At 72.6% G+C, this 45,942-nt stretch carries 37 protein-coding genes; 21 read left to right on the top strand and 16 right to left on the bottom strand.

The window, feature by feature from the left end; all coding sequences use genetic code 11:
* From sucB to ACFV1J_RS34525, 4 genes are all read left to right on the top strand, one after another.
* Positions 1-998: 2-oxoglutarate dehydrogenase, E2 component, dihydrolipoamide succinyltransferase (sucB, locus tag ACFV1J_RS34540; RefSeq protein ID WP_385864915.1), on the top strand; the 998-nt coding region annotated here is incomplete at its 5' end.
* 168 nt (positions 999-1,166) lie between these two features.
* Positions 1,167-1,790 carry a GntR family transcriptional regulator gene (locus ACFV1J_RS34535; protein WP_385864913.1) on the top strand — a complete coding sequence of 208 codons (624 nt, stop codon included), beginning with the start codon at positions 1,167-1,169 and terminating at the stop codon, positions 1,788-1,790.
* Positions 1,791-2,086: 296 nt separating this feature from the next.
* Positions 2,087-4,783, top strand: coding sequence for a pyruvate dehydrogenase (acetyl-transferring), homodimeric type (aceE, locus tag ACFV1J_RS34530; protein ID WP_385864911.1), 2,697 nt, complete (start codon positions 2,087-2,089; stop codon positions 4,781-4,783).
* Positions 4,784-5,564: 781 nt separating this feature from the next.
* Positions 5,565-6,617, top strand: a complete 1,053-nt coding sequence (locus ACFV1J_RS34525; protein ID WP_385864909.1) for a helix-turn-helix transcriptional regulator — start codon at positions 5,565-5,567, stop codon at positions 6,615-6,617.
* A gap of 58 nt (positions 6,618-6,675) precedes the next feature.
* Here ACFV1J_RS34525 and ACFV1J_RS34520 read toward each other — a convergent pair whose 3' ends face one another.
* Both ACFV1J_RS34520 and ACFV1J_RS34515 read right to left on the bottom strand, forming a co-directional pair.
* On the bottom strand, positions 6,676-7,590 hold the full coding sequence (locus tag ACFV1J_RS34520; protein ID WP_385864920.1) for an SDR family oxidoreductase: 915 nt from the start codon (positions 7,588-7,590) through the stop codon (positions 6,676-6,678).
* 338 nt (positions 7,591-7,928) lie between these two features.
* Positions 7,929-9,869: a hypothetical protein gene (locus ACFV1J_RS34515; protein ID WP_385864907.1), complete on the bottom strand. Its 1,941-nt coding sequence runs from the start codon at positions 9,867-9,869 to the stop codon at positions 7,929-7,931.
* Positions 9,870-10,192: 323 nt separating this feature from the next.
* Here ACFV1J_RS34515 and ACFV1J_RS34510 point away from each other — a divergent pair, with 323 nt between their 5' ends.
* The 3 genes from ACFV1J_RS34510 (at position 10,193) to ACFV1J_RS34500 (ending at position 13,185) form a co-directional block, all read left to right on the top strand.
* Positions 10,193-10,711 (top strand): DUF4240 domain-containing protein, encoded by a 519-nt coding sequence (locus ACFV1J_RS34510; RefSeq protein ID WP_385864905.1) that lies wholly within the window; start codon positions 10,193-10,195, stop codon positions 10,709-10,711.
* A 120-nt stretch (positions 10,712-10,831) separates the two neighbouring features.
* Entirely contained in the window at positions 10,832-11,722 is an 891-nt protein-coding gene (locus tag ACFV1J_RS34505; RefSeq protein ID WP_385864904.1) for a TIGR01777 family oxidoreductase, read from the top strand.
* Between the two features lie 221 nt (positions 11,723-11,943).
* Positions 11,944-13,185, top strand: a complete 1,242-nt coding sequence (locus ACFV1J_RS34500) for an NAD(P)/FAD-dependent oxidoreductase (protein ID WP_385864902.1) — start codon at positions 11,944-11,946, stop codon at positions 13,183-13,185.
* 55 nt (positions 13,186-13,240) lie between these two features.
* Here ACFV1J_RS34500 and ACFV1J_RS34495 read toward each other — a convergent pair whose 3' ends face one another.
* Positions 13,241-14,719, bottom strand: coding sequence for a regulator (locus ACFV1J_RS34495; protein ID WP_385864900.1), 1,479 nt, complete (start codon positions 14,717-14,719; stop codon positions 13,241-13,243).
* Between the two features lie 285 nt (positions 14,720-15,004).
* Between ACFV1J_RS34495 and lipB the strand changes: the two genes are divergently transcribed.
* The 4 genes from lipB to ACFV1J_RS34475 all read left to right on the top strand — a co-directional run bounded on the left by lipB (position 15,005) and on the right by ACFV1J_RS34475 (position 18,066).
* On the top strand, positions 15,005-15,832 hold the full coding sequence (gene lipB, locus ACFV1J_RS34490; protein WP_385864898.1) for a lipoyl(octanoyl) transferase LipB: 828 nt from the start codon (positions 15,005-15,007) through the stop codon (positions 15,830-15,832).
* Between the two features lie 119 nt (positions 15,833-15,951).
* Complete coding sequence (gene lipA / locus ACFV1J_RS34485; protein WP_385864896.1) at positions 15,952-16,902, top strand: lipoyl synthase; 951 nt, start codon at positions 15,952-15,954, stop codon at positions 16,900-16,902.
* A 224-nt stretch (positions 16,903-17,126) separates the two neighbouring features.
* A complete protein-coding gene (locus ACFV1J_RS34480; RefSeq protein WP_385864895.1) occupies positions 17,127-17,345 on the top strand; it encodes a hypothetical protein in 219 nt (72 codons plus the stop codon).
* Between the two features lie 10 nt (positions 17,346-17,355).
* Positions 17,356-18,066 (top strand): DUF4191 domain-containing protein, encoded by a 711-nt coding sequence (locus tag ACFV1J_RS34475; RefSeq protein WP_385864893.1) that lies wholly within the window; start codon positions 17,356-17,358, stop codon positions 18,064-18,066.
* Positions 18,067-18,245: 179 nt separating this feature from the next.
* On the opposite strand, the gene ACFV1J_RS34470 is transcribed toward ACFV1J_RS34475, so the two are convergent.
* Complete coding sequence (locus tag ACFV1J_RS34470; RefSeq protein WP_385864890.1) at positions 18,246-18,713, bottom strand: RDD family protein; 468 nt, start codon at positions 18,711-18,713, stop codon at positions 18,246-18,248.
* Between the two features lie 294 nt (positions 18,714-19,007).
* Here ACFV1J_RS34470 and glnA point away from each other — a divergent pair, with 294 nt between their 5' ends.
* Positions 19,008-20,417, top strand: a complete 1,410-nt coding sequence (glnA, locus tag ACFV1J_RS34465) for a type I glutamate--ammonia ligase (protein ID WP_385864888.1) — start codon at positions 19,008-19,010, stop codon at positions 20,415-20,417.
* Between the two features lie 196 nt (positions 20,418-20,613).
* Here the strand turns inward: glnA and ACFV1J_RS34460 are convergent, their stop codons facing one another.
* The 3 genes from ACFV1J_RS34460 to ACFV1J_RS34450 form a co-directional block, all read right to left on the bottom strand.
* On the bottom strand, positions 20,614-20,859 hold the full coding sequence (locus tag ACFV1J_RS34460; protein ID WP_385864887.1) for a hypothetical protein: 246 nt from the start codon (positions 20,857-20,859) through the stop codon (positions 20,614-20,616).
* 458 nt (positions 20,860-21,317) lie between these two features.
* Complete coding sequence (locus ACFV1J_RS34455) at positions 21,318-21,515, bottom strand: hypothetical protein (protein ID WP_385864885.1); 198 nt, start codon at positions 21,513-21,515, stop codon at positions 21,318-21,320.
* Positions 21,508-24,138: an MDR family MFS transporter gene (locus ACFV1J_RS34450; protein ID WP_385864882.1), complete on the bottom strand. Its 2,631-nt coding sequence runs from the start codon at positions 24,136-24,138 to the stop codon at positions 21,508-21,510. Before ACFV1J_RS34450 ends, ACFV1J_RS34455 begins: the two co-directional genes overlap by 8 nt.
* Positions 24,139-24,270: 132 nt before the next feature.
* Here ACFV1J_RS34450 and ACFV1J_RS34445 point away from each other — a divergent pair, with 132 nt between their 5' ends.
* Positions 24,271-25,137: an Fpg/Nei family DNA glycosylase gene (locus tag ACFV1J_RS34445; protein ID WP_385864881.1), complete on the top strand. Its 867-nt coding sequence runs from the start codon at positions 24,271-24,273 to the stop codon at positions 25,135-25,137.
* A gap of 65 nt (positions 25,138-25,202) precedes the next feature.
* On the opposite strand, the gene ACFV1J_RS34440 is transcribed toward ACFV1J_RS34445, so the two are convergent.
* The 3 genes from ACFV1J_RS34440 to ACFV1J_RS34430 form a co-directional block, all read right to left on the bottom strand.
* Positions 25,203-25,793 carry a hypothetical protein gene (locus ACFV1J_RS34440; RefSeq protein ID WP_385864879.1) on the bottom strand — a complete coding sequence of 197 codons (591 nt, stop codon included), beginning with the start codon at positions 25,791-25,793 and terminating at the stop codon, positions 25,203-25,205.
* 806 nt (positions 25,794-26,599) lie between these two features.
* On the bottom strand, positions 26,600-28,372 hold the full coding sequence (locus ACFV1J_RS34435; RefSeq protein ID WP_385864918.1) for a choline/carnitine O-acyltransferase: 1,773 nt from the start codon (positions 28,370-28,372) through the stop codon (positions 26,600-26,602).
* A 149-nt stretch (positions 28,373-28,521) separates the two neighbouring features.
* The gene (locus ACFV1J_RS34430) at positions 28,522-29,436 is read right to left on the bottom strand and encodes an arpA protein (RefSeq protein ID WP_385864877.1); all 915 of its coding nucleotides are present in this window, start codon (positions 29,434-29,436) and stop codon (positions 28,522-28,524) included.
* A gap of 312 nt (positions 29,437-29,748) precedes the next feature.
* Between ACFV1J_RS34430 and ACFV1J_RS34425 the strand changes: the two genes are divergently transcribed.
* Entirely contained in the window at positions 29,749-31,773 is a 2,025-nt protein-coding gene (locus tag ACFV1J_RS34425; RefSeq protein WP_385864874.1) for an FAD-dependent oxidoreductase, read from the top strand.
* A gap of 49 nt (positions 31,774-31,822) precedes the next feature.
* On the top strand, positions 31,823-32,377 hold the full coding sequence (locus tag ACFV1J_RS34420; protein WP_385864870.1) for a PadR family transcriptional regulator: 555 nt from the start codon (positions 31,823-31,825) through the stop codon (positions 32,375-32,377).
* A gap of 65 nt (positions 32,378-32,442) precedes the next feature.
* Here the strand turns inward: ACFV1J_RS34420 and ACFV1J_RS34415 are convergent, their stop codons facing one another.
* The 3 genes from ACFV1J_RS34415 to ACFV1J_RS34405 all read right to left on the bottom strand — a co-directional run bounded on the left by ACFV1J_RS34415 (position 32,443) and on the right by ACFV1J_RS34405 (position 35,510).
* Entirely contained in the window at positions 32,443-32,715 is a 273-nt protein-coding gene (locus tag ACFV1J_RS34415; RefSeq protein WP_261951908.1) for a hypothetical protein, read from the bottom strand.
* Between the two features lie 150 nt (positions 32,716-32,865).
* Positions 32,866-34,425, bottom strand: a complete 1,560-nt coding sequence (locus ACFV1J_RS34410; RefSeq protein WP_385864867.1) for an AMP-binding protein — start codon at positions 34,423-34,425, stop codon at positions 32,866-32,868.
* Between the two features lie 176 nt (positions 34,426-34,601).
* Entirely contained in the window at positions 34,602-35,510 is a 909-nt protein-coding gene (locus tag ACFV1J_RS34405; protein ID WP_385864864.1) for a Gfo/Idh/MocA family protein, read from the bottom strand.
* A gap of 222 nt (positions 35,511-35,732) precedes the next feature.
* Between ACFV1J_RS34405 and ACFV1J_RS34400 the strand changes: the two genes are divergently transcribed.
* The 6 genes from ACFV1J_RS34400 to ACFV1J_RS34375 all read left to right on the top strand — a co-directional run bounded on the left by ACFV1J_RS34400 (position 35,733) and on the right by ACFV1J_RS34375 (position 42,594).
* Positions 35,733-37,199 (top strand): hypothetical protein, encoded by a 1,467-nt coding sequence (locus ACFV1J_RS34400; protein WP_385864862.1) that lies wholly within the window; start codon positions 35,733-35,735, stop codon positions 37,197-37,199.
* The gene (locus ACFV1J_RS34395) at positions 37,196-38,365 is read left to right on the top strand and encodes a hypothetical protein (protein ID WP_385864860.1); all 1,170 of its coding nucleotides are present in this window, start codon (positions 37,196-37,198) and stop codon (positions 38,363-38,365) included. The genes ACFV1J_RS34400 and ACFV1J_RS34395 overlap by 4 nt, the downstream gene beginning before the upstream one ends.
* 205 nt (positions 38,366-38,570) lie before the next feature.
* A complete protein-coding gene (gene glnII, locus ACFV1J_RS34390) occupies positions 38,571-39,623 on the top strand; it encodes a glutamine synthetase (RefSeq protein WP_385864858.1) in 1,053 nt (350 codons plus the stop codon).
* Between the two features lie 255 nt (positions 39,624-39,878).
* Positions 39,879-40,808, top strand: coding sequence for a DUF6891 domain-containing protein (locus ACFV1J_RS34385; RefSeq protein ID WP_385864856.1), 930 nt, complete (start codon positions 39,879-39,881; stop codon positions 40,806-40,808).
* Between the two features lies 1 nt (position 40,809).
* Complete coding sequence (locus ACFV1J_RS34380; protein WP_385864854.1) at positions 40,810-41,652, top strand: rhomboid-like protein; 843 nt, start codon at positions 40,810-40,812, stop codon at positions 41,650-41,652.
* A 360-nt stretch (positions 41,653-42,012) separates the two neighbouring features.
* A complete protein-coding gene (locus ACFV1J_RS34375; RefSeq protein WP_385864852.1) occupies positions 42,013-42,594 on the top strand; it encodes a winged helix-turn-helix domain-containing protein in 582 nt (193 codons plus the stop codon).
* A 387-nt stretch (positions 42,595-42,981) separates the two neighbouring features.
* Here ACFV1J_RS34375 and ACFV1J_RS34370 read toward each other — a convergent pair whose 3' ends face one another.
* From ACFV1J_RS34370 to ACFV1J_RS34360, 3 genes are read right to left on the bottom strand one after another with little or no spacing between them, the layout of a single operon-like run.
* Positions 42,982-43,629 carry a DedA family protein gene (locus ACFV1J_RS34370; RefSeq protein ID WP_385864850.1) on the bottom strand — a complete coding sequence of 216 codons (648 nt, stop codon included), beginning with the start codon at positions 43,627-43,629 and terminating at the stop codon, positions 42,982-42,984.
* Positions 43,622-44,599, bottom strand: coding sequence for a lysophospholipid acyltransferase family protein (locus ACFV1J_RS34365; protein WP_385864848.1), 978 nt, complete (start codon positions 44,597-44,599; stop codon positions 43,622-43,624). Before ACFV1J_RS34365 ends, ACFV1J_RS34370 begins: the two co-directional genes overlap by 8 nt.
* Positions 44,596-45,390: a GNAT family N-acetyltransferase gene (locus ACFV1J_RS34360; protein WP_385864844.1), complete on the bottom strand. Its 795-nt coding sequence runs from the start codon at positions 45,388-45,390 to the stop codon at positions 44,596-44,598. The genes ACFV1J_RS34365 and ACFV1J_RS34360 overlap by 4 nt, the downstream gene beginning before the upstream one ends.
* Between the last annotated feature and the right edge of the window lie 552 nt (positions 45,391-45,942).

The following is a 45,942-nucleotide window of genomic DNA, read 5'->3' as shown; positions in this document are numbered from 1 at the left end:
CTCCGGCTCCGGCCCCCGCGCCGGCTCCGGCCGCCCCGGCTCCGGTCACCCCGGCCCCCGCCGCCGGTGAGGCCGAGGGTGCGTACGTCACCCCGCTGGTGCGCAAGCTCGCCGCGGAGAACGGCGTCGACCTCGCCACGGTCAAGGGCACCGGTGTCGGTGGCCGGATCCGCAAGCAGGACGTCATCGCCGCCGCGGAGGCCGCCAAGGCCGCCGCGCCGGTCGCCGCCCCGGCCGCGGCGCCGTCGAAGGCCCCGGCGCTGGAGGTCTCCCCGCTGCGCGGTCAGACCGTCAAGATGCCGCGGATGCGCAAGGTCATCGGCGACAACATGATGAAGGCCCTGCACGGCCAGGCGCAGCTGACCACCGTGGTCGAGGTGGACATCACCGCGATCATGCGGATGCGCAACAAGGCCAAGGACGCCTTCGCGCAGCGTGAGGGCGTCAAGCTCTCCCCGATGCCGTTCTTCGTCAAGGCCGCCGTCCAGGCGCTGAAGGCCCACCCGGTCGTCAACGCCCGGATCAACGAGGACGAGGGCACCATCACCTACTTCGACACCGAGAACATCGGTATCGCGGTGGACGCGGAGAAGGGCCTGATGACCCCGGTCATCAAGGGTGCCGGCGACCTCAACATCGCCGGTATCGCCCGCAAGACCGCGGAGCTGGCGGGCAAGGTCCGGGCCAACAAGATCACCCCGGACGAGCTCTCCGGTGCGACCTTCACGATCTCCAACACCGGGTCGCGCGGCGCGCTGTTCGACACCGTGATCGTGCCCCCGAACCAGGTCGGCATCCTGGGCATCGGCGCGACCGTCAAGCGTCCGGTGGTCATCAACCACCCGGACCTGGGCGAGACCATCGCGGTGCGCGACATGACCTACCTCGCGCTCTCCTACGACCACCGTCTGGTGGACGGCGCCGACGCCGCCCGCTACCTGACCACGGTCAAGCAGATCCTGGAGGCCGCCGAGTTCGAGACCGAGATCGGTCTCTGAGCCCCGGCAGTCGTCCGGTAGGCGTGTAGCACCAGGGGCCGGCACCGGTTCGTACAGCATCCGTACGGACCGGAGCCGGCCCTTCTGCATGCCGCCGTCCGGCCGCCGTCCCGGATAATGGCCCCCTCGCCACCAGCCGCTCGACCACCCGCTCTGAAGGAGCACCTCATGACCCCGCCCGTCGTCCATTCGCTGCGCGAGCAGATCCGCGAGCACATCCTCGAGGGGATCGTCAGCGGCCGCTGGCAGCCGGGCGAGCGGATCGTCGAGCGGCGGATCGCGGTGGAGCTGGAGGTCAGCCAGACGCCCGTACGGGAGGCGCTGCGGGAGCTGGAGTCGCTGCGGCTGATCGAGTCGGCACCCAACAAGGGCGTACGGGTCCGGAACCTGACCGCGGCCGACCTCAAGGAGAGCTACCCGGTGCGGGCCGGGCTGGAGCAGGTCGCGGCGGAGCTGGCCGCCGGGCGGCTGGCGCAGGACACCGCGGCGCTGGAGCGGGAGGTGGCGGCGCTGCGCGAGGCGGACCTGGCGGGGGACGGGGAGGCGCAGGTGCGGCACACCGTGGCGTTCCACCGGGAGATCGTGCGGGCCGCCGGGAACGCCGTGCTGCTGCACACCTGGGAGTCGCTGGGCATCGAGGTCTGGACGGCGCTGTCGATCCGGTGGTTCAGCCCGGAGCAGCGCTCGCACGCCCAGGAGCACCAGGAGATCGTGGACGCGTTCCGGCGGCGCGACCCGAAGATCGGCACGCTGCTGAAGACACACGTGCTGAGCTGCGCACCGAAGGTCTGAGCGGGTGCGCCGGGCGGGTCCGAGGGGCCCCGGCGCGGCATAGCGGAGGGCACCTCCGGGGCTGGCACCGAGTGCCCAAAATTGCGGCACCCCGTGCCGACCTGCGGTTTTTCGGCCGCTGAGCGTTGATCGATCATCGATCAGGGGCGTATCGTCTTCCGACGGGGCGCGACACCCTGCCTGCCGAAACTGCCGAACTCGCATCCGGGTGCCGTCGAGATCCCGCCGCAGCCCACGGGCGCGGCCCGGCCTCGACGGCACCCCCGAGCTACCTCCCGTCCGGAAAGGGGCCACCCATGCCCGATCCCGTGCGCCTGCCGTACAGCCAGCTCGACCAGCTCCCGGACCGCGACCCCGAGGAGACGGCCGAGTGGCGCGAGTCGCTCGACGCCGTCACCAAGGCGGCGGGCCCGCATCGCGCCGCCTACCTGATGCGCCGCACCCTGGAGCAGTCGGGGCTCGCGCTCCCCCAGCTCCTGGAGAGCGACTACCTCAACACCATCCCCACCGCCGCCGAACCCGCCGTTCCGGGTGACGAGGCGATGGAGGCCCGGATCGCCGCCTGGAACCGCTGGAACGCGGCCGCGATGGTCTCCCGCGGCGCCAAGTACGGCGTCGGCGGCCACATCGCGACCTTCGCCTCCGCGGCCTGGCTCTACGAGACCGGCTTCAACCACTTCTTCCGCGGCAAGGAGGACTCCGCCACCGGCGGATCCGGCGACCAGCTCTACATCCAGGGCCACGCCGCGCCCGGCATCTACGCCCGCGCCTTCCTCGACGGCCGCCTCACCGAGGACCACCTCGACCACTTCCGCCGCGAGGCCGGCGGCAAGGGCCTGCCGTCCTACCCGCACCCGCGGCGGCTGCCCTGGCTCTGGGAGTTCCCGACGGTGTCGATGGGCCTCGGCCCGCTGTCGGCCATCTACCAGGCGCGCTTCAACCGCTATCTGACCCACCGCGGCATCAAGGACGTCTCCGACTCGCACGTCTGGGCGTTCCTGGGCGACGGCGAGATGGACGAGCCGGAGTCGACCGCCGCACTCGCGCTCGCCTCCCGTGAGGGCCTGGACAACCTCACCTTCGTCATCAACTGCAACCTGCAGCGCCTGGACGGCCCGGTCCGCGCCAACTTCAAGATCGTGCAGGAGCTGGAGGCCCAGTTCCGCGGCGCCGGCTGGAACGTCGTCAAGACGCTGTGGGGCACCGCCTGGGACGAGCTCTTCCGGCTCGACACCACCGGCGCGCTGGCCCGCCGGCTCCGTGCGGTCCCGGACGCCCAGTTCCAGACCTACGCGACCCGCGACGCCGCGTACATCCGCGACCACTTCTTCGGCGCCGAGCCCGCCCTCGTCGAGATGGCGAGGCTGCTCTCCGACGACAAGATCCTGGAGTGCTTCCACCTCTCGCGCGGCGGCCACGAGTCGCGCAAGGTGTACGCGGCCTACAAGGCCGCGGTGGAGCACAAGGGCGCCCCGACCGTGATCCTCGCGCAGACGGTCAAGGGCTTCACCCTCGGCAAGGGTTTCGAGTCCAAGAACGCCAACCACCAGATGAAGAAACTGTCGGTGGAGGAGTTCAAGGCCATGCGCGACCTGCTCGAACTCCCCATCTCCGACAGCGACTTCACCGACGGCCAGGTGCCCTACGGCCACCCGGGCGCCGACTCCCCCGAGGTCCGCTACCTCCAGGAGCGCCGCGCGGAACTGGGCGGCCCGGCCCCGGCCCGCCGCTCCCACCCCCTCGCACCGCTGCCGGCCCCGGCCGACAAGGCCTTCGCCGCCTTCGACAAGGGCTCCGGCAACCAGTCCGTCGCCACGACCATGGCCTTCGTCCGCCTGGTCAAGGACCTCATCCGCGACAAGCAGACCGGTAAGCGCTGGGTGCCGATCGTCCCCGACGAGGCCCGCACCTTCGGCATGGAGAGCCTGTTCCCCTCCCTCGGGATCTACTCCCCCAAGGGCCAGACGTACGAGCCGGTCGACCGCGACCAGCTGATGTACTACAAGGAAGCCAAGGACGGCCAGATCCTCAACGAGGGCATCACCGAGGCCGGTTCGATGGCGGACTTCATCGCCGCCGCCACCGCGTACGCCACGCACGGCGAGACGATGATCCCCTTCTACATCTTCTACTCGATGTTCGGCTGGCAGCGCACCGCCGACCAGATGTGGCAGCTCGGCGACCAGCTCGGCAAGGGCTTCCTGGTCGGTGCCACGGCCGGCCGCACCACGCTGACCGGTGAGGGCCTGCAGCACGCCGACGGCCACTCGCCGATGATCGCGTCGACGAACCCGGCGGCGCTGACGTACGACCCGGCGTTCGCCTACGAGGTCGCGGCGATCGTCAAGGACGGTCTGCGCCGGATGTACGGCGAGACCGCCCCCGGCGAGGACCCGAACGTCTTCTACTACCTCACGGTCTACAACGAGCCGATGCCCCAGCCGGCCAAGCCCGCGGGCGTCGACGAGGGCATCGTCCGCGGCCTGTACCGCTTCAACACCGCCGCCACGGCGGGCATTTCGGTGCCCGCCAACGCCCCGGGGATCCAGCTGCTGGCGTCCGGCACCGCGATCCACTGGGCGCTCAAGGCCCAGCAGCTGCTCGCCGAGGAGTGGGGCGTGGCCGCCGACGTGTGGTCCGCGACGTCCTGGACGGAGCTGCGGCGCGACGCGATGGCGGCCGACGAGGCCACCCTGCGCGGCGAGCAGCGCACCCCGTACGTCCGCGAGGCGCTCAGCGGCGTCGAGACCCCGGTCCTGGCCGTCAGCGACTACATGCGCCAGGTCCCGGACCAGATCGCCCAGTGGGTCGAGCAGGACTACTCCTCGCTCGGCGCGGACGGCTTCGGCCTCTCCGACACGCGCGATGCGGCCCGCCGCCACTTCGGCGTGGACGCCGAGTCGCTCGTCGTCGCGGCCCTGGCCCAACTCGCCCGCCGCGGCGACGTCCAGGCCTCCGCCGTCAAGGAGGCCCGCGACCGCTACGGCTTCTGACCCGCCCGCGGACGGCGGCACCCGGCCGGCCGACACCGGCCCTCCGCCGCCCGCGGCGCGGCCCGCCCCTGGGGCGGTCGCACCACCGCCCCTCATCGGGGCACCCACACTCCCGTGCGGAGGCCACCCACCCGCGCCCGGAACCTCCGCACGGGAACCCACGGCCCGGCCGGTCACGCCCTGACCACGGCCGGGCCTTCTTTTGCTGGGGGCGGGCCCGTTCCTCCGCCCCGTACTGGCCCGCGTCCCCGAGGTGGGCGAGGCCGCGTTCCAACTCGCCGGATGCGGGCCGGTTCGGAGCGGGGCGGGATTTCCGCCTTGGGGCGGGGCCGGGGTTTTCGCCGGGGTGGGCCCGGGTTTCCGCCGCTTGCGCGCTGACGCTGCGCCGCCCTGGCCTGGCGTTTCGTCGCCCTGGCCTGGCGTTTTGCCGCCATGGCCTGGGGTTTCGTCGCCCTGGCGTTTCGCCGCCGCCCCCTGGTTTTTTCCCCGCCGCCCACCCCCCTTCGGGGGGTGGGCGGGTGTAGTGGTGCGGAATGCGCTACTCCGCGTGCGGAAGCAACCGCTCCCGCCGCGGGTGAAGGCCGCACACGGCGGACCGGACCGTACGCGACCGACCCGGACCCTACGGCCGCCGGGCCAGAACGCACGCCCCCGCCCACGCGGCCGGGCCAGAACGCACGCCCCCGCCTACGCGGCCGGCCCGGACCCTACGCGGCCCGGCCGGAACGTACGCCCCCGCCGCGGCCCCGGCGTTGTCAGTGGCCCCCGGCATCATGAAGGCATGCGTGCTGCACGGCTGATCAAGATGGTGTTGCTGCTCCAGTCGCGCCCGTCGATGACCGGCGCCGAGCTGGCGCGGGAGCTTGAGGTGTCCGAGCGTACGGTCGCGCGGGACGTGCTCTCCCTCTCCGAGGCCGGGGTGCCCGTGTACGCGGACCGGGGCCGGGCCGGTGGGTACCGCCTGATAGGCGGCTACCGCACCCGGCTCACCGGTCTGGGCCGTAGCGAGGCGGAGGCCCTCTTCCTCTCCGGAGTGCCCTCCGCGCTGCGCGAGATGGGCCTCGCGGACGCCGCCTCCGCCGCCCGGCTGAAGGTCTCCGCCGCCCTCCTGCCGGAGCTGCGGGACGCCGCCGCAGGCGCCGCCCAGCGCTTTCACCTCGACGCCCCCGCGTGGTACCAGGAGCCGGAAACCCCCGATCTGCTGCCCGCGATCGCCGAGGCGGTGTGGTCCGATCGCCGGCTCTCGGCGCGTTACGCCCGTAAGGGGAAGGACGCACAACGGACCGAAGTGCGGCGGGAGTTGGAGCCGTACGGGCTCGTGCTGAAGGCTGGCGTGTGGTATCTGGCGGCGCGGGCGGAGGGGGACTTCCGGGTGTACCGGGTGGACCGGTTCACCGCCGTCGACGTGATGGGCGACGAGCCCGGCGCCTTCGAGCGGGACGCGTCGTTCGACCTGCCGGCGTTCTGGGCCGAGCGGGCCGCGCAGTTCGCCCGCTCGATCCTCCGTGCCGAGGTGGTGCTCCGGCTCTCCGCACACGGCATACGGGTCCTGCCGTACATCACCGAGCGCGCGGCGGCCCGCGAGGCGATCGACGCCGCGCTGGCCGCCGGCGGCCCGGACGCACAGGGCCGGCTGACCGTCACCCTGCCCGTGGAGTCGGACGAGGTCGCCTACGCCCAACTGCTCGCCCTCGGCCCGGAGGGCGAGGTCCTCGCGCCCGCCGCGCTGCGTGACCGCCTCGCGGTGGCCGCCCGGCGGACGGCCACCCTGTACGACGGGACGCCGGGACGGGAGGCCCCGCATGAGATACCCAGGGGCAACTTGGCAACTTAGGTGAGGTGCCAGGTACCCAGGGGCGACGCCCCAGCAGCCAGGGACAACGCCCCACGCCCTAGCGGTAGTCGGCCGCCGTCGCGTCCTTGCCGCCGAAGACCACGTCCTCGAAGTAGCCGAAGCAGTCGGGGCGGGAGCCGTCCGCGTCGGTGAAGTCGTACTCCTTCGCCAACTGGCCGCTGGAGAGCGACTGTCCGGTCCAGCGCGCCTTGTCGGGGTCGGCGGCCAGCGCCCGTACGGCCCGGCCGATCAGGGCCGGTGACTCCGCGATCGCGAAGTGCGGCTGCTGGGCCACCGCATCGCGCCAGGTCTCCTCGGTCACCCCGAAGTGGTCCAGCATCTCCTCGGACCGCAGGAAGCCGGGGGTGAGGGACACCACCGTGCCGCCCAGGTCCTTCACCTCGGCGGCGAGGCCGAAGGCGATGCGGTGCGGGACGTTCTTCGTGAGGTCGAAGCAGAGGTTCTCGCGGTACCTGCGGTTGAAGGACGCCGTGCCGTCGGTGACCTCGACCAGCAGTCCGCCGGGCCGCCGGTTCATCAGCGGCAGCGCGTAATGGCTGGTGATGATGTGGGTGTCGATGCCGAGGCGGAACATCCGCAGGCCGTTGGCCAGATCCAGGTCCCAGAGCTTGGTGTCGAATTCGAGCAGATGGTCGCCGCCCCAGACGCTGTTGACCAGGACGTCCAGCCGCCCCTGCTCCCGGTCGATGCGCTCGATCAGCGCCTCGACCTGCGCCGGCTCCAGATGGTCGGTCGGTACGGCGATACCGGTGCCTCCGGCGGCGGTCACCAGCTCCGCGGTCTGCTCGATCGTCTCCGTGGCGCGGCCCACCTCGCTGATCCGGTCGCGGGTCGTCCGCCCGGTGACGTACACCAGCGCGCCCGCCCGGCCCAGCTCGACGGCCATCGCGCGGCCCGCGCCCCGGGTCGCCCCGGCGACCAGCGCCACCCGCCCGGTCAGCGCCGCCGTCACGGGCCGGTCCGGCCCCGCGCTCGCGGAGACCGCGTGCCCGCCCGCCGGGCCGCCGTTCGTCGCGTGCCCACTCGTCACGTTCCACTCCTCACTGTCAGGTGCCGAGCGCCGGGCCGGCGGCCCACCGGTGTGTGCCCCGGCCCGGCGCAACGCGACTCTGACAGCGAATCCCGACACCTTCTGTCCGGTTTCCCGCCCAAGGCGAACGCCTCCCGCCTCGCTCCACACCGCTCGCCCCTGCCGCCTCGCCTCTCACCGCCCACCCCGTCCACCGTTCACGCTCGCCGCTCGCCGCTCACCACCCACCGCCCGCCGCTCACCGTTCACCAGGGCCACCCCTACGGCCGGAACCCCCGCACGCTCCCCCCGTCCCGCAGTCGTCCGACGACCTCGGCCGCGGTCTCCGGGCCGGGGCCCGCGCCGGGGTCAGAGCCGGGGGCCGGTGCGGCGAGGGTGGGCCCCTTGGCGGTGGCCCGGAGGGCGCCGGTGACGTCGAGGGTGGTGACGTCCGGGCTGCCCGCGGCCAGCAGGTACGGCTTCCCGGACGGCGAGCGCCAGGGGACCGCCCCGACGACGTGCGGGCCGTAGCGACTGCAGGCGGCGGTGTCGTCGGACCGGCCGGCGATCCGGCCGGGGTCGGCCGGCCGTACGGCGGGCGGCAGGAAGCGGACGGTCGCGCTGCCGGGCCCGCGCCAGGTGTCGGCGCGGGTGCACACCCACGTCGCGCTGCCCCCGCCCTCGGGGAGGCGCTGCACGGCGAACACCCAGTTGTTGACGGACCGTACGCCGGTGCCGCGCAGCGCGCCCAGCCCGCAGGCCGTACGGGCCCAGGTCGCCAACGCCGCGGGGTCGGTGGCCTCGCGCTGCCCCGCGACCGGGCCCGCCGCGCCGGTGGGCGGCGGCGGTACGTAGGTGAGGTGGACCGGGACGAGGTCGTTGAGGTCGGCCAGCAGGAAGGGCGGGGCCGGCGCCCCGATCCGCGTCGAGGGGCGGAACTGCGCCACCGGCCAGTGCCCGCAGCCGCCGCCCGCCTGCGGTGGGAGCGGGATCCGGTCGGTGACGCCGTCGGGGGCGACGTGCAGCCCGCGCGGCGGGGCGCCCGGCGCCAGCAGGTCGCGGGCGGCGACGTCGGAGATCCAGGGGGCGAGCAGATAGCGCATCCAGCCGTTGCCGCGGCCGATCACCAGCGCGGCGCCGGTCGTCAGGTCCGCGTCGTCCACCCGCGCGAAGTGCAGGGTGGGGCTGGCGTCTTCGGGCTCGGCGTAGCGGACCAGCCGTTCGCCGTCGTACAGGACGACGACCATGACGTTGTCGATCAGACCGGCGTACAGCAGCTGCGGCGGATGGTCGGGCGGGCGGGTGGAGGTGCCCGCGGAGGCGGTGATCCGGGCGTCGGCGGGCGGTGCCGCCCAGACCCGCAGCGCCCGGCCCAGCAGTTCCTCGTCGCCGGCCTGCCGTCCGCGCGCGGGCCAGGCGGTGAAGTCCACCCGCGCGGTGTCGGACCACTGTTCGTTGGGGGTGCGCAGCAGCTTCGTGGGGTCCAGCGCCTGCTGGGCGGGGGTCGGCGGCGGGCCCGCCGGGCCCTCGGCGCCGCCCGGCACCGCGGCGATCACCGCGCCGATCGCCGCGACGGCCGCCAGCGCCACCGCGGCCCGCAGCCGCTGCCGGCGGCGCAGCAGGTCCGTCGGCCGGGTCTGGACCGTACAGGGGTCGAACTCCCCGGAGTTCAGCAGCGCCGCGGCGCCCGCCCCGGTCTCCCGGTCCAGCTGCTCGGCCGCCCGCTGCGCGGCCGCCGGGTCGGTGGCCCCGGCCCGTTCCAGCAGCGCCCGTACCGCGTCCTCGTCCAGGCCCTCCAGCTGCCAGAGTCCGATGGCGGCCCGGACCGATGCCGGGACGGCGGACAGCGCCTGGTCCAGGGCGAGTTCATCGGCGCCGCCGGCCCGGGGGAACAGCCGCAGGCCCCAGACCTGGGGCACCGCGGGAAGTCCCCGGCCGGCCCGGCCCTCGTGTGCCAGGGCCAGGCGCAGGGTCCGCAGCCGTACCAGGTCGTAGCCGTTCTCGGGCAGCGGGCCGCGCTGGGCCGGCAGCCCGCCGTCGGGGCGGCGCCGGCGGCCGGTGCGCGGCAGTGCCCGCTGGACCAGGCCGTGGGCGGTGAGCACCCGGCGGTGGCGGCCCATCGACGGGGGCAGGACGAGGTAGGCGAGGCGGACCAGCCGGGGGTAGTGCTCGACGAGGGCCGCCTCGGCCCGTTCGACGTCGGCCCGGGTGCGTTCGTCCATGGGCATGGCCTGAAACAGCCCTTCAGAAATTGGCAGATTTACCGACTATGCCGTGTATGCCGTCGTTTCGTTGTTGCACGCCTTCCAACGAGTGATTCTTGGGGCGGTCACCCGACGGCCGGCGCGGCCCCGCGCGGCCCGCACGCTCCCGGTCACCGCCCGTGCCCGGCGCGCCCGTCCTCCCGCTCCCTGCCTGCTCATCCCCCGTTCCCCGCCCCGGCCGGCGACCCGCCCCGACCCCTCGTGGGCCGGGACGACGGCACCCCGACATGCGGGGGACTCCGCATGCGCCGCACCCCCGCAGGGCAGATGCTGGAGCGGTGATGGACGAGACGGAGTTCTGGGAGCTGATCGACCACTCGCGCGAGGCGGCCGAGGGTGATCCCGAGGAGCAGGCCGACGCGCTGGTCGAGCGGCTGCTCAGGCGCGACCCGGACGCCGTCGTGGACTTCGCCCGCCACTTCGAGTCCCGCTACAACCGGGCGTACACCTGGGACCTGTGGGCGGCGGCCGCGGTCCTGCTGGACGGCTGCAGCGACGACGCGTTCGACTACTTCCGCTGCTGGCTGATCGCCCAGGGCCGGGAGGTCTTCGAGGGCGGGGTGCACGACCCGGACCAGCTCGCCGAGCTCCTCGACGACTTCGACGAGTCGGTCGACGGGGACGCCGAGGAGGTGGGCTACGCGGCCGACGAGGCGTACGAGCAGATGACCGGCGGGTCGATGCCGGACCTGGAGCTGCCCCCGCAGCCCCGCGAACCGCTCGGCACGTACGTCGACTTCGACGACGACGAGACCCTGGCCGAACGCTTCCCCCTCCTCTGGGAACGTTTCCGGCCATAGTCCGGCCGGAGGGCGCCTTCCCCGGGGCCTGCCACAGGGGCCTTCCCGGCGGCGGCCAGTACGGACGCGACTCGTGTCCCCCGCCGGGAAGTTGTCGTCGCCGGGAGGCAGTATGGGCCCATGCGGATCGCGATCACCGGCTCGACCGGACTCATCGGCACGGCACTCGTAGGGTCCCTGCGCACGGACGGCCACGACGTCGTCCGACTCGTACGGCGCGCCCCGGCGGCCGCCGACGAGGTGCGCTGGGACCCCGCGCGGCAGCAGGTCGACACCGCGGGGCTGGCCGGCTGCGAGGCGGTGGTCCACCTCGCCGGCGCGGGCGTCGGCGACCACCGGTGGACGGCCGCGTACAAGCAGGAGATCCGGGACAGCCGGGTGCTCGGCACCCGGGCCCTGGCGGAGGCGCTCGCCTCGATGGACGTCCCGCCGCGGGTCTTCGTCTCGGGCAGCGCGATCGGCTACTACGGGGACACCGGGGACCGGCGGACGGACGAGAGCGCGCCGGCCGGCCACGGTTTCCTGCCGGAGGTGTGCGTGGACTGGGAGGCCGCCGCGCGGCCGGCGGAGGACGCCGGCATCCGCACCGTCTTCGCCCGCACCGGCCTGGTGGTGGCGCGCTCGGGCGGGGCCTGGGGGCGGCTCTTCCCGCTCTTCCGCCTCGGCCTGGGCGGGCGGCTCGGTGACGGCAGCCAGTACTGGAGCTTCATCTCGCTGCACGACCACATCGCGGCGCTCCGCCACCTGATGACCACCGAGGAGCTGACCGGCCCGGTCAATCTCACCGCGCCGGAACCGGTGACCAACCGGGAGGTCACCGCCGTGATGGGCCGGGTGCTGCACCGGCCCACGCTGTTCTCCGTCCCGGCGCCGGTGCTGCGGATCGCCCTCGGGGACTTCGCCGAGGACGTGCTGGGCAGCCAGCGGGTCGTCCCGAAGCGGCTGCTGGAGTCCGGGTTCGGCTTCGCGCACCCGCGGATCGTCGAGGCGGTCCGGGCCGCGATCGCCTGAGGGACGGCGCCGCCGGCGGCCGTCCAGCCCCGATAGACGCCCGCGCCCGCCCATAGCCGCCGGCAAACCTCCGCCGAGGGCGCTTCGACGCGCCCCGGGCGCCCCCTGTCGTACGCGCCGGCGGCTACCTACCTTTCCGCACACACCACTCGGCATTCCCCGCGGCCTCAGAGGGCATGACACTCCGTGCACCGCCGCTGGGACCGACCTCGGGAGGCCATGTGCTGCGTACCGCATCGACCGTGGACGTCGTCGTCGTGGGGGCCGGCCCGGCCGGTCTCGCCGCCGCCCGCCACCTGACCGGCGCGGGGGTGTCGGTCACGGTCCTGGAGGCCGCGGCGCGGATCGGCGGCCGCTCCGTCACCGACCGGCTCGACGGCTTCCGGCTGGACCGCTGCGGCCGGCCGCTGGCCGTCTCCGCCGCCGAACTGCGCCGCACCCCGGGCCTCGGAGATCTGACGCTCCGTCCGTTCACCCCCGTGCTGAGCGTCCACAACGGCCAGCGCGCGCAGCACATCAGCGGCTCCCGGAGCACAAGGGGCGCACTCTCCGCGGCGCGCGCCCTCGCACGCGCCGACCGTCCGATCCAGGACGCCCTGGCGACCCGGCCCACCTTCCCGCCCCGCGCCCCGGACGTCTTCCTGCGGCCGCTGCTGGGCATGCTGCTGTGCGATCCACGGTTGCGCGGCTCCAGCCGGAGTGCCGCGATCGCGCTGCGCGGTTACGCGGAGGCCGGCCGGCTGTGGCTGCCGGCCGGAGGCGCCTCGGCCGTCCCCGACCTGCTCGCGGCCGGCCTGCCGCCCGGCACGGTCCGTACGTCCGTGCAGGTCACCTCGGTCTCCACCACGGGCGTCAACACCGCCGAGCACGGCCGGATCCCCTGCCGGGCGGTCCTGCTGGCCACCGGCGCGCGGGACGCCGCCGAGCTGCTGCCGGGTCTGCGGGTGCCCGCCTTCCACCCGGTGACGGTGCTGCACCACACCGCCCCGGCCGGTTCTGGCGGCCGCGGCGGGGCGTCCAAGGACGCCACCACGGCGATCCTGACGGTGGACGGACCGGTCGCCTGCAGCTACCGCGCCGGCGCGGTCGACCCGTCCCGTACGCCGCCCGGCCGGCCGCTGATCACCACGACCGTGCTGGGTGCCGCGGCGGCGCTGCCGCTGTCCGTCCTCGACAAGACCGTCCGGCCCCAGCTGGAGCGGCTCTACGGGGCGCGCACCGACGACTGGGAGCTGCTGACCGGTCATCACGACCCGTACGCGGTCCCGGCGATGCCGGCCCCGCACGATCCGCAGCGGCCCGTACGGGTGCTGTCCGGGCTCTACGTCTGCGGCGACCACCGCGATGCCGGCACGCTCCAGGGCGCGCTGAACTCCGGCCGGCGGGCGGCCCGCGCCCTGTTGACGGACTTCGGGCTGCCGGCCCTCACCACCGAACCGGACGCCCTGCGTCCGGCGGCCTGACCACCGGGGCCGGCCGGGCCCGGCGCACCGCCCGGCCCGGCTCCCCCGCGGCTCCTCAGCCCAGCGCGGCCACCCGCTCGCGGTAGCCACGCACCGGCGCCGCGTCCCGGTACGGCTCCAGTCGGCGCTCGAACTCCCTGACGTACTCATGGGCGCGCACCGACCGCATCTCGGACGCCTGGAGCGCCGCCTCCGCGCCGAGCGTGCAGGCCTGTTCCAGCTCGCCCAGGCCCAGCCGTGCGGTCGCCAGCACCACCCGGCAGAACAGCCGGCTGCGGGCGAACCCGGCGGCGCGCAGCTGCAGGGAGCGCTCGGCGTGCTGGGAGGCCGCGCGGTACTGCTGGAGATCGCGGTGGCAGTGCGCCAGTTCGTCGGCGAGCTGGGCCTCGTCGAAGAAGCGGGCCCAGTACGGGGTGTCGTCCCCGGGGCGGACGGTCTCCAGCGCCCGTTCCGCGCGGGCCAGCGCCGCCGTGCAGGCCCGGACCTCGCCCAGTACGCCGTGCCCGCGCGCCTCCGCGGAGTGCAGCAGCGCCTGGACGGCGGGCGGCGCGCCGCTGCCGATGCCCTGCTGGGCGACGCGCGCCAGCTGGACGGCCTCCCTGCCGTGCCCCAGATAGACGGCCTGCCGGCTCATCGTCACCAGGACGTAGGAGCCGTACGCCCGGTCGCCGGCCGCCTGGGCCAGCCGCAGTGCCTGGACGAAGTACCGCTGCGCCAGGCCGTGCGCGGCGATGTCGTACGAGGTCCAGCCCGCCAGCCGGGTCAGATCGGCGACCGCCGCGAACAGCCGGCGGCCGGTGGCCTCGCCGTAGGTGCCGCGCAGCATCGGCTCGGCCTCGTGCTCCAGATAGCGGACCAGGGCCTGCCGGGCGTGACCGCCGCCGTAGGCGTGGTCCAGCGCCCGGAACAGCTCACCGACCGAGCGCAGGGCGGCGATGTCACCGGAGGTGACCTTGGCGCCCTGGGCGCGGTCGACCCGGTCGGTGGTCCGGCGCTGCCGGGGCACCGAGGGCCGGCCGCCCTGCGCGGGGACCCGGCTCTCGGCCGCGCCCGTGCCCGCGCCCTCGCCGGTGGCCGGCTCGCCGCGGGCCACCCGCTCGTCGGGCCGCCCGATCAGCCAGTCCCGGCTGGGCACCACGAGCCCGGCCGGGGTGAAGGCGATCTTGCGCAGCTCGGCGTGGCTGCCGGAGTCCTTGCGCCACAGCCCGCTGACGATGTCCACCGCCTCGCTGGGGCTCGCGGCGAACTCCAGCCCGGCGTACACCGGCGCACAGGCGTCCAGGCCGAGGTCCTGGGCGGACAGCCGGCGCCCGAGGCGGCGGGTGAAGACCTCCGCGATCAGCGCGGGGGTGGTGCCCCTGGGCTGCTGGCCGCGCAGCCAGCGGGTGACCGAGGTCTTGTCGTAACGGAGGTCGAGGCCGTGCTCGATGCCGAGTTGATCAACCCGTCTGGCCAGACCGGCGTTGGAGAAGCCCGCCTCGGCGATGAGCGCGGCGAGCTGTCGGTTGGGGGTGTGTGCGGGTCGTTCCGTCATCAGCTTTACCGGTCTCCTGCCTTCCGGGCCCGGGCGGCCGCTTTCGGCCGCCTCTGTCCGGCATGCTCATCGCCCTCGTGGAACGGCGTGAATGTAACGGCCTTCGGTGCCGTTCTCGCGGCCTGCGTGCCGCGTTCATCCGATCGTGTGAGCAGGGACGGGGCTGTGGTTGCTGGTGGGTACACCGGCCGCCTGCGGGGACCGGATCCGGCCGCCGTACAGTTGCTGGGGGCGCGAACGCATCGGAAGGCATCAACGTTGCCGCACAGTGCAACAGAGGTTCGAATGGGAGCTGCCGTGACTGCGATCTCTCGGGGGGAGACCCCCGCACCCGAGGGGCTGCGCTTTGTGCATCTGGGCTTCGGGGCCGACGCGGTCGACTACGAGTCGGCCTGGCAGGAGCAGCGCCGGATCCACGCCGCCCGGTTCGCGGACGAGGTGCCCGACACCTGTCTGCTGCTGGAGCACCAGTCCGTCTACACCGCGGGCCGGCGCACATCCGACGACGAGCGCCCCCTGGACGGCACCCCGGTCGTCGACGTGGACCGCGGCGGGAAGATCACCTGGCACGGTCCGGGCCAGCTGATCGGCTACCCGATCCAGAAGCTGCCGCGCCCGGTGGACGTCGTCGCCCATGTGCGCCGCCTGGAGGAGGCGCTGATCCGGGCCTGCGCCGAGTTCGGCATCGAGGGCAGCCGGGTCGAGGGCCGTAGTGGCGTGTGGGTGCTGGGCGACCCCGTGGAGGAGCGGCGGGCGCTGGGCGGGCTCAACCTCGACTTCGACCCGCGGCTGGCGGACGAGCTGTTCGACCCGCGGCTGAACGGCCCGGAGTACGCGCCGTCCAACGCCGGCCAGCGCCGGGAGGACCGCAAGCTCGCCGCGATCGGCATCCGGGTCGCCAAGGGCGTCACGATGCACGGCTTCTCGCTGAACGTGAACCCGGACAACACCTCGTTCGACAAGATCGTGCCGTGCGGCATCCGGGACGCGGGCGTGGCCTCGCTCGCCGGTGAGCTGGGCCGGGAGATCACCATCGCCGAGGTGCTGCCCGTGGTCGAGAAGCATCTGCGCGACGTCCTGGAGAACGCCGAGCTGCTGCCGCGAGCGGTCTGACCGCCCGACGGGGCGGGAATGCAGCCCCGCAACCCGGGGTTGCCATGCACGGAAAGACGTGCGAATCATCGGGCGTACCCTGGTGTACGCCGAAGAAACGAAGTTGTAGGGAGCCGGACGTGTCCGCAGTCGCACCCGACGGGCGCAAGATGCTTCGCCTGGAGGTCCGGAACAGCCAGACCCCCATCGAGCGCAAGCCCGAGTGGATCAAGACCCGGGCGAAAATGGGTCCCGAGTACAACCACCTCCAGGGCCTGGTCAAGAGCGAGGGCCTGCACACGGTCTGCCAGGAGGCGGGCTGCCCCAACATCTACGAGTGCTGGGAGGACCGCGAGGCGACGTTCCTCATCGGCGGCGACCAGTGCACCCGCCGTTGCGACTTCTGCCAGATCGACACCGGCAAGCCGCAGGCGCTGGACCGCGACGAGCCGCGCCGGGTCGCCGAGTCCGTGCAGACCATGGGCCTGAAGTACGCCACGATCACCGGCGTCGCGCGCGACGACCTGGAGGACGGCGGCGCCTGGCTGTACGCCGAGACCGTCCGGCAGATCCACGCCGCGATGCCCGGCACCGGCGTCGAGCTGCTGATCCCGGACTTCAACGCGGTCCCCGAGCAGCTCGCCGAGGTCTTCTCCTCCCGCCCGGAGGTGCTGGCCCACAACGTCGAGACGGTCCCGCGGATCTTCAAGCGGATCCGCCCGGGCTTCCGTTACGAGCGGTCGCTGGAGGTGATCACCAAGGCCCGCGAGGCCGGCCTGGTCACCAAGTCCAACCTGATCCTCGGCATGGGCGAGGAGCGCGAGGAGATCAGCCAGGCGCTCCAGGACCTCCACGACGCGGGCTGCGAGCTGATCACGATCACCCAGTACCTGCGCCCGTCGGTCCGGCACCACCCCATCGAGCGCTGGGTCAAGCCGGCCGAGTTCGTGGAGCTCAAGGAGGAGGCCGAGGAGATCGGGTACGCGGGCGTCATGTCCGGCCCGCTGGTCCGCTCCTCCTACCGCGCCGGCCGCCTTTACCAGCAGGCCATCGAGCGGCGCGAGGTCGAGGCGTCCAGTCAGGCGGTCTGAACCCGGTCGGCCCTCCCCGGCGCGCCGTCTTGTGAAATGTGGCACATGCTGGAACCACGCGGCCCGCACTCCCCTCTGACGGGGGGCGTGGCGGGCCGCGTCAATGTTTCATTGGTGTTTGACCGGCAGGTCATCCGTTGGTAACACCGTTGAGTGACGATGGATGCACGCACCGCTCCCACACCACCCCTGCTTCTCCGAACAGCCAGAGGGAGTCACTGACCATGCAGGCCGCGCCGCTCCGCGCCACCCCCGCCCGCCCCGTCCCTTCCGTCACCGGTGCCCTGCGCGCCGTCGAGGCCGTCCTGATGCGCGGCGGCCAGCGCACCGCACGCCGCAACGCCTGGACGTCGGTCCTGGAGGACCGCCGCCGCGCCAAGGACCGCCACGAGGCGGCGTACGTACTGGAGGCCGCGGCGACCCGTCGCCCGCACGCCACGTAAACTTCGCTGTATGGCGAGGAAGGCACAATCCAACGGCGCTGCCGGCGCTGAGAACCCCGGGCGGCTGAAGCAGATCGCCCTGACCTACAAGATGACCCGTCGGGTCGACTCCAAGGTCGGTCTTGTCGTCGCTGGTGTAGGCATCGTCGTATTCGGCGTCCTCCTCGCCATCGGCTTCGCGATCGGCCACCCCGTCTACGCCGGAATCCTGGGCTTCGTCCTGGCGTTCCTGGCGATGGCGATCGTCTTCGGACGGCGCGCCGAGCGCGCGGCCTTCGGGCAGATGGAAGGCCAGCCCGGTGCGGCGGCCGCGGTGCTGGACAACGTCGGGCGCGGCTGGACGGTCACCCCCGCGGTGGCCATGAACCGCAACCAGGACGTCGTGCACCGCGCGGTCGGCAAGGCCGGCATCGTGCTGGTCGGCGAGGGCAACCCGAACCGTCTGCGCGGCCTGCTGGCCGCCGAGAAGAAGCGGATGGCGCGTACCGTCGCCGATGCCCCGGTGCACGACATCGTGGTGGGCGACGGCGAGGGCCAGGTCCCGCTGAAGAGGCTCCGCACGACCCTGCTGAAGCTGCCCCGGGTCCTGCCCGGCGCCCAGGTCACCGCGGTCAACGACCGGCTGCGTGCGCTGGGCGACCTGATGAGCAACATGCCCGTACCGAAGGGTCCGATGCCGAAGGGCATGCGGATGCCCAAGGGCGGCGGAAAGGCGCGCTGAGCGCCGACCCCGATCCGACACGGGTGGGGCCCGGGACCGTCGTGGTCCCGGGCCCCACCCGTGTGTGAGCTCGATCCGCGCGACGTGTGTGAGCTCGATCCCCGCGACGTGTGAGCTCGATCCGCGCGACCGGATCCGGACGGCGACGAGATCTCCGGACGGCGGCTGGATCCGGACGGCTAGATCCGGACCTGGACGGCCCGCGTCAGGCGGTCGTGCAGCCCGCGGCCGTCCCGGTCCCAGACGACGGCCGGGATGACGAGGACGAGCAGCAGCGTCCGCAGCACCACCCGCGGCAGCGAGATCCGGCCACCGCCCTCGGCGACCACCCGCAGGCCCAGCAGCCGCTTGCCCGGGGTGAAGCCGACCGTGCCGACCGTCAGCACGCTGAGCACCGCGAAGACCACCAGTGCCCAGTTGCTCGCCGACTGCGCCCGGCCGCCGCTGAGCAGCCCGTAGGCGATCAGCAGGCACAGCGCCCAGTCGATGAAGAGCGCGGCGAACCGGCGCCCGGGACGGGCGAGCGCCCCCGGCCCCTCCTCCGGCAGCCCGAGCCGCTGCCCGCGGTATCCGAATTCGACACCCATGTCCTCGGCTGCCGCGCGGGGCCCGGAGATCCACGATCCGATTGCTTGCCTGTTGTCCACCCGTCCACGGTACTGCGACGGCATACGTTCCCTTCCGCGAGGGCCGGTATCCGCGCAGGCGGCGGGCCCGTGAGGTGGCCGGAAACCCGGCCTCACCAGGCGGTCCGCAATGCCCCTCTTTGGCGCACACTGGGGGGTAAAGAGGACCGCGCGGCGGTTAACCTCGGCGAAACAAATGGGTCATGCTTGAGAAATCCCGCCTGCTTATGGTCGGGCGAGCGCGCCACCGCACTGGTCGCGTTCCGAGTAGCAATCCCGCGTCCGCCGACCGGTGACCGGGCTAGGAGGAGTTGGATGTTCCAGAACGCCGACGAGGCCAAGAAGTTCATCGCGGACGAGGACGTCAAGTTCATCGATGTCCGCTTCTGCGACCTGCCCGGTGTGATGCAGCACTTCACGATCCCGGCAAAGGCGTTCGACCCGGCCGAGGAACTCGCCTTCGACGGCTCCTCGATCCGCGGTTTCCAGGCCATTCACGAGTCCGACATGGCTCTGCGCGCCGACCTCTCCACCGCTCGTGTGGACCCGTTCCGCCGGGACAAGACGGTCAACATCAACTTCTTCATCCACGACCCGATCACGGGCGAGCAGTACAGCCGCGACCCGCGCAACATCGCCAAGAAGGCCGAGGCCTACCTCGCCTCCACCGGCATCGCGGACACCGCGTTCTTCGGCCCGGAGGCCGAGTTCTACGTCTTCGACAACGTCCGCTTCGAGACCAAGTCGAACGAGTCCTTCTATCACATCGACTCCGAGGCCGGCGCCTGGAACACCGGTTCCGAGGAGAACAACCGCGGTTACAAGGTCCGCTACAAGGGCGGCTACTTCCCGGCCCCGCCGGTCGACCACTTCGCCGACCTGCGCGCCGAGATCTCCCTGGAGCTGGACAAGGCCGGCCTGCAGGTCGAGCGCCAGCACCACGAGGTCGGCACCGCCGGCCAGGCGGAGATCAACTACAAGTTCAACACGCTGCTGGCCGCCGCCGACGACCTGATGCTCTTCAAGTACATCGTGAAGAACGTCGCCTGGAAGAACGGCAAGACCGCCACCTTCATGCCCAAGCCGATCTTCGGTGACAACGGCTCCGGCATGCACGTCCACCAGTCCCTGTGGCAGGGCGGCGAGCCCCTCTTCTACGACGAGCAGGGCTACGCGGGCCTCTCGGACACCGCCCGCTACTACATCGGCGGCATCCTCAAGCACGCCCCCTCGCTCCTCGCCTTCACGAACCCGACGGTGAACTCCTACCACCGCCTGGTCCCCGGCTTCGAGGCCCCGGTCAACCTGGTCTACTCCCAGCGCAACCGCTCCGCGGCCATGCGCATCCCGATCACGGGCTCCAACCCGAAGGCCAAGCGCGTCGAGTTCCGCGCCCCGGACCCGTCCTCGAACCCGTACCTCGCCTTCTCCGCCCTCCTCCTGGCGGGCCTGGACGGCGTCAAGAACAAGATCGAGCCGGCCGAGCCGATCGACAAGGACCTCTACGAGCTCGCCCCCGAGGAGCACGCGGGCGTCCCCCAGGTCCCGACCTCCCTCCCGGCCGTCCTCGACGCCCTGGAAGAGGACAACGAGTACCTCCAGCAGGGGGGCGTCTTCACCGCCGACCTGATCGAGACCTGGATCGACTACAAGCGCACCAACGAAATCGCCCCGATCCAGCTCCGCCCGCACCCGCACGAGTTCGAGCTTTACTACGACATCTAAGATCGCCCGAGATTTGCTGAAAGGGCCGCCACTCCGCTCCGGGGTGGCGGCCCTTTCGACTGTGAGACTCCCAGCGGTCAGTCACGTCGGTGGCCCCAGGCGATGGCTGCTGCGCCAAGGGGGCCCTTCCTCTCGTTGGCACGCAAGGGGCCCCGGCACGCGTCCGTACCGGGGCCCCTTGTGTATGGGTAAGCACTCAGCTCTTGAGAATGATTGCCAATCTTACGGCCCAGAAAACAGTCACAACCAACATGCACAGGGTTGCCACCTCATAGAAGGTGCCCCATGCGCTCTTCACGGATTCCATTACGTGAGCCCCTGCCGCAAGATCTACGCAAGCAGTAAGTAGTGCCGCGAGCAGGGAAATCACAAAAGCGATGACGAGGGACCAGATCAGGGATCGATGGACGGATCGCTTAAGTTCGGTATCGGATGTACTCATGGGGTCTACTCCTTTGAAGTCTGAACATGTTTCCTCCAATTGATGTGAAATGTGCTGCAGGCACTTCGCCTGCAGCGAATCTTGCGGGCCAACTGCCCCAAGATTCAGGTGACATGACGCCTTGCCAGGCATCGCGATCGAGTCTCACGGACCTCTCACGGCGACCTCCAGCGTGATCAAACTTTGTGACTCCCAGCAGTCCTCCGGGACTACCCGGGAGGACTGCCGCCTTGACTGGACGTCAGCAGCGACGTCCGCAGTGAGCCAACAGGCTCCGGCAGAAGAATGGAGCGCTCTTCTCCTGCTTGTTGAAACGGAACTGACCGGCCGTTGGTTCCCTCGGCGCCTACGACGAGCGGCCTTCCTCGTCATTTCGAGGAAGGCATATGCCTACCGCAACTGTCGGCGAGTGGCGGCCCTTTCGGGTGCGTGTGGTGCGGCGTCCGGTGGCGGAAGTGTCAGTTGCGGCGGCGGCGTTCTTGGCCGTAGGGGCCGGTGTGGTCGTGGGGGCGCCATTCCTCGTAGTGGAGGTCGCGGTCCGCGTTGTCCTGGGGCTGCCGGGGTGGGGCGGTTTCCTCGTCGCGGTCGCCTTCTTCCGGCAGCTCGTAGAGGGGGGCGGGCTGTTCGTCGTCGTCGTCGTTCTCGTACCTACTCATGTGCGGGTCCCGGGGTCGGCGGGGTGGTGGGACTGATCAGCAGGGTCGCGGTCAGGGCTGCGAGGAGGGTGAGGGCTACCGACCACCACAGGGCGTCCGTGTGGCCGCCGACCGTTGCCTTGGTGATCATCTCGGCGAGCTGCGGCGGGGCGCCCTGGGGGCTGATGATCTGGCCGCTGCGGGCCGCGGCGCCGAAGGTCGGCGGGAGGCCGGGTACGGCGTCCAGGCGGGCGGCGATGCCCGCGGCGAGGGCGCTGCTGAACAGTGCGGTGCCGAGTGCCGCGCCCACCTCCTCGGACGTGCTCGTCACTGCCGCGCCCCCGCCGGAGTCCCGGGCGGCGATGCCGCCCGTCGCGAGGGAAAAGAGCGGCATCAGGGCCATGCCGAGGCCGAGGCCGGCCAGGACCATGCCGGGCAGGAGCACGGCGGTGTACGCGCTGCCGGGCTGCAGGCGGGTCAGCAGCAGCAGACCGCACGCGGTGAGCAGCAGGCCCGGTGCGATCAGGGTGCGCGGCGGTACGCGGTGCAGCAGGCGGGCGGAGACCTGGGTGGCGCCGATGAGGATGCCGGCGACCGCGGGCAGCATGGCCGTGGTGGTGGCGAGCGGGGAGTGGCCGCGGACGTTCTCCAGGTACGTCATCAGGGTCGGGAAGAGGGCGAGCCCGCCGGCGCCGGTCAGGAACAGGGTGAGGAAGGCGCCGATGCGGGTGCGGTCCTTGGTGACGTACGGCGGCAGGAGGGGGTCGGCCGTCCTGTTCTGCCACAGGACGAAGGCCAGGAGCAGGACGATGCCGACCGCGAGCAGGGCCAGGACCAGGAGGTCCCACCAGCCGCGCGAGCCGGTCTCGTGGAAGCCGTAGATGAGGGCGAAGATGCCGGCGGAGCCCAGCAGCAGGCCCGGGGCGTCGAGGCGGCGGGCGCGGAGCGGGCGGTCGTGCACCAGGGTGGCCGTGCCGATCACGGCGAGCAGGGCCAGGGGGACGTCGGCGAACAGGCACCAGCGCCAGTCCAGGTTGTCGAGCAGCCATCCGCCGGTGAGCAGACCCATGGTCGAGCCGCCGGCGGCGATCGTGGCGTAGATGCCGAAGGCCCTGCCCCGTGCCTTCGGGTCGGGGAAGTTGGCCGACACCAGGCCCAGTACGGCCGGCGACAGCAGTGCGGCGAAGGCGCCCTGCAGGGCGCGGGCCCAGATCAGCGCGCCGGCGGTGGGCGCCATCCCGCCGAACGCGGCGGCCACCGCGAAGCCGGCCAGGCCGATGAACAGCATCCGTTTGCGGCCGACCAGGTCGGCGAGGTGCCCGCCGAGCAGCAGCAGTCCGCCGAAGGCCAGTTCGTACCCGGTGAACAGCAGGGTCAGGTCATCGGCGGGCAGGTGCAGAGCGGCCATGATCGACGGCATCGCCAATTGCAGGGACGTCGCATCGAGCAGCACGAACAGCTGCACCAGGGCGACCACCGCCAGCCCCCACCAGCGCCTGGGGTGCGGTGCCGCGGAATCCTGGAGGTCCGGCGGGGCGGCCGGTGGGGGCCAGGCGTGCGGGGTCATGCCGGGAGGCGGCCCGAACCCCTGCGGGGGGACCGGCTGCGCCGGGGCGGTGGGCGAGTACCCGGGCATCGGCGGGGTCGACGGCTGCGGTGGCCCGGGCGGAGTGCCGGGGGCCGCGGCGGTCGCGGCGGTCGCAGGCGTCCCGGCGGGGGCGGCACCGGGCGTGCCGACGGCCGTCTCGGGGGCGTAGTCCAGCAACTTGGCGGCGTGGCGGCCGAGTTGGGCCAGCACCGCGCCCGGCAGCCACTCCCCCTCCGACCCGGTCTCCGTGCGGGCCGCGACCTGTTGGAGGGTGGGCCGTTCGGCCGGGTCCTTGTGGAGGCACTCGCGTACGAGGTCGAGCAGCGGCTCCGGGACGCCGGACAGGTCGGCCTCCTCCTCGGCGATCCGGAAGAGGTGGGCGTTCAGCCCGGTATCCGGGGCGCCGAAGAGCAGGCGGCCGGTGGCGGCGTAGACGAGCACGGCGCCCAGGCAGAACACATCGCTGGCGGGGGTGAGTTCGAGGCCGCGCACCTGCTCGGGCGACATGAAGCCGGGGGAACCGATCAGCATGCCGGTGCGGGTGTGCAGGCTGTCCCCGGCGAGGCTGTCCATGGCCCGCGCGATACCGAAGTCGATCACGCGCGGCCCGTCCACCGTCACCAGCACATTGGACGGCTTGAGGTCCCGGTGGATCAGGCCGGCCTCGTGCACCGCCTGCAGGGCACGGGCGAGGCGGTTCGCCAGCACCCGGACGGAGTCCTCGGGCAACGGCCCGTAGTCGTCCGCCACCACGGTGGTCAGGTCGGGCCCCGGGATGTACTGGGTCGCCACCCAGGGCACCGCGGCCTCGGTGTCGGCGTCGAGCACGGCCGCCGTCCAGGAGCCGCCCACCCGCTGGGCGGCCGCCACCTCGCGGGCGAAGCGCCTGCGGAACTCCGGATGCGCTGCGTGCTCGTCCTGGACGACCTTGACCGCGACGGTCCGCCCGGCCTCGGAGCGGCCCAGATACACCAGGCCCATACCGCCGGCGCCCAGGCGGGCGATCAGGCGGTACGGGCCTATGTGCGTCGGGTCCGATGAGATCAACTGGTCCACGGGGGCACGGTAATCCACGGTACGGACCCCTGTACCGGCTTCACACTTCCTTCTCCGTTCCCGGGCGCGGGGCTGTGTGGCCGGGCTCGGGGCTGTGTGGCCGGGCGGGAGGTCCCGGGGCAGACTGGGGACATGCCTGAATTGCCGGAGGTCGAGGCGCTGCGGGGGTTTCTTGCGGGGCGGCTGGTGGGGTCCGTCGTCGGGCGGGTGCAGTTGGTGTCGGTGGCCGCGTTGAAGACCTATGAGCCGGGGCTGGACGCGGTGGAGGGGCGGACCGTGGCGGGGGTGGAGCGGTACGGGAAGTTCCTCGCGCTCCGGGCCGGGGAGCAGCTGTTTCTCGTGATGCATCTGGGGCGGGCGGGGTGGGTGCGGTGGAGGGAGCAGCTGCCGGCGGCTCCGCCGCGGCCGGGGAAGGGGCCGTTGGCGCTGCGGGTGCGGATCTCCCCGGGTGAGGCCGGGTTCGACGTGACGGAGGCCGGCAGTCAGAAGCACCTCGCGCTGTACGTCGTGCGGGACCCGCAGGACGTACCCGGGATCGCGCGGCTCGGGCCGGATCCGCTGGGTGAGGACTTCACGCCGGCGGCCTTCGCCGGGATGCTCCGGGGTGAACGGCGGCAGATCAAGGGCGTGTTGCGGGACCAGAGCGTGCTGGCCGGGATCGGCAATGCGTATACGGACGAGATCCTGCACGCGGCGCGGCTGTCGCCGTTCCAGCTCGCCGACGCGCTGTCCGAGGAGGACGTGGCGCGGCTGTACGCGGCGGTCGGGACGACCCTGGGCGAGGCGGTCGAGCGGGCCCGCGGGCTGGCGCCGGAGGACCTCAAGGCGGAGAAGCGGACGGGGATGCGGGTGCACGGGCGGACCGGCGAGCCCTGTCCGGTCTGCGGGGACACCGTCCGGGAGGTGTCGTTCAGCGACTCGTCGTTGCAGTACTGCCCCACCTGCCAGACCGGGGGCAAGCCGCTCGCCGACCGGCGGTTGTCGCGGTTGCTGAAGTAGCCACGGTCGTTACGCCAGCCATACGGGCCCCGCCGCCGGCGGCCGGCGGCGGGCGCGCGCCTCTGCTATCTCACGTACCTGCAATCCCACGCGTCACCTATTTCCGTCGCGTTGGCATTGGCCAAGCGGTCAAGTGCGTCGGGGCCGAACTCCCATTTGCAGACCTGATCCATGGGAATGCCCTCCACACGCGATCTGTCGGAGTTCACACAGAACCAGCGATACGCAGAATATTTGGCATTGTCTGAGGCAAGGAGATTGAGCCCCTTGGCCTCGCACCAACCTTCCAGGTCCGGCACGCCAGCATAGGACACACTATCCATGCATTCCCATGCGCTGTAAGTATCCGCCATGGTCCTCAGCCGGTCAATGACACTGCGATTCGGATACGTCGCCCCACACACACCCTCGACGAAGTTGTGGATCTCTTCGTCATTGGCGAACTCTTGCAGACTGCCGTCGTCATTCTTGCAGCGTATCGAGTACGGATCCGCACCGGTGGTTGTGACACCCTGCCCGAATCCCTGATCCTTGCAGTACGCGTTGAAATCCTGGACCGATAGCGGGTGCACGGCATCTGCATCACTCTTCGCCACGACCACGTTGACCGAACCCGCGTTATCTCCGAGACACGCATCCTTATCATTGACGCGCAAGAACAGTGCGCCTTGTTGGCGAGCCGTGAATGTGCCCCCTGACCCCACCGGGAAGACCTGTCCTCTCTCCCCAATGCGCCCCAAAAGTCTCCCGTACGGCTGACCAGCGTCAGCCTTACAGGGCTGATAGATCGTCTTATCCGTCCTGTACGGATACCCTTGTGGTCCCACCCGAGGGTACTTTCGATAATCGACGGTCCAGGTACCGGATACGTAAGTTACTTGAAACTTCTGTCCCTGAGCCATGGAAGACGGAACTTGCTGCCAGCCAGCTTGGGAGTCGACCGATGGAGGTGAAGCAGAAGGGGATGCAACGTCCAGCGAACCACTGGGGCCTCCGGAGAACAGGCCGGTCGCCAGCGCGAACGCCATCACGATCAGAGAGGTCTGAACCTTCCTTGCGAAACACAGCATGGCTGCCTCGATTCACGATCAAGAACCCAATTCACCAATTCGCCGCACGGGAGGGCCGTCAGACGGCTTGACGCAGAGTGCAAGCTATGCGGCCACTGGAAGCGGGAACCGACTGTAAGGCAGACAAAGAATTTCCCGTTCTCGGCTTTCATTTGATCGTGGCGAGAACGAGGCGGTAGACCCCCAATGAAGGTTGGTGTTCCCTCTAGCAGGATCCCTCGCGCCTCGAGGGTGGGCAACTCGCAGTCGCTCTTCGCCAAGCGGGGACTCAGTTCGCTGCTCCCAGCCTGAGACGGCTCACCTGCATCCCCAAAAACAGTGGCGACGCCCTGACTTCAGGGCGTCGCCACTGTCTGAGGGTCTCCGGGTGCTGAGCCCCACGTGTCAATTGCTCAGCCCGACGCCAGCAGCTCCCGGAGTTCCCGTACCGCCTCGCGGAGGTGGTCGGCGAAGGCGTGCATCGGGGCGGCCACCGGGCGGGGGGTGGAGAGGTAGAGGTGGAAGCGGTCGGGCAGGAGGACGTAGGCGACGCCGATGCAGCGGGGGCTGGTGGAGCCGAAGCCGAAGTACTGGATGTGGGTGGAGGGGGCGGAGCTGGTGCTGAGGTAGTCGTCGCGCATGATCAGCCAGCCGGGGGTGCGGTAGAGGGCGGGCTGTTCGGTGATGCCGAGGTCGGGGCCGCGGCGGCGCTGGATGAGTTCGAGTTCCCAGAGGTGTTGCTCGGGGGCGTCGCCGGCCTGGCATTCCTTGGCGCGGGCGATGTGGGCGCGGGCCGCGGTGTGGAGGGCGGCGCGGCGGGTGGCGGGGTCGGTCGCCGGGTCCTCCAGGGTGGCGACGAAGTCCACGATTTCCGGGGTGACCACGCGCATGGCCTCGGTGCGGCCGCGGCGCCACTGGCGGGTGGCGATCGACTCGTAGGTGGCGCCCAGGTGGCCCTTGGCACGCTGGTGGGCCAGTTGGTAGGCGAGCTGGACGAAGGCGTCCGGGGAGACGCCCAGGGACTTGGCCGTGTTGGCGCCGAAGTCGTCGAAGGAGACGGTCCGGGTGGCGGTGTCGGCGCCGTACTGGGCGAAGGCGGTGGCGGCGGAGCGTACCTGGGCGCGGAGGGTGTCGTCGAGGTGGAAGGTGAGGGGGCGGGGGGTGGGGGCGCCCTGGGGGCGGGCGCCGGAGAGACGGGCGTGGTCCTCGGCCGGGGTGGCGAGCAGGGCGTCGACGAAGCCGAGGATGGTGGTGCCGTCCAGTTCGCAGTGTTCGACGTTGATGCCGGCGCGGCCGTCGGCGAAGACGATGAAGGAGACGGCCTTGTCGAACCAGCGGTTGCCGCGGTCGCCGTAGAGGAGTTCGTCGCAGGCCTCCTGGGTGTCCGCGGGGGCGAAGTCCTCCAGGCAGAGGCAGAAGAGGGCGGTCTCGATGGTGTCGAGGGCCGCCGCGTTGTCGGGGTGGCGGGCCTGGAGGGACGCCCGGGCGGCGGCCCATTCGGCGCGGGCCATGGTGGTGAGGTGGCCGACCGGGGCGTCCGGCTCCGCACCGGTGGCGGCGTCGATGACGGCCCGCAGACCCGCCTTCAGGTCGTCGAGGCTGTGCGGGGCGCCGTCGGGGCCGAGGACGTCGAGGGTGTACATCCTGCCCCGGCGGAAGACCACGATGTGGCGGGCGTCGGACGGGCCGGGCCACTCGTCGGTGTAAGGGGCGCGGACGGTGTCCTGTTCGAGGCCGGGGATGCGGGTGGTGGAGAACAGGAACTTGTTCTGTTCCATGGTCTGCGGGCGGCCGCGCTGGGTCACCGGGGGAAGGGCCTCCCGGTCCAGTTGGTGCTTGTGGTGCAGGGCGCCGGCGATCAGGCCGGCGGCCCGGTCGAGCTGTGACCGGCCGGTGTCCTGGAAGAGGAAGAAGAAGTTGGCGTTGAGGGCGATGCGGTCGCGGCGGCCGAGGTAGCGGTACGGCCAGAAGGTGTCGAGCCAGCTGTGTACGCCCTCGGTGGCGTCGTACGCCTCCAGGGCGGCGTGCAGCGCCCGGCCGGGGCCGCCGGGCCGGAGGAAGGCGGCCACCTCCGCCTCGGTCTCGGCCAGTTGAGCGGGCGTGAGCAGCGGCCGGCACCAGGCGAGGAACCGCTCACAGCTCTCCTCCAGGGAGGGCAGCGGTACCCGCGGGAGGGTGTCCTCCAGGGCGAAGGTGGGGGTGGTGGCGGTGCCCCGGCCCGTGGGCGGGAGGGCGGTGCCGTGGCTCTCGGTCACGCGTACGGTCCCCTGACTGTTGGTCACGTGCATCTCGTTTCGGTGTGCGGGGTGCGGGTGCGGAGTGCGGGTGCGGGGCGCTAGTCCAGCAGCTGGTCGCCGCGTATCGCGTGGCCCTCCGCGGCCAGGTGTGCCGGGTCGACCCGGCCGAAGAGCTGGCGGGTGCGGGCGACGCTGCCGATGACGCCGGGGCGCTCGCTGTAGGCGAAGATCGCCGAGTGGCGGGCGGTCGCGCCCCGTACCGGGCTGACCCGGTGCAGCGAGTAGCGGCCCTTGAACAGCTGCAGATCGCCGGGGCGCAGCGGCAGGCGGTGGATCAGCCGCTCACCGCGGCCCGCCAGGACGTCGCGGACGTCGTCGAAGTGCTCGTCCTGTGCGGACCGGATGTTCGGGCAGTACTCGAAGTCGCCGCCGGCTCCGGCCTCCTGGGTGAGCATGCTGACGGTGAACTCGTTGGTGTCGAAGTGCCAGGGGTGTTCCTTGCCCGGTTCGACGACGTTGAGGACGAGCGCGGAGTACGGGTCGGCGAGTTCGTACAGCCGGGGCAGGCGGAAGCAGCGGGCGACGAAGCGCTGGAACGCGGGGTGCGCGTAGAGCCGGCTGATCAGGGCGTCGGCCGGGATGCGGTCGCGGGCGACGAAGGCGTTGCCGCGCTCGAAGACCGTGCGGCCGGGGTGGCCGGGCGGCAGCGTCCGGTCGACCGCGATGTTGTAGACGTTGACCGATTCGACGTCGAAGTGCGCGCGGGGGGCGAGGTCGGCGCATTCGGTCCGCAGGAGCGCGCGCCGCGCGGGGTGGATGAAGTCCGGCAGTACGGTGCAGCCGAGGGTGTCCAGCTCGTGCCGGGCCCGGGACACGACGGCCTGCGCCTCGGGGCTGTCGGGGTCCGCCAGGGGGTACCGGCCGGTGTCGACCACCTCGTCGAGGGTCGTGGGGTGTGCGGTGGTGGCGGTGGCGGGGTCGTGCGCGGTGCTGAGGCTGTTCACGGTGCTCATGCGTTCCTCTCCGCGGGCGTGGACACGCGTGCGGGCACCCGGGTGCGGCACGCGTTCACGTCATGGCGCGTCTTTGCACGTCTTTGCACGTTGTGCACGTCAACTCGCTCGGAGTTGAGGGGAGTTGACGTTGTCACAAATTCCGGCGCGTTGTCTGTGACACGACGCACGGTGCGGACATCGTCACGCATTCGGTACGGCCCTCGCCACCGCCCCGCGCGTCGCCTCGCTCACAGTTTTTGCAACTTGTTGCATAACCGCCTCCGCCTGGTCTAGAACCAGTGTCAGTCCACCCCGCCCGAGGAGGCCCCCGTGAGCCCGAAGAACCCGTATCCGCATCTGCTGAGCCCGCTCGACCTCGGGTTCACCACGCTCCCCAACCGGGTGCTGATGGGGTCGATGCACATCGGCCTTGAGGAGGCCGAGAACGGGTTCGCGCGGATGGCCGCGTTCTACGCGGAGCGGGCGCGCGGCGGGGTCGGGCTGATGGTCACCGGCGGGATCGCGCCGAACGACGCGGGCCGGCCGTACGAGGGCGGGGCCAAGCTGACCACCGAGGCGGAGGCGGCGCAGCACCGGACCGTGACCGAGGCGGTGCACGCCGCGGGCGGCCGGATCGCGATGCAGATCCTGCACTTCGGGCGGTACGCGTACCACCAGGACCTGGTCGCGCCGAGTGCGATCCAGGCGCCGATCAGCCCGTTCACCCCGCATGCGCTCACCGACGACGAGGTGGAGCAGACCGTCGAGGACTACGTACGGGCGGCGGAACTGGCCCGGTCCGCGGGGTACGACGGGGTCGAGATCATGGGCTCGGAAGGCTACTTGATCAATGAGTTCGTGGTCGGCGCGACCAACCACCGCACGGACCGGTGGGGCGGCTCGTACGAGAACCGGATGCGGTTCCCGGTGGAGATCGTCCGGCGGACCCGGGAGCGCCTCGGGCCGGACTTCATCCTGATCTACCGGCTGTCGATGCTGGACCTGGTGCCGGGCGGCTCGACGCTGGAGGAGGTCGTCACGCTCGCCAAGGAGATCGAGGCGGCGGGTGCGACGATCATCAACACCGGCATCGGGTGGCACGAGGCCCGCATCCCGACCATCGCGACGTCGGTGCCGCGCGGGGCGTACACCTGGGTGACCAAGCGGCTGATGGGCGCGGTCTCGGTGCCGCTGGTGACCAGCAACCGGATCAACACCCCCGAGGTGGCCGAGGAGCTGCTCGCCGACGGGCGGGCCGACATGGTGTCGCTGGCCCGGCCCTTCCTCGCCGACCCGGACTTCGTGGCCAAGGCGGCGGACGGCCGGTCCGCGGAGATCAACACCTGCATCGGCTGCAACCAGGCCTGCCTCGACCACACCTTCAGCGGCAAGATCACCTCCTGCCTGGTGAACCCGCGGGCCTGCCACGAGACCGAGCTGGTGCTCGCGCCGACCCGGCTGCGCAAGCGGCTCGCGGTGGTCGGGGCCGGGCCGGCCGGGCTCGCCTGCGCGGTGTCCGCCGCCGAGCGCGGACACCAGGTCACGCTGTTCGAGGCCGCGGGCGAGATCGGCGGACAGCTGAACATCGCCAAGCGGGTGCCGGGCAAGGAGGAGTTCGAGGAGACGCTGCGGTACTTCCGCGAGCAGCTGGCGCTGCGCGGGGTCGACGTCCGGCTGAACACCACCGTGACCGCGGCCGACCTGGGGTCGTACGACGAGGTGGTGGTCGCCACCGGTGTCACCCCGCGGATCCCGGAGATCGAGGGGATCGGCCACCCGAGCGTGGTCAGCTACCTCGACGTACTGCGGGACGGCGCCGAGGTGGGCGCGCGGGTCGCGGTCATCGGGGCGGGCGGCATCGGCTTCGACGTCGCGGAGTTCCTGACCGACGCCGGCGACGGGGCGAGCCAGGACGCGGAGACGTACTTCCGGGGCTGGGGCGTGGACACCGGGTACGGCGACCGCGGCGGGCTGCGGGCGCCCGAGCGGCCCGCGCCGCCGCGCCAGGTGCACCTGCTCCAGCGCAAGACGTCCAAGGTGGGCGCGGGGCTGGGCAAGACGACCGGGTGGATCCACCGCACGGAGCTGCGGCAGCGGGGCGTGACCATGGTCCCCGGCGTGACGTACGAGCGGATCGACGGGGCGGGGCTGCACATCACGGTGGACGGCGAGGCCCGCACGCTGCCCGTGGACACCGTCGTGGTGTGCAGCGGGCAGGAGCCGCGCCGGGACCTGTACGAGGAGCTGCGGGCGGAGGGCCGGGCGGTGCATCTGATCGGCGGTGCGGACGTCGCCGCCGAGCTGGACGCCAAGCGCGCCATCAAGCAGGGGACGGAGCTGGCGGCGGCGCTCTGAGGTCCGGCCGGCCACCCGGCATTGCGCCCGGCCTGCCTAGGATTCCCCCATGTCACTCCCCCACGCGATCCTCACCGCCCTGCTGGAGAAGCCGTCGTCGGGGCTGGAGCTGACCCGGAGGTTCGACCGGTCGATCGGGTACTTCTGGCCGGCCACGCATCAGCAGATCTACCGGGAGCTGGGGAAGCTGGAGCAGGCCGGGTTCATCCGGGCGCTGCCGTCGGAGACGCCGTCGCGCGGGCAGAAGAAGGAGTTCGAGGTGCTGCCGGCCGGGCGGGCGGAGCTGACCGCGTGGGCGTCCGGCGAGCAGGACACCAAGCCGGTGCGCAATGCGCTGGTGCTGCGGCTGCGGGCGGCGGCGGTCGTCGGCCGGGCCGGGCTGGACGCCGAGCTGCGGCGTCATCTGACGCTGCACGAACGGCAGTTGGCGCAGTACGAGGAGATCGAGGAGCGCGACTTCGGGGCGGTGGCCGATCCGGAGGACCGGCTGCGGCGGCTCGTGCTGCGGGCCGGGATCGGGCTGGAGACCTTCTGGGTGCAGTGGCTCCAGGAGGCCCTGGCCGAGGTCGAGGACATGGAAGCGGGCGGGCGGCCCGGGGAGTGATTCCCGGACCGCCCGCCGGTGTCGTCAGCAGGTGGCGCAGAGCGCGGGTGTGCGTCGGCGGGCCGTCAGCAGTTGTCGTAGAGCAGCGCGCGCACCAGACGGCAGGTCGTGTCGGAGGGGGCGTGCACCCCTATCCGGGCGGCGGTGCTGCGGATCCGGTGGTTGGGGGCCTGCTCGGGGCGGTAGACGCCGGTGTCGAGCAGGGCGATGGCCAGGCGCATGGCCTTCAGGCGGCGGTTGTGGGATTCGTACCGCTCGCGGGGCCAGCCGGCGGGCAGTGGTTTCTTGGGCAGCGGGTGGGCGGGGAGAGGCTTCGTCATCGTTACGGCGACAGCCACGGGCGACCTCCTGGAGCGCTGGGAAAACCCTCACTGACTGGTTCCCATTCTACCGGCCGGCACTGACAAAAGCCCCTGGCCAGAGGGGATTTGGGGGCTCTGACCAGGGGTCCGGTACGGGTCTTCCCAGGGGTCCGGTGCGGGTCCTCGTCAGGCCGTCGCGGCACTCGCCCGCAGCACGGTCTTGTCGGGTTTGCCGACGGGGGTGAGCGGGATGGCGTCGACGACGTGGACGGCGGCCGGGGCGTACATGGCGCCCTTGTGCGCGGTGACGAACGCGCGGAGGTCGGCGAGGTCCACGGTCCGGCCCGGGGCGGGCACGACCGCGAGGTGCACCTCCTCGGTCTCGTCCGCGGTGCGCACCCCGTAGACGGCGCAGTGGGCGACCGCGGGATGGGTGTGCAGCAGGTCCTCGATATCCGCCGGGTGGACATGGCCGCCCACGACGATGATCACGTCCTTGACCCGGTCGACGAGGTAGAGCCGGCCCTCGCCGTCCAGGCAGCCGACGTCACCGGTGCGCAGCCAGCCGTCACCGGGCAGGGCGCGCGCGGTCTCCTCGGGCTGCTTCCAGTAGCCGGTCATCACGCCGGCGGAGCGGATGTGGACCTCGCCCGGCTCCCCCGTCGGCAGGTCGCGGCCGTCCGCGTCCCGTACGGCGATCTCCACGCCGGGCAGCGCGCGGCCGACGGTGATCCGGCCGCCGGGCCCGGTGGGCACGTGGTCCTCCGGGAGGGCCAGGCTGATGCTCATCGCCTCGGACATGCCGTACATCCCGTGCAGTACGGGTCCGAACACCTCGGCGGCCTGCAGCAGACGGGAGGGCGAGGCGGGGCAGCCGCCGTAGGTGATGCGGGCGAGGGAGCTGAGGTCGGTGGTGGGGAGGGCGGGGTCGTCCAGCAGGCGGTAGAGGAGCGGCGGCAGCAGCCACAGGTCGGTGATGCGGTCGCGGGCGACGGTGGCGAGGACCGCGCCGGGGTCGAAGCCGCGGTGCAGGACGACGGTGCCGCCGCCGGCGAGCGTGAGGTCGGACAGGATGCCCGCCAGGTGGGCGAGCGAGGTGCAGGCGAGGAACCGGGCGGGCCCGTTCGCGGGCTCCGGCGCCATGTGGGCGAGCATCGCCCCGTAGGGGGCGTGTGCCATCCGGACGCCCTTGGGGATGCCGGTGGTGCCGCCGGTGTGGCGGATGCACCAGTCGTCCTCCGGGCGGGCGCCGCTCGGTACGTCGGGGGTGGCCGGGAGCGCGGCACAGGCGGCGAGCAGATCCGCGCCGAGGGCGGGGCCGGGCGCCGGGCCGAGGGTCATCACCTCCGGGCGCGGCCCCGGCAGCTGCCGGAGTACGTCCCGTGCGGTGGCGTGCAGGTCCGGGTCGACGACGAGCAGGGCCGGTTCGACGCTGTCGGCTATCCGGGCCAGGGTCTCGGCGGCCATGCCGTCGTAGAGGAACACCACCCGGGCACCGAGGAGGTTGACGGCGTAGCGGGCCGCGAGCACCTCGGCACGGTTGCCGCTGAGCAGGCAGACCGTCCGGCCGCGGCCGATGCCGTGGGCGTCGAGCACGGCCGCCATGCGGTGCACGGTGGCGTGCATCTCACCGGCGGTGAGGTCGGGGTGGCCGTCCGGGCCGGTCAGCGCCGGCCGGCCGGGGTCGCGGGCGAGGGCGGCCAGGATGGTGTCGACATAACTGGTGAAGCCGGTGGCGGAGGGCATGGACGGCGGGCTCCTCGGTGCGGTGCGGTGCGCGGACGGTCGGCGGCCGGACGGTGTCCGGCCGTGATGCCATCGGCCGGCCTGTTCGGCCGGTCGGTGACCGGACGGTGATCGGCCGGCGGAACCGACGCTACGGCCGATCTCTCATGCCCTCCATGACCAAATGCGCCATATGCTCATGACCGTTGAGGCATGAGCGGGGTGAGGGACTCCTCCGCCGCCGCCAGGATCTCGGTGACCCGCAGACCGAAGTGGACGTCGCAGGCGTTCGGCAGACCGGTCTCCACCGCGGCGAGCAGGGCGTCGAGGGCGCGGTGGTAGGCCGGTCCGGGACCGTGCTGACGGCGGGGCAGGCTGGTGACGCCGGCCGTGCCGCGGAGGGTGACCTCGACGCCGGCCGCGGCGACCGGGGCGGTCAGCCCGATCGTCGCCGAGCTGGCCGCGCCGCTGCTGTGCCGCATCGTCAGCAGCACGGTGTCGGCCGGGCCCCTGGTGGCGGTCACCTCCTCCGCGTCGCCCAGGACGGGCAGCAGGACGGAGAGCGCGTGCGGGCCGACGTCCCACAGCCCGCCCTTGTCGCGGCGCCACGGGGAGTGCGCGTACGGGCTGGTGGAGCCGTGGGAGAAGACCGGTGCGAGCCAGTCGGCGTGCGCGGTGAACCAGCCGCCCACGGCCGCCTGCGCGGCGATCCACTCCCCCTCCTCCGCGCCGAAGCGCGCGGTGAAGAAGACCACCGAGGCCACCCCCGCCCGGTCGGCGGCCTCCGCGACCGCCCGGGCACCGGGCACCGAGGTGGCGACCGGTTTGTCCAGCAGCAGGTGGCAGCCTGCCCGCGCGGCGCGCTCCGCCAACGGGCCCTGCACGGACGGCGGCAGGGCGATCGCCACCGCGTCGCAGTCGGCGCACAGCTCGTCGGGGCTCTCGTACGGGCGGGTGCCGTGGGCCTGGGCCAGGGCGGCGGCGGCCTCCGCGCGGCGCCCCCAGACGCCGATGAAGGCGACGCCGGGGTGGTCGGCGAGGGCGGGGGCGTGGACGCTGCGCGCCCAGGGGCCGGTACCGAGGAGTCCGATGCGCATGGTCGTCATGCGGCCAGTGTCCCCCGGTACGGGCGGCGGACGGCCGATTCCCCGGGGCGGCCGGGCCGTGTCCCCGGGCGGTAATCGGCATGCCCGGTGGGCCCGCCCGGTGTTACGTTTCCCCAGCCGGCCGCGGGACTCCGGTGCGACTTCCGGACCTGCTCTGCAAAGCAACGATTCGCTGTTCGTGCCCCCATTCCCCGGCCGGCGTCCGACAACGGGGAGGACGGGGTGGACAGTCGCCCGGATCTGGTGGCGGCCGAGGACGTGCTGCTGTTCGTGAACGCCGCGATCACGGCCACCGGACAGCGGGAGTTCCGCTCCGGCGCGGCGGAACAGCGGCTGTCGCTGGACTTCCTGCACGCGTACGTGCGGATCAACTACCGCCCGCTGTACGCCGCTTCGCTCGCCCTGGACCTCAACGACCACAACGCCGCGCTGATCGTGCGCCGGCTGCTGGAGACCGCGGGCGAGGCGACGGCGGACGAGCGGCGCGCCGAGGGGCGGCTGATCGCGGCCCGGCTGGCGCGGCTGCCCGCACCGCGGGTGTACCGGCTGTTCCGGGCGCTGCGCGCGGCCGGGGTGAACAACCGCCGGACCCGGGCGATCATCCGGGACTGGGTGGCCGCGCGCCCGGACCCGGCGCTGGACGCGGTCAAGTACCGGGCCGGCCTCAGGTGCGCCGCGCGCCACGCCCATCTGCCGCTGCGCGGGACGGGCGAGGACGGCGGCGAGCTGGGCGACTTCCTCTTCGCGCCGGGCCGCCGGAAGCAGTTCGGCACCCCGCTGCTGGACGCCTGGCGCCGGGCGCACCACGAACAGGGCGCGCTGTACGAGCTGCCGTTCACCGTCGCCGAGGGGTTCGCGGCGGCGCACGGCATCGGGCGGCGGGCCTTCCTGGAGCGGATCGCCCCGCGGATGACGCGGCTGGAGCGGCTGCGGGTACAGGAGTCGGCCCGTGCGCAGGGCGCCGAAGTGGACCGCGATCTCACCGGGATGCCGCTGACCCGGCTCGCCTCGTGCGTCCTGGGGCTGCCGCTGGACGACCGGGTGGCCCGCCGGGCCGAGCTGACGGGTGCGCTGCGGGCGGCGGCGCGGCGTACCGCCGGGGCGCGGGCCGGGACCTGGGGCCGGGTGGCGGCCGTACTGGACGACAGTTACTCCACCACCGGCTCGCGGCAGAAGCGGCGCCGCCCGTTGGCGACCGCGCTGGCCTGCCACTTCCTGCTGGAGGCGTTGGCGGAGTCGTATCTGCCGCTGTGGACGTCCGGGCGGCAGGACGCGCTGCTGGCGCGCCCGTTCGGGCCGACCCCGCTGGGCATGCGGGTGCTGGACGCGCTGGAGTACGCGCCGGAGCGGCTGGTGATCGTCTCGGACGGCTGGGACAACGCGCCGCCCGGGCTGGCCGGTGAGGTGCTGCGGGTCTGGCGGACCCGGCTCGACCCGCGCGGCGCCACCTCCGTCGTCCATCTCAACCCGGTGTACGACGCCGAGGACTTCACGGTGCGACGGCTGTCCTCCGTGGTGCCGACGGCCGGGGTGCGGGATGCCGAGGACCTGCCGGCGCTGGTGCAGCTCGCGCGGTTCGCCGAGGGCCGGACCGGGCCGGCCGAACTGCGGGCCCATCTGGACGAGCGGGTGCGGCAGTTCCTGGCGGAGGCCGAAACGGTGCGGCGGACCGAGGGGGCCGCGGGATGAGCAGGCTGGATCTGAGCGGGCTCGGGGCCCGGCCGGCGCAGGTGTGGGGCGCGGTCCGGCTGGTCCCGCTGGTGCGGGACGAGCCGATCACCGATCTGCGGCTGCACCGCGAGCTGTACGAGGACGGGCCGCTGACGGTCCGGGGCGAGCGCGGTACGGCCTACACGGCGTACGTACCGCACGGTTTCGTGGCGAACTGGACCGGCGACGGGTCGCCGGCCGCCGCGTACGGCTCGCAGCTGAGCGAGGAGCGGGGCCCGGTGGTGTGTGCGCCGCTGCACCTTCCGCGCAAGCTCGTCCAGCGACGGCGCGGCAAGGAGGACGCGAAGCGGAAGGCGGGGGGCGGTCCTTCGGGCGGGCTGCGGTTCCTGCCGCTCCATCTGGCGCTCGACGGCTATCTGGCGCTGCACTTCGGCGGTCCGTCGATCGTGTGGGAGGAGTGGACCCGGCGGGCGGTCCGCGACGGGCTCTCACCGCGCGCGGAGCGGGCCTACCGGGGCGAGGCGGTCCCCGGACTCGACGACGCACTGCGGGTCTTCGAGATCCATCCCGGGCAGTGCGGGGTGCTGGTGTACGTCGCCGACGCCCTGGCCGCCGCTTTCGTGGTGCCGCATCCGGACGACTACCGGGCGCTGCACCCGTCGCTGCTGCAGGACCTGTACGGCGAGCTGATGTACCAGTACGCCCTCTACGGCGGGCCCGTGCCGGAGTTCACCGCCCGGATCGCGGCGGAGTACGTCACCTCGCTCGCCGAGCTGCGGTCCGCCGCCGCACGGCAGCAACAGGAGTGGGAGAGCCGGCACGCCGCCCTGATGGCGGGTGAGTTGCTGGACGCGTCCTACGAGGTGCGGCAGGTGTACCGGATGGGGCGGTTCCGGCTGTCCCGGTTCCTGCCGCCGTTCGCCCTGCACCGCACCCAGCACATCGGCGAAATGATCACCGACGGCAAGGGCCGGGTCGCCTACCTCAAGACGTTCCGGCTGACCGACAAGCAGGTCCGGCGCGGTCACGTCCTGCACCGGCTGGCGGCCCACGACTGGCATGTGGGGCGCACCGCGGAGGCGATGGGGATCAGCGGTCCGGAGCTCGTCCGGCGGGTGATCCACCTCGGTTTCGAGGGGCTGCTGAAGCAGCACACCGAGGGTCCGGCGAAGCGGCGCGGCTGAGGTCCGCGCCACACCATCACCCGCAAAACGGGAGATACCGACCATCGATTCCAAGACAAATCTGAGCGAATCCCTTCCGGATGGCGGGATGCCCGGCTGAGTAACCTGCGGTTCACATATGGGCAACGGACGAGAAACGGCTCGTTGCGAGAGTGCGAACGTACGCCCGCACGCGTACCCGCACCTACCCGTATAAGAGGACCCCGTGACCATCAAGGCCGAGTACATCTGGATCGACGGCACCCAGCCGACCGCCAAGCTCCGTTCCAAGACGAAGATCCTGGAGGGGGGTCCCTCCCAGGCCTTGAGCACTGGGGGAGCGAGCAAGCTGCCGCGCTGGGGCTTCGACGGGTCCAGCACGAACCAGGCGGAGGGCCACTCCTCGGACCTCGTCCTCGAACCGGTCTTCAGCTGCCCGGACCCGATCCGCGGCGGGGACCACCTGCTGGTGCTGTGCGAGGTGCTCAACACCGACCTGACCCCGCACTCCTCCAACACCCGTGCGCTGCTGCGCCCGGTGGCGGAGAAGTTCGCGGACCAGGAGCCGATCTTCGGCATCGAGCAGGAGTACACCTTCCTCAAGGGCGAGCGGCCGCTCGGCTTCCCCGAGGGCGGCGGCTTCCCGGCCCCGCAGGCCGACTACTACTGCGGTGTCGGCGCTGACGCGATCTTCGGCCGGGAGATCGTCGAGAAGCACCTCGACCTGTGCCTGGCCGCCGGCCTCGGCCTGTCCGGCATCAACGCCGAGGTCATGCCGGGCCAGTGGGAGTTCCAGGTGGGCGCGCTGGCCCCGCTGGAGGTCTCCGACCACATGTGGGTGGCGCGCTGGCTGCTGCACCGTACGGCGGAGGAGTTCGGCGTCACCGCGTCGCTGGACGCCAAGCCGGCCAAGGGCGACTGGAACGGCGCGGGCGCGCACACCAACTTCTCCACCCGCGCGATGCGCGAGGGCTACGACGCGATCATCACCGCCTGTGAGGCGCTGGGCGCCGGCGACAAGCCGCTGGAGCACGTCCGCCAGTACGGCACCGGCATCGAGGACCGGCTCACGGGTGCGCACGAGACCGCTCCCTGGGACGAGTTCAGCTACGGCGCCTCGGACCGCGGTGCGTCGGTGCGCATCCCCTGGCAGGTCGAGGTCGAGAAGAAGGGCTACATCGAGGACCGGCGGCCGAACGCCAACGTCGACCCGTACGTGGTGACCCGGCTGATCGTGGACACCTGCTGCACGGAGCTGGCGCGGCGCGAGCAGGTCTGAGACGGGCAGTAACGCGTGAGGGGGGCCGGACCGGTGGGTCCGGCCCCTTCGCGTGCGTCCCGCCCCTTGGTGGGTCCGGCCCCTTCGCGTACGTCCGCCCTCGCGTACGGCCGCCCTTCGCTCGCGTACGGCCCCTTCGTTTGTCCGGCGTCCCGGGCCGGGCGTCTGGCGTCCCGGGCCGGGCGTCCGCCGCCGACGGTCCCCGCGCCCGGCCCGCGGGGCGGCGTTGTCAGTGGCGGATGGCAGGCTGGGATCATGCTTGCGATCAGCGTCAAGACCGAGTCCGGGGCGGACCTTTCGCGCCCCACCCCCGCGGAGCTGGCCGCGCTGCTGCTGCGGATCGGCGCCGACGGCGACCACTTCGCGGTGGTCGAGCGGCTGCCCGTCGAGGACCAGATGTATGTGCAGACCTGGCGGGACGGCGACGGGCCGTTCGCCGTGGAGTACCGCGACGGCGCTCCCGAGCGGCACTTCACGGCCTCGACCGGGGACGCCGAGCGGGTGGTCGAGGTGTTCCTGGACTGGGCGCGCGGCGGGCGGGCGTGGCGTACGGCGCTGGACTGGCGCCCCGCCGACCTCTTCGCCACGCCCGGTCTGGACCCCGCGGTCCGCGCGGAGGCCGAGGAGCACGCCCGTGCCGGCATACGCTCCGGCTTCCGCGCCTTCCACCAGGTCGTACAGGACGTCCGGGACGCCTTCGACCCCGCGGAGGCCGAGGTCACGCCGGAGGAGGCGCAGCGGATCGTGGCGCAGCTGTGGGAGAAGCGGCTCGGCGAGCAGGCCGGGTGGCCGGAGGTGACCGACCCCGACCGGGTGGCCCGGGCCTTCGCGGCGCTGGCCGACCGCGGACTGACCGCGCGGATGGACTTCACCTGCTGCAGCGGCTGCGCGCTGGCCGAGATCGGCGGCGAACGGGCCGCGGGCGACCGGGGCTTCGTCTTCTTCCACCACCAGGACACCGCGGCGGCCGCCGAGGGCCACGGCCTGTCGGTCCGCTACGGCGCCTATCCCGGTCCCGGCCAGGACACCGGGGACGTACCGGGCGAGCAGCGGGCCGAGGTGGGGCGGACGGTGGCCGCGGCGCTGACCGAGGCGGGTCTGCCGGTGCGGTGGGACGGCGATCCGGACCGCGTGATCGACCTCGCCCCGCTGGACTGGCGCAAGCGCCTGCCGACGGGAGCCTGAGATGACACCCCGGCCGCCCCGCCCGTCCCGCGTCCCCTGGGCCGCGGCGCTGTACGTCGGAGCCGTCCAGCTCGGCGCGTACGCCACCGCGCGACTGCCCGCCCGGCGCCGGACGGGGCTGCTGCGCGCCCACTCCACCAACGTCGCCAACCTACGGGCCGGCCGCTGGGGCACGCTGCTCACCAGCGCGGCGTTCGTCGAGGAGCCGCTTCCGGTGCCGTACGGCACGGCGCTGCTCGCCGTCCTGGGCACGGCCGAGCGACGCTGGGGAACACGCCGCGCGGCGGCGGTCTTCGCGGCCGGCCACATCGGCGCCAGCCTGCTGGTGTACGCCGGCCTGCGGGCCCGCACCCGCCTGCGCGGGCCCGCCACCGGACCGCCGCCGGACCGCGAACCACCGGGCCAGGAACCCCAGGACCGACCACCACCCGACCCGACCGCGCACGCCGTCGACGTCGGGGCCAGCTACGGCTTCTACGCCACACTGGGCGCGCTCGCCGCGTCCGTCCCGCACCGCGGCGTACGGACCGCCGCCACGGCCGGCCTGCTGGCCCTGGGCATCCGGCCCGTACTGCGCCGCGGGCGGACGTTCACCGACGCCGGCCATCTCACCGCGCTCGCACTGGGTATGGCGACCGGAACCGGAATACGCGCAGGACGTCACCCCCGAAAAGGGGGTGAACCAGAAATACGCGACAGCAGACCCGTCAAACGGATCGGCAGCGAATCGGCGAGGGACCGGCGGCGGATCGGCGAGGGACCGGCGGCGGATCGACCGGATCGGCGACGGATCAGCGACGGATCGACGACGACGGATAGCGGATTTCGGCCACCCGTCCGCTGATCTTCCCCTCCCCAACTCCTCTACTGACAGGCCAAGTCGGAAGGGAATCGCGCCCGGTCCGGCGGTATGTTCCGCCCCCATGCGGTGGATTCGCGTCACACCGCCACCCACACGAGGGACAGATCACCGACTGTCTGGTTCAATGGGGTCATGGCCAGCCTCACCGACACCGCGACAGGTCGCAGCGACCTCGAGCCCTTCTGGCCGTCCCGGCAGGCGCACGCTTTCGACCGTCTGTGTTGCCGCGCGCACTGAGCGCGGGCCCGCACACCCTTCCTCGACGCCGCTGACCGGCGTCCCCAGCCCTGCCCGCGCGCACGACGTCCCCGACGCCCCTCTGCGCGAAAGAGCTGACCCCTGATGACGAACGTCCGTAGCATGACCGCCGGTTCCACGACGGCCCCCCTGTCCCCCCTCACCACCCCACACCCGAACCGCCACCGCCTGCGCGCCGTCTCACCCGACGAAGTGCCACCCGTGGCGGAGCTGCTGAACTCCGGCGCCACCTGGCTGCCGGCGCCGCAGCACAGCCTGCCCGCTCTCCCCGGTCAGCCGCCGATGGTCGGCTACCTCGTCCTGGTGCCGGCCGACCAGGCCACCACCGCGACCGCGCCGCCGCCGGCCGCACAGCCCGAGGCGCCCGCACCGACCGGCGACGCGATCGTCCGGATCGACCCCGAGCAGCGCACCGCCCAGGTCTTGGGCCGCCCGCTGGACCTGACGTACCTGGAGTTCGAGCTGCTGGCCCATCTGGTCGCGCATCCACATCGGGTGCACACCCGCGACCAGCTGGTGACCACGGTCTGGGGCTACGGACACGTCGGTGACGGCCGCACCGTCGACGTCCATGTCGCCCGGCTGCGCCGCAAGTTGGGCGTCGAGCACCGGTCGTCGATCGTGACGGTGCGGCGGGTCGGCTACAAGTACGTACCGAGCGCCTGAGTCTGGCGGTCCTGGAGGGTCCAGCGGGGCCGGCAGGACTGGCGGGGCTGGCGGGTCCGGCGGGGCTGGCGGGCTGGCGGGCTGGCGGGCTGGCGGGCTGGCGGGACCGACGGGTCCGGAGGGGTTGGCGGATCCGCGGGTCCGTCGGACCGGCGGGTCCGTCGGGGCTGGCGGGTCAGCGGGACCGGCAGGACCGCGGGTCCGTCGGACCGGCAGGACCGACGAGTCCGGCGGGGCTGGCGACGGGCCGGACCGTGGAGTTCCGGCGCCGGGACCGGCCCGCCGGATCGGGCACCCTCCCATCAGACGTCCACCGCCAGGCACCCTCCCGTCAGACGCCGCCCGTAAGCCACCTCCTGTCAGACGCCCGCCGTCAGACGCCCCCGGTCAGACGCCCTTCCGCTCCCCCGGGAGCGGGAGGGCGTCCCGCACCCCGCGCCGGTGCACACAGCCCACACACCCCGCCACCAGCAGCCCGGCCGCCGAGGCCAGCAGCATGCCGCGGGCCGGCGACCCGGCCAGCGCGGTACCGCCCAGGCCGCCGAGCGCCGCACTGCACAGCGCCCAGAGGCCCGCGCCCACCGCGTCCAGGAGGACGAAACGACGCAGCGGGAAACGCACGCTCCCGGTGGAGAGCGCGGCGACCACCCGGCCACCGGGCACGAAGCGGCCGCCGATGACCAGCAGCGCGGCGTGCCGTTCCACCCGTGCCCGGGCCCTCGCGTGCCGGGCCCGGCCGCGTTCGCCGCGCAGCAGCCGGGCGATCGCGCGCGGGCCCGCGTACCGGCCCACCGCGTAGCCGAGGCAGTCACCGGCCAGCGCCCCGGCCGCCGCGACCCCCGCCAGCAGCGCGAGCAACGGCAGATCGGGGCCGATGAGCACCGCGACCAGCACGACGGTGGTCTCGCTCGGCATGAACGGCAGCAACGCATCGAGCCCGGACACCAGCAGCACGACCAGCCAGAGCCAGGGCGAGCCGAGCAGGCCCTGCAGCGTGCGGGCCAGTTCGTCGAGGTGGTCGAGCTGATCAAACATGGACCCGCGCCGCCCGCACCGCGCCCGGTACCGGAACCGATGCCGAGGCCGGAACCGATGCCGGTACCGGAACCGATGCCGATGCCGGAACCGATGCCGATGCCGGGGCCGATGCCGATCCCGATCCCGGTGCCGATGCCGGTACGGCCGTCAGCGGCCGCCCATACAGCGCGGCCCGTTCCGCCCGCGCCGCCAGCTCCCGCCGGTCCGCGCCGTCCCCGGTCGTCAGCACCGGATGGACGGTGACGCGTACGGTCAGCGCGCGGGCGGCGACCACCCGGCGCAGCGAACCGAGGAAGGTGTCCGCACCGCAGAACGCGGCCACCGTGCTGGGCCGCCCCTGCTGTGCGTACCCGAGGGTGACCGGCCTGACCGGCGCACCGGCGTCGAGGGCGGCCTGGAAGGTGGCCCGGCGGAAGACCCCACGGCCGGCCGTGCACCAGGTGGTGGCCTGCGGAAACACCGCCACGGACCGCCCGGAGCCGAGCAGCTCGGCCAACTCCCTGACAGTACTTGGCAGTTGACGAGGATCCGTGCGATCGATGAAGAACGTACCGGCGCGCCGGGCCAGACCGCCGACGACCGGCCAGCCACCGACCTCACGCTTGGCGAGGAGGGTGACCGGTTCGACGGCGAGCAGGGCCGGGATGTCGAGCCAGGAGATGTGATTGACGACCAGGAGGGTGCCGGGGCCGCCGCCCGGAGCGGTGAGCGAACCGGCCCCGGCGCCCGGCGGCCCGTCCACCGGGGGCGGGCCCTCCAGACGGATGTCCAGCGCATCGAGCAGACCGGCGGCGTGGGCGCGCAGCCGTACCGGATCGGCCATCCGCCCGCCGTCCGTCAGCGCCCGCCGCACCCGGTGGGCGAAGACCGCCGAGCGCCGCATGGCCTCGGCGGCCGGGACCCGCGGCAGGGCGTGCCGGGCACAGTCCGGGGTGCAGTCGGAGTGGACGTCCCAGGGGCCGTTCACCGCTCCCCCAGGAAGTAACGCCGGTAGCGGTCGCCGAGCCGTTCCATGTCCAGTACGACGAAGAAGTCCGCGACGTCGAACTCGGGGTCATGGGCGGGCGCACCGCAGATGAACGCGCCGATCCGAAGGTAGCCGCGGAGCAGAGGCGGCAGCTGGGCGAGGCTGGCGCGCTCCGGGACGGGGACCGTGGCGCGCCAGGGACGGTGCGGGGTGACCTGCAGCTCGGGCGGGGCGGCATAGCGGACGCGGCCCAGTTCCCAGGCGTGGACGGCGGCGGTACCGCCGTCGGCGAGCGGAACGGAGGCACAGCCGGCCAGATAGCGGTGACCGGAGAGCAGCGTGTAACGGGCCAGCGCGCCCCACATCTGCGTCATCACCGCGCCGTCACGGTGATCGGGGTGCACACAGGAACGGCCGGCCTCGATGAGCGAGGGACGCAGCGCGGTCAGGGCGCCGAGGTCGAACTCACCGTCGGAGTAGAGCCGCGGGCTGCGGCCGGGCGGCAGCAGCCGGTAGGTGCCGACGATCTCGCCGCTGGCGGTGTGGGTGATGACGAGGTGGTCGGCAAGCTCGTCGACGTCGTCGATGTCGTGCCCGGCCAGCGGGGTGTGCAGGGTCGCGCCCATCTCCTCCGCGAAGACGAGGTGACGCAGCCGCTGAGCTGCACGGATCTGCTCGGGGGTGTCGGCGATGTGGGCGGTGTAGCCGGTGTCCGCGGGTTCGGAACCCGCGGACGGGGACGTCGCAGTGGCGGCGGGGACGGTGGCGGACGCGGTCGGTGCCATGCGCATGGGAGCCCTCCATCGGGAGTGACCTGGCACTTCTTTACGCGGCAGACTGTTCCCGGGCCGGACCGCCGGGCGCGTGAAGGCGAGGGGTCGAACGGGTGAGCCTCGTCAAAACACTCTGCGCTTCGCGGGGCCGCCCACGTACCTGTCTGTCCCGCCGTCGGGGTTGCTCGCCGTTGCGCTTTGCGGCGCCCCCGCACGTACCCGTCTGTCCCGCCGCGGCTCTTCTCGCCGTTGCGCGCTTGGCGGCGCCCCGTACGTACCTGTCTGCGGCGCCGCGGGGCGTCTCGCCGTTGCGCTTTGCGGCGCCACCGCACGTACCCGTCTGTCCCGCCGCGGGGCCTCTCGCCGTTGCGCGCTTGGCGGCGCCCCGCACGTTGTCGGCCGTCCCGCCGCGGGGCGTCTCGCCGTTGCGCTTTGCGGCGCCCCCGCACGTACCCGTCTGTCCCGCCGCGGTTCTTCTCGCCGTTGCGCCTGCGGCGGGCTGGGTGTTGTTGGGTGCGGTGACGGTCCTCCGGGGCCTTGTTCGTGGACTGCTTCGCTTTACGTCCACGA

The sequence above is a fragment of the Streptomyces sp. NPDC059649 genome (assembly GCF_042734445.1).
Taxonomy (GTDB): domain Bacteria; phylum Actinomycetota; class Actinomycetes; order Streptomycetales; family Streptomycetaceae; genus Streptomyces.
The sequence above is the reverse complement of the archived record's forward strand: the minus strand, read 5'-3'. Positions and strand labels throughout refer to the sequence as shown.

What these genes read in the sequence shown, in the direction of transcription:
- ACFV1J_RS34360 (WP_385864844.1), bottom strand. Translation starts at nt 45,390, where the DNA reads ATGCGCATGGCACCGACCGCGTCCGCCACCGTCCCCGCCGCCACTGCG.
- ACFV1J_RS34375 (WP_385864852.1), top strand. Translation starts at nt 42,013, where the DNA reads ATGACGAACGTCCGTAGCATGACCGCCGGTTCCACGACGGCCCCCCTG.
- ACFV1J_RS34455 (WP_385864885.1), bottom strand. Translation starts at nt 21,515, where the DNA reads ATGAGTAGGTACGAGAACGACGACGACGACGAACAGCCCGCCCCCCTC.
- ACFV1J_RS34525 (WP_385864909.1), top strand. Translation starts at nt 5,565, where the DNA reads ATGCGTGCTGCACGGCTGATCAAGATGGTGTTGCTGCTCCAGTCGCGC.
- ACFV1J_RS34495 (WP_385864900.1), bottom strand. Translation starts at nt 14,719, where the DNA reads ATGACGGAACGACCCGCACACACCCCCAACCGACAGCTCGCCGCGCTC.
- ACFV1J_RS34385 (WP_385864856.1), top strand. Translation starts at nt 39,879, where the DNA reads ATGCTTGCGATCAGCGTCAAGACCGAGTCCGGGGCGGACCTTTCGCGC.
- ACFV1J_RS34370 (WP_385864850.1), bottom strand. Translation starts at nt 43,629, where the DNA reads ATGTTTGATCAGCTCGACCACCTCGACGAACTGGCCCGCACGCTGCAG.
- ACFV1J_RS34430 (WP_385864877.1), bottom strand. Translation starts at nt 29,436, where the DNA reads ATGAGCACCGTGAACAGCCTCAGCACCGCGCACGACCCCGCCACCGCC.
- ACFV1J_RS34515 (WP_385864907.1), bottom strand. Translation starts at nt 9,869, where the DNA reads ATGGACGAACGCACCCGGGCCGACGTCGAACGGGCCGAGGCGGCCCTC.
- lipB (WP_385864898.1), top strand. Translation starts at nt 15,005, where the DNA reads ATGGGAGCTGCCGTGACTGCGATCTCTCGGGGGGAGACCCCCGCACCC.
- aceE (WP_385864911.1), top strand. Translation starts at nt 2,087, where the DNA reads ATGCCCGATCCCGTGCGCCTGCCGTACAGCCAGCTCGACCAGCTCCCG.
- ACFV1J_RS34395 (WP_385864860.1), top strand. Translation starts at nt 37,196, where the DNA reads ATGAGCAGGCTGGATCTGAGCGGGCTCGGGGCCCGGCCGGCGCAGGTG.
- ACFV1J_RS34405 (WP_385864864.1), bottom strand. Translation starts at nt 35,510, where the DNA reads ATGACGACCATGCGCATCGGACTCCTCGGTACCGGCCCCTGGGCGCGC.
- glnA (WP_385864888.1), top strand. Translation starts at nt 19,008, where the DNA reads ATGTTCCAGAACGCCGACGAGGCCAAGAAGTTCATCGCGGACGAGGAC.
- ACFV1J_RS34410 (WP_385864867.1), bottom strand. Translation starts at nt 34,425, where the DNA reads ATGCCCTCCGCCACCGGCTTCACCAGTTATGTCGACACCATCCTGGCC.
- ACFV1J_RS34535 (WP_385864913.1), top strand. Translation starts at nt 1,167, where the DNA reads ATGACCCCGCCCGTCGTCCATTCGCTGCGCGAGCAGATCCGCGAGCAC.
- ACFV1J_RS34445 (WP_385864881.1), top strand. Translation starts at nt 24,271, where the DNA reads ATGCCTGAATTGCCGGAGGTCGAGGCGCTGCGGGGGTTTCTTGCGGGG.
- ACFV1J_RS34480 (WP_385864895.1), top strand. Translation starts at nt 17,127, where the DNA reads ATGCAGGCCGCGCCGCTCCGCGCCACCCCCGCCCGCCCCGTCCCTTCC.
- ACFV1J_RS34475 (WP_385864893.1), top strand. Translation starts at nt 17,356, where the DNA reads ATGGCGAGGAAGGCACAATCCAACGGCGCTGCCGGCGCTGAGAACCCC.
- ACFV1J_RS34505 (WP_385864904.1), top strand. Translation starts at nt 10,832, where the DNA reads ATGCGGATCGCGATCACCGGCTCGACCGGACTCATCGGCACGGCACTC.
- ACFV1J_RS34510 (WP_385864905.1), top strand. Translation starts at nt 10,193, where the DNA reads ATGGACGAGACGGAGTTCTGGGAGCTGATCGACCACTCGCGCGAGGCG.
- ACFV1J_RS34420 (WP_385864870.1), top strand. Translation starts at nt 31,823, where the DNA reads ATGTCACTCCCCCACGCGATCCTCACCGCCCTGCTGGAGAAGCCGTCG.
- ACFV1J_RS34460 (WP_385864887.1), bottom strand. Translation starts at nt 20,859, where the DNA reads ATGAGTACATCCGATACCGAACTTAAGCGATCCGTCCATCGATCCCTG.
- ACFV1J_RS34380 (WP_385864854.1), top strand. Translation starts at nt 40,810, where the DNA reads ATGACACCCCGGCCGCCCCGCCCGTCCCGCGTCCCCTGGGCCGCGGCG.